The organism is Gammaproteobacteria bacterium (assembly GCA_022450155.1).
Taxonomy (GTDB): Bacteria; Pseudomonadota; Gammaproteobacteria; order Arenicellales; family UBA868; genus REDSEA-S09-B13.
The window spans coordinates 1-57,671 of record JAKUQR010000002.1 but is presented as its reverse complement, the minus strand read 5'-3'; the positions used below and the strand labels follow the sequence as shown (position 1 = coordinate 57,671).

Here is a 57,671-nt window from a genome sequence, read left to right as displayed (position 1 = left end):
CATTGTGGTTCTACGCAGGATCGCTGTGTTTGGGTTTTTGACCCAGTCCAGTTTTGTATCGGTCAAGACAGCATCTGTCAGATCTGCGTTTTCCAGGTTGACGCCTTCCAGAAAAGCGCCTGTAAAATTGGCCTGCGTTAGGTTCGCACCGGTCAGATCTGTGGCTTCCAGATAGGCTTTGGTCAGGTCTGCTCCTGTCAGATTCGCATCTTGTAGATTGGCGTCCTCCATATAGGCTTCTATCAGATTTACCCCTGAAAGATCGGCGCCAGTCAGATTGGTAAGCATCGGTATGGATTTGGTGAGGACTGCACTTCTCAAGGTCGCCCCTGCCAGGTTGGTGCGGAAAAGATTGGCCTCGGTCAGGTCGGCCCCGGTTAGGTCCGCCCCGGGCAATACAGCACCTTCTAGGTCTGCAGCTGTGAGGTCACATTTAAAACATTTCAACGATGACTTCAGTTTTTGTAGATCGGTCTCATTGAATGCGCCTGCTTGCCAGGATATACCCGTCAAGATGAAAAAAAAGAACCGTAGACTTGAGCACTCGTTTCATCTGAATCTCCCGGATCCTACAGTTGTCCATAATTTGGTCATCTTACTACGGTAGGGCGCCCCTGTTAATGACCGATACAAAAAGCAATCTATAAACTGTTCAACCACTCGACAACGGCCTGGGCAAAGCCATCATCATCATGGCTTGCAACGACCTCGAACTCGGAAGTGAGTTCAGTTGGTGCATTGGCCACGACACGAGACCGGGTACACCAGCGCAACAGATCGAGATCGTTGTAGTCATTGCCGACAGCAAAGACTTTGTTTGAATCCAGGTTAAATTCACTGCAGACCCACGCCGCCGCCGAAGATTTTGAGACGTTGCGTGGAAAGATCTCGTACCAAGTCGACTGGTGGTCCAGCGGAGAGGTGGTTCGGACAACAGTCAGCCAGGAGAGTTTCTGCTTGAGATCCGCCAGAGCGCAGCCGTTATCTTCGGGCAGACTGATGGCCACCAGTTGGGTTGAGGCCCTGCTAAATTTGTCGAGTGCTTCGATGGGTCGGTGATGGCCTTGGTACAAGGTCAGGCGGTGGGCGAAATCCGGGTTGTGGGTTGTGTACTGGTACCAGCGAAAGCGGTGGTTGTCAGGCACCGGATCGTGCACCATGAAGTCGAGTTTCAGTGCGTTTAGCACCTCGATGGACTCACTGACTTCAGTTTCAGTGAGCGCCTGGTCAAACAGTAATTCAAATCTTGGGAATGAAAATATTCCAGCTCCCGATGAGGTGACCAGGAGATCAATTGGAAATGACCTGTCGAGAACACGCCGGCAGGAAAAAAGAGATCGGCCCGTGACTACCACGCGTAGGATGCCGTGCTGGCCGAGTGCCTCCAGCACTTCATGGTTGGCCGGACTGAGTTTTTGGTCCGATCCGAGCAAAGTGCCATCAAGGTCGGTGAATACCGCACGACCCATAAACAGTCTCCTTTAATGATGGTTTTGGGCGAGGTGTTCCGGGGCGTTGTAGAGAAGAGTGGCTACAGGTGCGATTCGATCGTTGAGATCAGTAATTTGTCATCAGGTCGTACAGAACTGCCATAGCTGGCGACGACATTACCCTGTCGGTCGAGCAGGTATTTGTGAAAGTTCCACCTCGGGTAGTGTCCTGACTGATTCGCCAGTGCCCGGTAGAACGGATCGGCATGGCGCTTCGCGACGCGGGTTTTTTCAAACATCGGGAACTTCACATTGTAAGTGAGTGAACAGAATTCCCTCACTTTGTCTTCAGATCGAGGTTCCTGGAAGAAATCATTTGAGGGGAAACCGAGCACGACCAGACCAGCTTCGCGATACTGTTGATACAAAGCTTCAAGACCGCGATATTGTTTGGTAAAGCCGCAAAAACTGGCAGTGTTGACCACCAACAACACTTTGCCTGCGTAGGCCTGGCATAGATGCACACTGTGCTCGCTGGCCAGAAATCGTTTAGTGAAATCCAGGTTTTTCGGGCACCCTGCAATGGCGACATTGTTTAATAAAACCAGCGTGGTGACCACAACGCTAACCGTCTTCAGTTTATTAATGATCAAACCGTCGAATTGCCACCTGTTCAGACCATACCCACAAGCAATTCGCCACAGTAATCCGAGCGGAGTGATTGATCTAGGACGGGATAGCGTTGCATAGGTGTGAATCATAAATGAGCCTCTATTATCGTTGTGGCACGCTCAAGTCGTGTATCTGCTCCACCCGACAGGATCTCATATCGAGCCTGAATACGGTCGAGTTCGCTGATAAAGGTCTGATGCAGTTGCAGGCGCTGTTCCGGTTCACCTTGATCGCGTTGCGGTCCATCTTCAGTCCAAGGTACGTCAATATCACACACCAGGTAAAGGTCTGCCATCCGTGATTCCGCCATTTCAGTGATCCAGGTCTTACATCTGCCGTAATAATGGCGGCTGTAGATCACCGTCGACACCAGATCGGTGTCCAGGATAGCCAGATTTCCGGCTCGTTCTAATGCTTGTCCTTCAAGTGACACCTGGTGATGTGCGATCGGCTCTACATCTGCAAAAGACAGTGGTCGTTGCACTTTATTCAGGTAGTCCCGGGCACCCTCGGTGGAGAAAGCCGTTTCAAAACGCTCTGCCAGTGCCTGCGCCAGCGTCGTTTTTCCGGTACATTCGCTACCGGTGACAACGACCTTGAACAACACCGGTGTTGACTGGGTTATGGTAGATGAGCCTGTCAGTTGCAATGCCGTAATACTTTTCACCGAGGGTCTTTTTTTGTATGGTTAGGGTCAACGTGTTGTTGGTGAGTTGGAGAATGGCAGATTGAGCGATAAACCTGAACAGATGAGTGGTGTTCCAGAGGAACGCTTGGCGGCGTGGGGAGAAGTGTACCGCCCGAGATACACCGGCGTCGCTACTTTCATGCGTCAGCCTCTACGTGAGCTGGAATCCGAATGGGCGGGTACGGATATCGGTCTTATTGGAGTGCCTTTCGACGGAGGCGTCACAAATCGCCCTGGTGCTCGCCACGGTCCAAGGGCACTGCGTGAACAGTCAACACTGATGGGCAGAATCAATCATCAGACCGGGGTCAAACCTTATGATGCGGCCCAGGTTGCTGACCTGGGTGATGTGCCGATCGAAGGGGTTTATGTACTTGACCGAGCCATTGAAGACATTGAGGCTTTCTACAGTAAGGTAGTCCAGAGCAGAATTATGCCGCTGTCGGCCGGTGGCGATCACTGTATCAGTCTGCCCATACTTAAAGCGATTTCCAGGCAACTGGGCGAGCCCGTAGGGATGATTCATTTCGACGCGCACTGCGACACCGGACCGGAGCTGTTTGGTCACAAGCATCACCACGGTGGGCCTTTCAGAGTCGCAGTAGAAGACGGTGCCCTGGATCCACAGCGAACAATTCAGATTGGCATACGTGGACCAGCCGAGCCACTATGGGGATTCAGCTACGACTCAGGCATGACGGTTATCCATATCGAAGAGCTCTACGCCATGGGTATTGAAGCGGTTATCGAGAAAGCTTTGGAGGTGGTCTCCGATGGTCCGGTTTATGTGAGTTTCGATGTCGACGGAATGGATCCGGTTTACGCCCCTGGCACTGGTACGCCAGAAGTCGGTGGGTTCACCAGCTTCGAAGCTCAGCAGATGCTGCGGGGGCTGACGGGTATCGACATTGTCGGAGGTGACCTGGTTGAAGTTTCACCGCCATTCGATTCGGCGAACACCACTGCTTTGAATGGGGCACAGATGATGTGGGAAATACTTTGTCTGATGGCAGCCCGGCTATCCAGCAAAGCCGATCAGAAATGATCGAAGCGTGCATGACTACGTTTTGACAAAATCCACTCATGATTGACGCAATCCGGCAGTTTTTCTCAGAACATATTGAGGGCAACGAAGCCGTCGAGGATACTGAGCACGAACTGCGCCTCGCTGCGGCCGCCCTTATGTATGAAACCGCGATGGCGGATTACGACCTGGGTCAAGAGGAACAGACGCTGATCCAGAAGTTAGTCAGTGAACAGTTCGAACTCACAAAAACTGAGGCCGACGAACTTCTTGCGCTGGCCCAGTCCCAGGTGAAAGATGCTACCGACCTGCATGGGTTTACTCGGTTGATCAATCGCAACTGGACGCTCGAAGAGCGGACCCTACTGGTCGATCGAATGTGGCAGGTGGTCTACGCTGACCGGCGTCTCGACGATCATGAAGTCCATTTGATGCGTAAGATTCAGCGATTGCTCCACATCCCGCACAGAGATTTCGTGGCGTCAAAGCTGCGTCATAAACGGTCATGATGCCAAAACACCACAGTGTCTGAACACGCATTTCTGGAACATGAGGGTATTCTGGCTTTTGCCCACCGGGGAGATCACCAGGCCGGACCTGAAAACACCCTGAGCGCATTCGAAGGTGCCGTCCAACAGGGTTTCTGCTACCTGGAAACGGATGTCCACTGCAGCAAGGACGGTGTGCTCCTGGCGTTTCATGACGATCGGCTCGATCGGGTGACTGATCGGCAGGGCCTTATCGCACAGACGGATTACGCGACGATCAGGCAAGCGCGGATCGGAGAAACAGAGCAAATCCCACGGCTGGAAACTCTCCTAGAGGCATTCCCCGACACCCGATTCAATATCGACCCCAAATCAGACGCCGCGGTTGGGTCGCTCATCGACGTCATTCGTCACATGGATGCCGGGCATCGGGTGTGTATAGGTTCCTTCTACGGCAGGCGCTTGCGCTGGGTACGGGAATCTCTGCCGCGTGTGTGCACCTCGATGGCGCGTGCTGAAACGACCTATGCGCGTTTTGCCAGTCTGGGTCTGCCCTGGCGGGGCGGCGGTGCGGCCTGTGCCCAGGTGCCCGTGTGGTGGAACAGAATCCTGGTTGTGGACCATCGTTTTGTGCAGACGATGCATGCCCGGGGCATACCGGTGCACGTGTGGACCGTCAATAATGTCGACGAGATGCACCGACTACTCGATCTTGGCATTGATGGCCTGATGACCGACTATCCGGCAAAGCTGAAAAGTGTTCTGTTGACCCGAGGGCAGTGGCATCAGCCGTCTTGATCGAGCTCTGCTTTGCCGACTTTGCGAAAGACGATCATCCCAGCAAAGAAAAGCACCAGGATTGAAAGCATGCCGGTTCGCGAATTACCACTGACAAGGGTCACCCAGCCCATCAGAAACGGTCCAAATACGGCGGCAGCTTTGCCGACAACGTTATAAAAACCAAAGAATTCCGCATTTTTTTCCGCGGGGATGAGTTCGCTGAACATTGACCGACTCAGCGCCTGGATGCCGCCTTGAACAAGACCGATGACTCCCGCAAGAATGTACATTTCTACAGCTGAATCCATGTAATACGCATAGACCGTAACACCGACATAGACCCAGATTGCAATCCAGATTCCGCGTCGGGGACCGTAGCGTTCACCCAGTCGGCCAAACACCAGGGCAGCCGGAAAGCCGATAAATTGGACCATGAGCAAGGCGATAATCAGACTTTCCGACGGCAAGCCGATGGAGAGTCCGTAATCGACTGCCATGCGCACGATGGTGTCAACGCCGTCGATATACAGCCAGTAGGCCAGCAAAAACAGCCAGGCAACCCGATACTGACGTAGATTTGAAGCGGTCTGCTTCAGCGCATCGAACGTACCGGCCAGATCAACACCGCGTCGACCTGACGGGGGTACTGGTTCTTCAACCCCGACAAAAAGCGGGACGGAAAACACTGCCCACCAGACTGCAACGGTGACAAAAGACCAGCGCACACCTTCTGCGGCATCGGCTAAACCGAACAAGGCCGGTTTGAGCGTCATCAGAACATTCACTAGGAACAACAACCCACCCCCAAGGTAACCGAGCGCAAATCCCAGAGCCGAGACTCGATGACGGGCATCTCGGGGAGAGACGATCACCAGCATAGCATCGTAAAAGATATTCGCCCCCGAAAAACCAACCACTGCGATCACGTAGAGCAGAATGGCAAACGGCCACATACCCGCCTCCACCAGGTACAAAGATCCTGTTGCGAGGACCCCCAGACAGGCAAAAGACGCCAGCATGCGTTTACGTAAGCCGCCGGTATCAGCCATTGCCCCCAGTATGGGAGCGAGGATCACGATGATCAGACTGGCTACAGAGTTGCTGACACCCAGGTAATAGGTGCTGTGAGTCACCTCAACACCCTGACTCCAGTATTGTTTGAAAAACAAAGGGAAGAATCCGGCCATGACTGTGGTTGCAAAGGCCGAATTGGCCCAGTCGTACATGGCCCAGGAATAGGTGACTCTACGTTGGTTGGTCTGCATGTTGGTGTTTTCCGCCTGCTGGCAGTCAGGGCCAGCGAATCGAGAACAATATAGTAGCGTGTCTGCCCCGAGTAAGGCGAAGAAAAGAGTGCTGGGGTTTCTCGGAGAAGATCAACAACCGCGGCCGGAATAGCAAGCCATAAACGACGGGACACAGGGCGAGACTGGCGAATACATTTCAGGGTCACCCGGAGATATATCCAACGACAGGCCTGGCACATCCTAGGGATCTCACCTCATAATCGGCGCTCACAATCCCAACAACCCTCTATAGACACAATTTATTATGGAGACATCAATTCGGTGTAGCCGTATCTACAAACCGTTTTTGTTGTTTAAGTCTTCTGTCCGAACAATCGACGAAGCTATTTTTTATTGCTTGCAACCAGATCCGGGAGAGATTTCATGACCAGCTATCACATGTCAGCAGAAGAGTTTCGAGCCAATGGTCATGCGCTGATTGATTGGATCGCCCGCTACATGGAGAACGTCGAGCAGTACCCAGTGATGTCAACAGTCGAACCGGGCGCCATTCGAAAAAAGCTGCCGGGTACAGCACCGGAACAGCCCGAAGCCTTCAAAGCACTGCTGGAAGATCTGGACAAAGTCGTGATGCCGGGCGTGACACACTGGCAGTCGCCGAACTGGTTTGCTTATTTCCCCGCGAACTCTTCTCCGCCAGCAGTCCTTGGTGAACTGGCTGCAGCGGGCCTGGCTGTTCAGGGAATGCTTTGGTCGACCAGCCCAGCGGCCACAGAAATCGAGTCTGCTGTGCTGGACTGGCTGGTTGATCTCATGGCTTTACCCCAAAGCTGGAAGATGTCAGGCCCCGGCGGTGGCGTGATCCAAATGTCCGCTTCGGATTCGACACATACCGCACTGGTGGTAGCCCGAGAGCGCCAGGATGTGCCCGTCGACCGACTGGTGGTTTACGCCTCAACTCAGGCCCATTCATCAATCCAAAAGGGTGCCCGGGTGGCCGGGTATAAACATGTCAGGCTGGTTGATGTCGACAAGAATTTTGCCCTCAACCCAACCGCACTGGCGCAGGTGATAGAAAAAGATGTTACCTCGGGCTTAACGCCTGTTTGTGTAGTGTCTACCCTGGGAACAACGGGCACGGGCGCGGTCGATCCCATAGATGCGATTGGAGAGCTGGCCAGGCGTTACGGAATGTGGCACCACGTGGACGCAGCCTGGGCAGGTAATGCCATGATCTGTTCAGAACACCGTTTCCACCAGGGCACACTCAAGAACGTAGACAGTTACACCTTCAACCCCCATAAGTGGCTGTTTACGAATTTCGACTGCAACGTGTTCTGGGTCGCAGATCGCAGGCCCTTACTGGATACGTTGAGTATCCTGCCGCCCTATCTTCGAAATGAAGCATCTGATTCCGGGCAGGTTGTCGACTATCGTGACTGGCACGTGCCCCTGGGACGCCGGTTTCGAGCACTCAAACTGTGGTGGGTACTGCGCAGCTATGGCACAGAAGGACTCCGTCATCACATTCGCGAGCATATCCGTATGGCAAAAGAACTGACACAGTGGTTAGAGGATGATGATCGTTTCAGGCTGGTTGCACCAACAGATTTCGCACTGGTCAGTTTCAGCCATGTTGACGGTGACACAGCTACTCAAGGCATTGCTGACGCGATCAATGTTTCTGGCAGGGCGATGATCACGACTTCGCGCATCAATGATCAGACTTTCGTGCGTGTCTCGATCGGCCAGACACGAACCGAGCAGCGCCATGTCGATGAACTGTGGAAGATGATTTGTGACTTTGCCTGAATAACAGGTTACGTTGCGTGAAGGTCTGACGCCTTAGATCCGCCGGCGAGACGCCATTGGCAGGATCAGGGTCTGATCGTCAGCAGTTTTCCATCTATGCCCTGTTTTACGAGATAACCAATATCGTCAACGGACTCAAGATTGAAGTCGTGTTGACGCTGACTTTCTTCTAATAACTCGACCCAGCCGATATCCCGCCACCCTTTACCATTAACTGTGGCGATTACAAGACCGCCAGGCAGAAGCCAATCCAACAATTTGGGTATCAGAAACGGTTGATCTGGTTTGTGAGAGAAAACGCCCACGCAGATCACTGCCTGGTATATCGGCTGTACATCAATGACAGCGGTGAGATCACCTTCCCAAAGGTGACGGTAAACGTTTAGTGCGGCCGCTTTTTCGAGCATCTCCGGTGACAGGTCAATACCGTCGATGTGTTCATAGCCCGCCTGGTCGAGCAGTTTCCCTGCCAGTCCGGTACCACAACCCATATCCAGAACAGGCGCTTTGCGGTCAGGGACCCTGCGGACGAAGGCGTTGACCGCCTCCTGAGGTGCGATGTAGCCGAATTCTTCGATCAGTTCCTCATCGTATGAATCTGCCCACTGCCGGTAGACGACTCGCTGATCGTCCGTAGCCAGATCGGCATAATTTCGGGCAAGTCGGGGGTCGATCTTGTGCTCGTCTTTCCCCATCAGCATTCAACCCAGGTGTTGCTCAGCGTACTCCCTTGAAATTGGGCTTGCGTTTGTTGATGAAAGCATCGATACCTTCTTTCCCGTCATGACCGGCCATGTTTGCTGAGATCTCCTGTGTTTCGATGTCTGTCTGTGCGACAAAATCGTTAGCGAAGGTTGTCTCGAGCATCTTTTTTGCGGAAGCAAACGCCATGGTCGGTCCGCTGGCCATCGACTGAGCCTGTTTGATTGCAGTGTCCAGAGCAGTGCCCTGGTTAGCGGTACGCGTGGCGAGTCCCCACTCCACGGCCTCCTGTGCAGATAATTCGCGGTTCTCAAATATCAGTTCCTGTGTACGGCGAAAACCGATCAGTCGCGGTAACAGCCACGTCGACCCACCATCAGGGCTCAAGCCGGCAGCCGTATAGGCCAGTCGAAATCGCGCTGTTTCATCGACAATGATGATGTCTCCAACCAGAGACATCGGCACGCCTGCGCCCGCAGCCATACCATTGACCGCGACGATCACGGGTTTCGGCATTGTCAGGAAAATCGACATGGCCCGGTGCAATTGGTCGGCGATGGGTTTGAGTTTATCGGGTTGTCCTCCAAATGCTTTGAACTCTTTAAGGTCGCCCCCGAAGCAAAAATAATCTCCCTCTGCAGAAAACACCACAGCCCGTACGTTGTCATCCTTGGCTGCGCCGCTGGCTGCTGCAAGCAGGTCACTTGCCAGTTGAGCAGACAGGGCATTGCCGGCCTGGGGACGGTTGAGTTTGATGATGGCGACGCTACCATCGTGCTGGTAATTCACTGTTTCAAGGTTCACGCTCGTCTACTCCTGCCAGATCGTTCCAATGCGGCAATGATACACGGAAGTCTGCGGGATGGATTCGTTAGACCACTAATGTCTGGCCCTGAGGGATTGTGTATGAATAGCACCTTTTTTTGACCTGTGCCACAATGCCGCGGAGTATCATTGAGTACATAGGGCGGCCAACAATGGCAACTGTATCTATTTCTCAGCAAGCAAACGTTAGCGCTTACTTGGACGAGCGCGCCATGCTGGCGGCATCTTTCCGCTGGACCGCCAGACTCAATTTGCATGAGGGTGTGGCAAGTCATTTTTCTCTGGCTGTCAATGAGTCTGGCACCGACTTCTTGCTGAATCCGAACCAGCGTCACTTTTCCCAGATTCGAGCCAGCGACCTGTTGCTGTTGAATGTTCATGACGAAGGTGTCATGGAAAGACCGGATGCGCCTGACCCAACGGCCTGGGGTCTACACGGTTCTATCCACCGTCTTTGTCCTTGAATCAAATGTCTCATGCATACGCACCCGATTTATTCAACTGTGCTGGCAAGTCTTGCCGACAGTCGCTTGCCCGCGATTGATCAGAATTCGGCGACCTTTTTCAATCGTGTGGTCATTGACGAAGACTACGGCGGATTGGCACTTGCGGATGAGGGAGAACGATGTGCAAAAATGCTTTCTGATAATCCCTGTCAGGTGATGATCATGAGCAACCATGGCATCCTGGTCATTGGCGATTCCGTCGCCCAGACATTTAACCGGCTGTACTATTTTGAGCGAGCCACTGAGACTGATGTCTGACGAAGTGGCAGAAAGTCTGGCTCGAGCGCTTGAAACTTATTATGGCCCTGCTTACAGCCACTTTACCGGACTGGTAGCGGTTCTCGATCGGGAGGAGCGTGATTACCGCGATTGACGTCAATTTCTGCTGCCCGAAGTAGATTGATTTGAACCAGCTCATGGGCTAACTCAAGGCAACGCAGACGGGGCAGCAGGTCATGTCGATGTGGCTCGAAATTGGTCGCACAGCACTTGAGTATTGGTACCTGGTTGCAAGCGGAATCGTAGTCGTCGCCTGGTGGTCGAAAAGAGATACTCGTCGGTTTGATGATCACGTTGATTTGGGTATGTCCTACCTGCAGACCGAGCTGAAAAAGTTTCCGCCTGTGCTTTACGCAAACATGCATCCGAACTGGTCTGTCTACCGGAAAAAGTTCCAGCAGGCACTTGGGGTTGCCTGTCCTGGTCTGAGCATGGATGCGGCAGCCTATGTCCTCGAACAGTTCGATGGGTGTTATGAATACGATGATGGTGTTTACTCGCGGTTCGATTCACGCTCTAGAGGTCATGCGGATACGGCGGAGTCTTATGTGCCGCTGGTGGCGCCTTTTGAGAAGAGACCGTTTGTACGGGTTGAGACACGCCGTCGGCGTAGACGTATCGTCCGTTTTCTGATCGGTGCGGTCGCGTACAGTGTACTGGTGGTGTTCGTTATAGGATTCTTGGTTTTTGCCAGGCAACAGGGCTGGTGAAACTGTAGTGCAGCCTTAATCTGAGTTCAACGGTGAAAGACAGCAACAACATACAGACCGCCGAGGTGGTACTTGCGTGCTCCGATCTAGACGAGACTCTGGCTTTTTTTGTAGAGACCCTACAGTTTCAGATTGATCGCATATTTCCCGCCGATGCGCCGACGGTAGCGGTATTGTCAGGATACGGAATTCGGTTGCGCCTCGATCGTCACGCGACGAGTAAGCCAGCAACGCTGCGGCTTTACTGCAGCGCACCAACGGCTCTTGCCCAAGGCAATTTGCGCTTGCAGGCACCCAACGGCACTGAGATTGAACTCGAAGCGGCTGAAAATGTTCTACAGTTGCCACCGGTAGTCCAGTCACTTGTGGTCAGTCGGCTAGATTCCAGTACCGCCTGGGGTGTGGGTCGAGCGGGAATGCGCTACCGAGACCTGATTCCGGATAGACAAGGTGGCCGCTTTATCGCCTCACATATCCATATTCCCGACGCTGGCCCGGTCCCTGATTATGTCCACTACCACAGAATTCGATTTCAATTGATTTTCTGCTGTCGGGGCTGGGCAAAGCTGGTGTATGAGGATCAAGGTGGTGAATTCATCCTTAGTGCCGGTGACTGTGTACTGCAACCACCACAGATCCGTCATCGCGTACTTGAGTGTTCAGACAATATGGAGGTTGTCGAAATAGGATGTCCAGCAGAGCACGAAACCATCGCCGATCATGAGATGGATCTGCCAACAGCTGTTGTCAACCGTAAACGGCTATTTATGGGTCAGCGTTTTGTTCGGCACCAGGCCGAAACCGCCAGCTGGGCAAAATGGCGAATTGACGGTTTCGAGTGTCGAGACAGCGGCATCGGGGCCGCCACTTCAGGTCTGGCCGGCGTTCGCGTTGTCCGTCCTCAGCTTAAACCAACCGCCGGACCGTGCAGTCACGTTGCGGAATTCGTTTTTTTCTTTGTGCTCAAGGGGTCTGTCACACTGGAACTCACGGGCCGGGGTATCGAGCAATTCAACAGGGGCGATTCGATGGTGCTGCCCAGCAACTTCAGTTACACACTGGTCGAGTCCACGCAAGACCTGGAGCTGCTCGAGGTCACCTTACCGGACATTGTCGAGACGCACTCACCTGGAGCCTAGGGGTGTCAGTACACCACCGCGCCGAGAGATGTATTCAGGATTACGGGATGTTCACGTGTTCCGGAGGTGCTGCAAGTTGCGACTTGTCTTTTCTCGGTGTGACCAGCCCCAGTGCGAGCATCATCACGCCCAGAGACAACCACACCCACAGTGAATGTTCGTCGTCAAAGATCATAATGCCCCATATCACGCCTGAGAGTGTCACCACATAAGCTGTTTGGCTTGCGAATACGGGTCCGGCATAGCGGATCAGATAGAGAAACAAACCGTAGGCCGATACAGTGATTGCCGCCATGCCGAGAATCGCCCACTCGGATCGTCCCCAGGGCCAGGGCAGCGGTTCAAAAGTACCCGTTATTACGACCAGCGGTGTCATGATGATCGTGGCTGCTAGAAACATTCCGCCCACGATGGTGTATATGTTGACGTCTGCCGGCATACGTATTGCCACAAACAGGTTTTCAGCGGTGTAGCACAGCGCTGAGCTCACCGCCAGCAGAACCCACGGTACGGCTGATCGATCCGGCAGGCTTGTACTCGGTCCAATCAGGAGGGCGATGGACAGGACCCCCAGGAACACACCCAACAGCCGCGTTGTCGAAACACGCTCAACACCCAGAACAGCTGCCGCCAGAAACGTCATCAGCGGGACGGTGGCGATTGTGATGGATAAAACGCCGGGAGAGAGTCGCGACGCGGCATAAAAGTATGCGGTACCCGGGATAACAGAACCCAGTACGCCGCAGACAGTACAGACAATCAGGACATCCCGTCGAAGAGGCAGTGGGCGCCTCAATATAAAGCTGCCGCTAATCAGGACAGCGGCACCGATGAGACAAACCCAGTAATTGATGCCGATCGGATGGGCACCACCTTCGGTCGCCATCTTGGCCAGGGAAAAAGACAAACCCCAGAGAATGCCCATAAACCCGAGCAGCAGCCAGGCCCGGCCGTTTCGTTGAATATTTAGTCGGGGAGTCATCTGATTCGACGCGCCGAAGACCCTGGCTGTTTTGAATTCAAGCCGCTCATCGGCTGTCAGCAAGATCCCAGCGGCACGCAGAAGGCACGACGTGATTCCCCATCCGGGCTATCCTTAATGTGGTTCGACCAGAGTGGCCACTAAAACTCGCCCGCGATTCTAGCCGATCGGCGAATCTGGCGTGACGGGCCAGGTGATCAAGCCGATTGTGTAACTGTATGGTGATATTGTTAACCTGGGATCAAAGTCGATTTAAGATTGCGTTTGTGGAGTACAAAAAAACACAGAACGGGAGAATCAAATGCGAAAAGAATATGTTGTACCACCGGCTGGACACTGGAGTGAACCTGTTCCGCAGGGACATCGACTCAGAATCATCGATCTGGAAGGTGGCCAGGGTGTTGATTTTCTGTGCTACAACGCGGATCAACACGCAGAGCGCTACCATGCCCCCAATACACTCAAGGCTGCACTGACCCTTAAGCTCAGTGCAGGGCACACGCTCTATTCTGACGAGGCGAGGCCGATATTTACGATCACCGACGATACTGTAGGTGGACACGACACGATTGGTGGTTGCTGCAGTCAACACAGCAACCAGCTTTTGTATGGGGTAGAAAACTGTACCGGTTGCCGGGAAAATTTTCTCGCCGCCCTGGCTCCCTACGGAATGGATCGACGTGATATCGTACCGAACATAAACTTTTTCTGTAATGTTCCGGTCGACACAGATCGCACTCTCGAGCAGACGGTTTTTGTCCCGGGTAATTCTGTGGCAGGCGACTATGTAGAACTTGAGGCCAAGATGAACGCGCTTGCTGTGATTTCCAATTGCCCCCAGGTAAACAATCCATGTAACGGGGGCAACCCCACCGCGATCAGAATAGTCATTTCATCTTAGTATCGGGTTCAGATTCAGTGCATCCTCTGCGATTGTTGACCGGATTCGTGTACAGGCCAGTCATCGGGGTTGTTTTGTTGGCCGTGTTGGTTCTGTCTGGGTGTATAGAGGCTCCGCTCAGATCTATTGACGATATCTGTCAGATTTTTTCGGATCGCCCACAGTGGAAGGTGGCTGTTAGACGAACTGCCGAACGCTGGGGAGTACCGCCGGAGATAACAGTATCGTTCGTCTACCAGGAATCTTCTTTCAGGTCGGACGCTCGGCCTCCACGGCGGAAATTATTGTGGATCATTCCCTGGAAGCGGCCGAGTACGGCATTTGGATATGCCCAGGCAATTGACTCTACCTGGGCTCGTTACCAGCGCGATGCTGGCAGCGCTGACGCTGATCGAACCGACTTTGCGGACGCGGCTGATTTCATCGGTTGGTATAACCAGCAGTCATACACAGCGCTGAGAATAAGCACGTCAGATGCCAGATCTTCCTACCTTGCCTACCATGAAGGTCATGACGGTTACCAGAATAAATCCTATCGTAAAAAGAAATGGCTGTTAAAGGTCGCAGAACAGGTCGCTACACGTGCTGATCGATATCGTAAACAGCTTGAATCCTGTCCGTTGTAGTCCCTCCCGGTCGGCTTTTTCTGTTAAACGATGAGTCAGTTGGATTAAGCGCAGGCTATCCGGATAAAAACGGGCATACCGTCACAGTGTGACTGGTCGTAGAATAGCGGTTATGAATCAGGATCAGATTCAAGCGTTGCTTGACCAGTTGGCCAGCTATGCACTGGATGCGGTCGGTGCGCTCGTTATTCTACTGGTCGGCTGGTGGATCGCGGGTCGGGCTCAGTATCTCGTTCGGCGTGCCCTGGATCGCGTGCCTCGAATCGATGACACACTCAAGCCATTTCTGTCGTCGTCGGTCCGTTATCTTGTCATTGTCATCGCCTTTGTTGCGGTGCTCGCGGAATTTGGCGTTCAGACCACCTCAATTATTGCGGTTCTGGGTGCTGCGGGACTTGCAATCGGCCTTGCTCTTCAGGGCACGTTGCAGAACATGGCGGCCGGTATCATGTTGCTGGTTCTCCGGCCTTTCCGGGTTGGAGAGTACATCGATGCCGGTGGTGTGTCCGGTACCGTAGACGCGATAAATATTTTTACCACTGACATGACCACCTACGACGGCATTTACCGCTCAGTGCCCAACGCTGAGTTGTGGAATCGCAATATCCTCAACAACAGCCGTAATCCGACCCGTCGACTGGATATACCAGTCGGCATTGCCTATGAAGACGATGTCGAGCAGGCCCTCGATCTGCTGTTGTCCCACCTGTCTAAAGATACTCGGGTACTGGCCTACCCTGATCCCCAAGTTCTGGTCACGGGATTGGGTGATTCATCAGTCAATCTCACGCTTCGCTGCTGGACCAGTAGAACCGATTTCTGGCCTCTTCGGTTCGAACTGAACAAAATGTCAAACTGTGGTTGGATGCTGTTGGTATCAGCATTCCGTTTCCACAGCGAGACGTACACCTCTACCGTACTTCAGAATCAGGTCTGAAGGACTCAGACTGACCGGTAGTTGAGCGGTTATCGGCCTGTAGTCAGTACAGAGTTTACTGCCACAAATACCCACGAGTTACGGTGAATCACAGAACAAACGTTAACACCTCGCCGGTGACTGCCGCCGATAGGGAACGACGCGATGCTGCGGCGGGCATTCAGACGACCGACAGGTTTGCCCGTTTCAGTCAACGCAATGACATGTTCAATCGGGCTTTCTGGGATGACGAAATTCGTCGTCCGGAGATGATGGCGTTTTTTGATTCTTACCGAAAGACACCCAGTTTCCGACGTGGTGGTGGGTTTACTCAGAAAGATTTTGCACTGCGCAATGCTGCCTGGGCGGTTTCAGACGAATTTTCCAGTCGTGGAGAGTCGCAGGGTATTCGGGAAGGTTTCAACGCGCCTCTGCGGCCCACTGCGCAGGTCGCAGCAGAGCGGGTCGAGGTCGAGGATCGTGACGCTATGACGGCTGAGATCAAGCATATCGCGAAGCTGTTTGGCGCGGGGATCGTTGGCATAGCCCCGTATGACCCACGCTGGACGTATGCCAACCGGGTAAGCTCGACCACATTCGAAGAACACGATACCGGTTTACCTGAAGGTCTGACATCAGTCGTGGTATTGGGGCACGAAATGGATAGGGCTATGGTAGACACCTACCCGTCGGCAGTCGCAGGTGCAGCGACGGGAAATGCCTATTCTGAAGAGGCAGCTACGGTAATTCGCTTGTCACAGTATATTCGTAATCTGGGCTGGCAAGCGGTCGGTTCCATGAATGACTCGGCATTGGTGATCCCCTATGCACTCCAGGCGGGTCTCGGTGAGTATGCCCGTAACCAGCTGGTGATCACGCCGGAGTACGGTCCCAGAGTCAGATTCTCAAAAGTGCTGACTGACCTGCCGTTGGTACACGACCAACCCCGGTTGCTCGGAGTACGCCGGTTCTGTGATGTTTGTACCCGTTGTGTCGATGCCTGTCCGGTTAAAGCATTGCCCAGCGGGCCACCGTCGGACGTACAGCCCAACAGATCAGCAATACAAGGTGTGATCAAGTGGACCTCAGACGCTGAAAAGTGTTTCAGTTTCTGGGCTGATTTGAGCAGTGACTGCGCGATTTGCCTACGGGTCTGTCCCTGGAACAGGGATTTCGGATTCCTGTGGAATCGAGTATGGCGTTGGTTCGCCAGGACGCCGGCCAGGGGACTGCTGATAAAACTGGAACAACTCAGCAGGCGGGGAAAGCGTAAACAAAGTACGGACTGGTGGAAGAGAATCAGGTCGGTTACCCGTCCTTAGGTATTCTGATCACGACCTCAATCACCCGCAGTATCTATAAATGCCTGTTGCCAGCTGCTGCTTTGTGCGTGGCCGGCTGAGAAAACGACAGACAAAAGTCCATGTGCGATACTGAATTAACCCGCCAGCGGTTCTGGTTAGGTAGTGCCGCTGCCTTAATGTCGGCCGTTTCGTTCTCGTCCAATGTCGCATTGTCGAAGCTGGCTTATGACTTTGGTACGAACCTGCATGCACTCAATCTAATCCGGGCGTCTGTTTTTCTAGGGTGTCTGATAGTGGCGGTATGGCTGTCTGGTTCTCAAGTTTCTATAAAGCGAGCCGAGATTTATCGTTGTTTGATACTCGGCGTATTGCTGTGTGCCGAGATGTATCTGTTGTTGGCCTCAATTCTTTTTATCCCAGTCGCTCTGGCTATACTCGTTTTCTATACTTATCCGATAATGATTGCCCTTTGGACCTGGCGCTCGGGGCAAAGCGATTTTTCTTACTTTGGTCTGGGTGTCATAGCGCTGGCCTTCATGGGTCTGATCATTGCCTTGACTGGATCGGATAGTCTGTTGGCAGGCTGGGATGTCAGATACGGTATTGCACTGGCTCTGATTGCTGCCATCTGCCTGGCAGCTTTACTGCTGCTTAGCGAACGGGTACTGGAAAGACTGCCGGCAAAGATCATGATGCTTTATATGTTGTTGAGTGCAACGGCTGTGGTGGGCTTTGTGTCCCTGTTTATCGTTGAGTTAACATGGCCGACGTCCCCCGTGGGGTGGCTGGCGTTGTGCGGCAGCGTAGTCTTATACGTTACAGCCACGCTGTTGTTATTCAAGGCAGTTGACTTGGTTGGTTCCCTGCAGACAGCCATCATTGATAACACCGCTCCCGTATGGGCTATGATTCTAGGGGTCATTGTGCTGGGGCAGTGGCTGACTGCACAACAGGTGATGGGTGCGAGTGTCACGGTTGTCGCGGTGATGTTACTGCAGTGGATAGCGCGGCCAAAAACCTCAGTAGGCGCAGCGGACTGATTCTGGGGTCTTCTATCTAGACCGGTAGCAGGCCCGGTGCCTCGAAACTGGACTCGATTGGATTCTCAACAAATTAGTAGCCATTGGCAGCAAATATTTTCGCAACCCCAGGTCGCTTGAGCATCTCGGCATAGTTACGTTCGACATTAATATACCGCTGGTTTTCCGGTATGTTTGCGACTGTAGACGAGGACAGTATCCGGACCTGGATTGCTGGGTCCCATCCACCAAGCATATTAAGGTAAATATCGGCTGTGCTGAGTCCGCTGCTCAGAAAGAAAGGTCCTTCTGTCAGGCCTAGTGACTGTTCAACAAAGGCCATAATCGTGTCCAGTTTTGATGATGCACGGGATATAACGGCAGCGGATCCCTCGGGGTCATCAGTGTAGAGTGAGCTGTACATTTTTAGCAGTAAGGCCTCCTGTAGGGTGTTGGTGAGGTAAACCATCCATTGCAGATAACGGGAGCGCTCGGGATGATCTAAGGGAGGACTAAGCTGTGTTTGAGAATGCTTGTCGGCCAAATAGATAGAAATAGCAGCGGATTCGATCATGACCTGGTCATCGAATACCAGCGTTGGTATTCGGCCATGTGGGTTGAGCTTCAGGTATTCCGGATCACGTTCGGTGTCTTCTGAAATATCCACTTCGATGAGTTCGTAGGGGACGCCGGCTTCCTCTAGTACGCACTGAGGAGTGAGACTGGCCGCACCTAGCGAACCGTATAGCGTATACATAGGCTGTTCTCCTTGAGTCACGTCGGTATTATTATAAAGAATGGTGAACTGACGATGAGTGTAGCGCCGGCTGTACAGTACAGCCAGCCAGGTCTGAATTCGAGCGGGGGATTTTAGGTACCCCAGTTGGAACCTGTTCGAATCTGACTCATCTGATCACGTTCAATAGTGGCGCCAGAACCGGCCAAAGGTTATCCAGAATCATAGGTTGTGCAAGAGATGATGGGTGCAGGCGGTCATCCAACATCAGTTCAGGCTGGCCGTGGATGCCGTCGAGAATAAAAGGTAGAAAATGCAACGCGTAGCGTTTGGCCAATTCTGTGTAAACATCACGGAACTTACGGGTGTAGTGTGCGCCGTAGTTGGGAGGAAGTAGGACACCCACCAGCACTACGTCGGTACCCTCAGCCAGGGAATGGCTGATGATGTAATCGAGATCATCACGAATCGAGACGATCGGTGCTCCTCGCAAGCCATCGTTGGCACCGAGTTCAAGGATCAATATCTTGGGGTGCCACTCTGTGAGCAGTTCCGGCAGTCGATTTCGGCCGCCAGTTGCTGTTTCCCCGCTGATGCTGGCATTGATTACGTCGTACACGTGGCCCATTTGCGATAATCGTGATCTCAACAGTTCAGGCCAGCTATCGGTGAGCGGAATACCGTAGCCGGCACTGAGGCTGTCACCGAGAATTACAATGTTTTCCGCGTTGACCTTTACGGGCAACAATAAAGCGGACAGCACCAGGAGTAGACGCAGCATGAAACCGATTGTCACTGCAGACGATGTGTCCCGGCAAGTGAAAACGCCGGATGGAGAATTGAGCATACTCGATGGGATTACCCTGACAGTCATGCCGGGCGATGCAGTTGCCATCACCGGGCCATCGGGTTCGGGCAAATCTACTTTGCTGGCTCTGCTGGCAGGTCTGGAGGATCCGACCAGAGGTTCGGTTCATCTCCTCGGTAGAGAACTCGGCATATTGAACCAGGATGAGAAAGCAGCACTTCGGGCAGGCAATGTTGGATTCGTATTTCAGACCTTTCATCTGCTGGCAGGCTTGAGTGCAATTGAAAACGTAGAGATCGCATTGGAACTTGCCGGTTACGACAATACTCGACCTGCCGCGGCAGATCTGCTCGATCGCGTGGGATTGACTGAACGGGTAAACCATTACCCATCGCAACTGTCCGGTGGCGAGCAGCAGCGGGTTGCCCTGGCCAGGGCCTTTGTTGTAAATCCGAAGGTGTTGTTTGCTGATGAGCCCACCGGCAATCTGGATGCTGCAAGCAGTGGTCTTATTGCGGATTTGTTTTTCGATCTTCGCCAACAGTATGGAAGTGCCCTACTACTGGTGACTCACGATGCTTCGCTGGCTGACCGCTGCGATCGAATTTTGACGCTCGGCGTCGGCGGGCGACTGCAGTCTTGATTACCGTCAGGGATGGTGTGCGCATTTTTCGACGGGACTGGCAGGAAGCTGGTCTTCCGGTAATCGCGTTGGCGCTGGTGGTTGCGGTATCGGCCGTGACATCGGTTGGTATCTTTAATGAGCGTGTGTGGGAGGCTATGCAAAGTCGGGCCGCGCAGAGCCTCGGTGGCGATCTGGTGCTGCAGGCCCATGATCCTATCGCTCCCAGAGTAGTGGATCAGGCGAAGGCTTTAGGGCTTGAGCTTAGTCAGCAGGTCGAATTTCCCAGCATGATGCTGACCGCGGCGGGATCACCACGCTTGGTATCAGTGAAGGCGGTGGATGAGAAATATCCCCTTCGCGGAGTTGCCCAGGTAGCCGAGCGGCCCTATGGTCAAGGTTCCGCGGCCCACAAGATTCCAGCCACCGGAGAAAGCTGGGCACATTCACGCTTGTTTGCAGAAGCCCGGTTTGATACCGGTGACATCGTTCAGCTCGGCGAGAAATCTTTTAGGGTCTCGCATGCGCTGATCACTGAACCCGATGACTTTGGTTCATTTTTCCGTATGGCTGCGCCGCGAATCATGATCAGACTGTCAGATCTCAGCGCGACGGGACTCATCACATCATCAAGTCGGGCGCATTACCGTATTCAGCTGGCGGGTACTCGGGACGCACTGAACGCATTCTCGAAATGGCTAAACCGACAGGATTTCCCAGGCCTTGAACGGCGGAGTGTGCAGGATGCTCAGCCCAGTGTCCGAACCGCGCTCGAGCGGGCCTCGAGTTTCCTTGGGCTGGCCAGCTTGTCGGTGGTAATCGTTGCTGGAGCCGGTATATTCATCGCAGCGCGTTTTTATGCCCGCAGGCAATCGACGACTGCGGCTGTCATGCGCTGCTTGGGTGCGAGTCAGAGACGGATCCTTAGGATTTTCATCTTCCGGTTGGTACGGGTTGCACTGACTGCCTCCTGCGTTGGTGGTTTGCTGGGTTATGCGGGACAGTCATTTCTATCGGCTCTCGCCGAAGAAAAACTCGGCTTTTCACTCGGTCCCCCTTCTCTTTGGCCATTGCTGACGGGGATATTAGTTGGACTGATTACGGCGCTGGGTTTCGGACTCGCGCCACTGCTCAAGCTGCCCACTGTCTCAGTATTAGGGATTCTGCGGGGAGAAGAAGGCGTGGCTCCGCCTTCGATGTGGTTGACGATTGGACTGGCGGTGTTCACCAGCGGTGGACTGATCTTCTGGCAAGCCGATGAGGCTGTGCTCACCTTGTGGGTTATGGGATTGACAGTTTGTCTGGTGGTCGGGCTTACATGTGGGGGATGGGTGATCCTCTGGCTGGCCACACAAATTCCGGTTTCACGTCCGACCACTCGATATGTCATGTCTACCGTGGGGGGCCGACGCGGCATGGGCGTGATGCAGGTGCTCGCTTTTGGCCTTGGCATTACCGCACTGTTGATGGTGACGGTCATGCGTACCCAGTTAATGGAGGGCTGGATGAATTCGCTCCCAAGCGACACACCAAATCGGTTTTTGATCAACATCCAGCCCGACCAGCGTACCTCGTTGATGAAATTTTTTGCCGAGGAAAACCTGACCACGTCGGGTCTCTACTCTATGACCCGGGGTCGTTGGGTTAGACACAACGGTAAGCCAGTGGAGCCACAGTCGTTTCCGACGCTTCAAGCTCAGCGTTTTGCCGCCCGCGAGTTCAATCTCTCCCCCTCAGGCGACCTTCCACATACCAACCGCATCGTCAGCGGAACATGGTGGACAGCGGGCCAGGACGATGAGCACCTGTTATCACTGGAAAGAGAGTTTGCGCAGACCCTCGGCGTTGGTATTGGTGATGAGATGACTTTCCGTGTTGCCGGAGTCGATCTGACCGGCCGGGTGAGCAATCTGAGAGAGGTTGCCTGGGACAGTTTCGAGGTTAATTTTTTTGTCATTACCACACCGGGCTTGCTTCTAGATCGGCCTAGGACGCTCATTACCAGTTTTTTCCTGCCAGCCGAGAACACCGATACTACGATCCGGCTGATCCAACAGTTTCCGTCTGTTACCCTGTTTGATATCGATTCTCTGATGCAGCAGGTTCGGCAGGTCATCCAGCAGGTCAGTGTGGCGGTACAGTACGTTTTCATATTCACGTTGTTGGCTGGTATCGCAGTGCTGACCGCGGCCGTACAAGCGAGCGCAATAGAGCGAAGCCGGGATGCTGCGGTACTTCGAGCACTTGGGGCGAGTACTCGGCGCTTGTGGCTGACCCAGTTCTTCGAATTTGCGCTGCTGGGGGCTGTTGCCGGGCTGCTAGCATCGACGAGTGCTGTTGCCACCGCTTCGATTCTAGCAACAGAAGTATTCGGGTTTACGTTGTCCCCAGGTTGGTGGGTATGGGGCCTGGGGTGTATCGGTGGAGCACTCGGGATCGGTGTGGCTGGTACGATAGCACTCCGACCAGTCGTGTCTAGGGCGCCCTTGAAGAGTCTGATTTCAGATTGAGAACGTAGGTAAACAGACCGTGTTGACATCAGCTGAACAGCAGCAAAGGCACGCCATGGATACCTATTACGAGTATGCGCAGCATCCGGCGATGCTGAAAATTGAGCGCCAGGTCTGTGGCTGCGACTACGGTGCCAGCAGCTGGACGACAAGGGCAGAAGCGGATCGCATGGCCAGCTTACTCGAGCTGAGGTCGGGGTCCAGACTGCTCGATGTAGGGTCCGGCTCCGGCTGGCCGGGTCTTTATCTGTCCCGAACAACGGGTTGCGATTTGGCTCTGGTTGATCTCCCGGCTTTCGGCTTGAAAATCGCCCAAACGAGGCGGTTGAAAGAAACCAGTAATGCGTCTGTCTGGCTGGCGTTGGCAGATGCTGCAGCACTGCCTTTTGCCCACGATAGTTTCGATGCGGTATGCCACGCGGATCTGCTGTGTTGCCTGCTGCGCAAAAAGGCGGTGTTGCGGGCTTGTCAGAACATACTGCGTCCAGGCAGGCCGATGGTGTTCAGTGTGATTTCCGTCCCCCCGGGATTGTCGGAATTCGATCACCGCCGTGCGCTGGATGCCGGCCCAGAATTTGTAGCATCAAAGAGCAGCTATCGATCGCTGCTGACCCAAACAGGGTGGACAGTAGAGGCACAGCACGACGTGACAGAACCGTTTGCACAGTTGACGGTAGATCGAGTGGATACCGAACGTGCCTACCACCGTGAACTGGTGTTGTCGGCCGGTCCTGAGGCCGTGGAAAAACGGATTAAGGACCTCGAAAGACGGCGAGATGCCTTGGCTGACGGCTTGCTCAAGCGTGAGCTTTTTGTTGTGAAGTCAGCGAGATGACGGTTTACAAGATGCCGCCAGTTAAAGCGCTTTTTGTACTGGCGGTGGCTTTCTTGCTGTTGCTTTTCAATGGGGGTTCCCGGTTTACGATCGGTCTAACGCTCAAGCCGATGGCTGATGATCTGGTATGGAGTCGTACCACGCTGTCGCTGACGGTAACCGTATTCATGGTGGTTTCGGCTGTCGTGCTGCCCGTCATTGGTCGCCTGGCGGATCGTTACAATCCCAAGTTGATACTGATATTCGCGTTGCTGGTTTCCAGCGCCAGTATTGCACTGATGGGTCTGATTCAGACTCCATTTCAGGCGATATTGATCTACGGGGTGATATTTGCGCTATCCAATGCGGGAACTTCCGTGGCCCCCATCGGGGTTCTGATCAGCCGCTGGTTTCCCAATCGACTCGGCCTTGCAAACAGTATTGCGATATCCGGTATGGGAGTGGGGCAGTTGGTTATCATTTTGCTGTTAACGGCGCAGCTTGACGTGATCGGCTGGCGTGGTGCGTTTATTCTCCTGGCGGGGCTTGGGGTTGTTCTCGTTGTACCGCTGATGTTTCTCGGTGTGCCGCCGACTTTGCAACAACAGACAGATCAGGGCGTCAGCCGTGGGGTGGATGACTCAAGGGGCGGTGTATCAACGGCGGTTTGCACTCGCGTGTTTTGGATCCTGATAGTGATCTACGCCGTCTGTGGCGGGCAGGATTTTTTCGTGGCTACCCATGTGGTTGCTTTTGCCAGTGACCAGGGGCTGACGTCGTCAATGGCCGGCAATCTTTTTGCGGTGATGGGACTTTTCGGGCTGTTTGGTGTACTCGCAACTGGGTTTCTGACCGACCGCTATGGTCCCGTGCTTCCCACACTGGTTTGTTTCGCAGTGCGCATCGTGGTGTTTACTCTGGTGATGCTGATGCCAACACCGACGACTATCATTTTGTTCGCATTGTGCTATGGCATCACTTTCTGGATTACAGCACCACTGACAGTTGTATTTGTCCAACAATACTTTGGTCGGGCGGACTTGGGCGTACTCAGTGGCATCATTATCATGACACATCAGGCAGCCGGGGGTGCCGGGGCGTACTTGGGTGGTGCTGTTTACGATGCTTTTGGTGACTACCATCATGTGTTTGTTTGGATGGTTGTCCTGTCGGTGGTGGCCTTCTGGTTCACGTGGCAACTCCGTAGGAAAGAGACCATAGAAGCGCTCTAAACAGCCTTAAAGTCAACATTGCTGGTCTGTTGCTTTCCCCAAGCCGCCAAGTACCCGTATGATTGCCGCAGCAGATCGTTTGTGGAGCGCACGCAATGCCCAAATCAATGATTGTGAGCCTGCAGCCAGACGCCGTAGAGGCTGGTGCGAATATTCTTCGCGCGGGTGGCAATGCAGTAGATGCAGCGCTCGCCTGTGCTTTTGTACAAACGGTTGTTGATCCGATGATGTGCGGTATTGCAGGATTTGGCAGCATGCATCTCTACCTGCCGGAAGCGGGTGTTCACGAATGTATTGACTTTCATGGGCGGGTCCCTGCCGGCGCTACAGCGGAGATGTGGCAGGACCTTGTGCTGGGGGAGACTGAGGACGGCTTTGGTTTTGTACTTGAAGGCGCATTGAACGATATCGGCTATCAGTCGATTACTACCCCGGGCACACTGAAGGCTTTCTGGGAAGCACACCAGAGATACGGCACAACTTCCTGGGCGGAACTGCTCCAGCCCGCTATTGAGACAGCTTCCAACGGCTATGTGGTCACACCCGGCGTCTACAGTTACTGGACAGGTACTGGGCTGCCGGGTCGGGTCAGCGTTGAGGACAGGTTAGGCTATTCTCCCGATGGGCGGGAGATTTATTTTGATCAAGGACAGGTCAAGCCGGTTGGCAGCATTGTTCGCAATCCAGGCATGGCCGAGACTTACGGTCGGATTGCCGCTGCTGGTGCTGAGATCTTTTATAGCGGTGACATTGCGCGGCAAATCGATGCAGACATGCGGTGTAACGATGCGCTGTTGAGTGCAGATGATCTCGCCGACTACACGACGGAAAGACAAGAACCGTTGTGGGGTGCGTATCGGGGCTTGAGGGTGGCGACCAATCACCCGCCCGGTGGTGGCATCATGATTATTGAGATGCTCAACATTCTTGAGCACTTTGATCTGAAGGCAATGGGACACAACTCCGCTGAATATATCCGTACGGTCGCCGAAACCATGAAGATAGCCACCGCGGATAAAGACAGCCACGTCGGAGATCCTCGTTTTATCGATGTGCCTGTCGAGCGGCTTACCAGTCAGTCTTATGCGAGTGAGCACGCCAGTGCTATCTCACAGGGAAAGAAAGCGCAGGTTGAGCGGCTGCAACTGTCGGAGTCTCCAGGTACGACACACCTGTGTACGGTCGATCATTCCGGGAATATTGTTTCAATGACTCATTCACTGGGTATGATGTCTGGTGTGATTACACCCGGAATGGGGTTTATGTATAACGGTTGTATGGGTGTATTTGATCCTAGACCCGGCAGGGCCGGTTCTATTGCACCGGGCAAGTCGAGGTTCAGTTCCATCTGCCCGACAATTGTTTTTGATGGCGAGCAGCCGCTACTGGCGTTGGGGGCACCCGGCGGGACTCAGATCGCCATGGGTGTACTACAGGTCATCCTCAATGTGGTTGAATTCGACATGACCCCACAGCAGGCCGTTCTCGCTCCACGGTTCTCAGCAACCAGCGATGCGATTACGGTCAGCGCTCGTATTCCGCGCTACAGTTATGCGGATCTCGAGACCGATGGATATCGCTTCGTCAGGAGTGCAGCCAGCTACGATATTGCATCAGTGCATGCCATTGGCTTTACGGCAGGTGGTGAACCAGCGGGGGGTGCGGACATCGTTTATGGCGCTGGCATGGCGCTTGCAGTCTGATAACCGTAACCGGGTTACTTATTCGGGCTTGATTGCCGCAGCAGGTTGCGCTGGATTTTGCCACTCACTGTTTTTGGCAGTTCGTCGACAAACTCTATCGCCCTGGGATATTTGTAAGGTGCCGTTGTCCGTTTAACGTGGGTCTGCAGCTCGGCAACCAGTTCGGTGTCCGCACGTTGTGAATCAGATTGTGTAAGAACCACGAAAGCTTTGACGATTTCACCACGTTCGGGGTCAGGCAGGCCGACGACTGCACTTTCCTGAACCGCAGGATGGGTGATCAGGGCGTTTTCAACTTCCTGTGGGCCGATCCGGTAACCCGCTGAACTGATGATGTCATCAGTTCTACCGACGTAAAAGAAGTAACCGTCTGTGTCCTGCCGCACGTTGTCTCCTGTCTTGAACCAGTCTGACCCATTCAGTGTCACCACTGCCTCGGCGGAACGTTGGGGATCGTTCCAGTAACTCAGCATCATCTGGGGACTGGGAAGGCGGATCAGCAGTTCACCTTGGTCGCCTCGGCCACCTAGGGTACCGTCTGTGCGAAGCACGCCGGTGTCTATACCCGGTAAAGGACGGCCCATCGAACCCGGCTTGACCGGCATCCAGGGGTAGTTGAGTACCGTCATCAAAATCTCGGTCTGGCCGTAACCATCCAACAAAGGTACGCCGGTCTGCCTAGTCCAGGCCGAAATAATTTCGGGATTAACCGATTCGCCGGCAGAGACTGCGTGCTTCAGGTGAGAAAGATCGATTCCGCTGACGTCTTCTGTGATCAGTTGCCGAAGTTCAGTGGCTGCAGCGCAGAATACGCTAACGCGGTAGCGTTCGATCAACTCAAACCGTCGCCGTGGTTCAAATGGCCCGTCATAGAAAAGGACCGTACTGCCCTGACTCCACGGACCAAACAGGATGCTCGTTCCTGCTTTTGACCATCCGGTATCTGCAGTACACCACATGATGTCGGATGGCTCCAGAGACAGCCAGTGCACTGCCGAATAGCGCCAGGCGTAAAGGCTTCTTGACGGATGACATACCCCTTTAGGATCACCGGTCGAACCGGAGGTGTAGTACATGATGGCAGGTTCGTCCAGGCCGAGGTCACAACATTCAAATCTCCTGTCCTGATCGCTGATCAACTCGTAATCCGACCAACCCGCAACCGCCCCACCTATTGCAAGTGCTGCTTTAAGTGTGCGCAGATGGGTCTGAAACTTGGATGTCTCTGCTGCCGTCGTGATCACGGCAGCAGCGCCCGAATGATCCATACGGTAGGCAATGTCCTTTTCTGTGAGCATGGTGATACAGGGTATGGGTACTGCACCCAGTTTGAGACAAGCGGTCAGACAGATCTGCCACTCGGGAATACGGGGCAGCATGACGATGACGCGATCACCCTGGCTGATATCCTGTTCAATAAGCCAGTTGGCAACCTGATTTGAGCTGTCCGCGATTTCCTGAAAGGTGAGTACCCGTTCTGTGTTGCAGTCGTTGCACCAGATCAAGGCAATCTTGTCTTTATTCCGGGCCATCTGATCAACCACATCTCGGCCGAAATTAAATGTCTCAGGCAGCGAGGTACGATGGGATCTGCAGACGGATTCGTAATGGTCCATAGAACGCTTTTTTATCGGTGAACGAATCTGTATAAGTTATTGTTACACTGGGTTGAGATAATTCGATCAACCTGTAGTCTGTGTGAGCCAGAATATAGCTGAGAACACCAGATCCAGCCTGCGTGCGCATTGCTACGTTCGGAGAGAACAACCATGGAACTGCCGAACCGTCCATTTCTAACCACTGTTGTTGGCAGTCTGCCCAAGCCCCCTTGGCTGCAGGAGAAACTACCCCTAAATTCCAGTGGTAAACAGGTCCATGGTAAAGGGGCCACATGGCTTTTTGAAGGAGAACTACTGAAACAGGCGCAGGACGATGCTGTTCGGGTCGCGATCCACGACCAGACTGAAGCCGATATAGATGTGATCAGCGATGGTGAACAGCGCCGCACCTCTTATTTGGCGCACATTGTGGCGCGGCTGGGTGGTTTTGACTATGCCACGCCAGCCAAAAAGTGGGTGAGAGACAATCGGCGACTGGCCGAGGTCGGCCGCTGTACGGGGGAGGTGTCCCGTGATGCACCGATCGTGGTCGACGATCTTCAATTTGCTATGGCGCACAGCAGTCGCCCGCTGAAAGTGACGCTGCCCGGTCCGATGACTGTGGTCGATTCTACGCTTGACCAGCACTATGGAGATGAGCGGGCATTGGCCATGGCAGTTGCCCGGGCGTTGAACGACGAGGCTCGCGATCTGGATGCGCTGGGCCCGGCCGTCATTCAGTTCGATGAGCCGGTATTCAGCCGTTACCCGGACAAAGTTGCCGAATGGGGTATAGAAGCTCTGGATCGGTGTATCGAAGGAATCCGCGCCAAAACCTGTGTCCATGTTTGCTACAGTTACCCGATGCCGGGTGTGCCACGGCCGATCGTTGATGCCTATCCCGCCATACTCACAGAGCTGGAACACTCAAAGGTAGACCAGTTGGCGCTCGAGTTTGAAGCATCCGGCCTCGATCCCGGATTGCTTACGCTGTGCCCCAGCAAAACGGTGTTATTTGGTTGTGTCGATAATGGTGCGTTGGGGTTTGACCGGGTTGAATGCCCTGAACAGATAGCCGCCCGGCTGCTGATAGCGGCCGAATATCTGCCGGCCGATCAGATCCAGGCGGCACCGGACTGCGGTTTGGTGCCGCTTGACGTCGATGTTGCACGACGAAAGCTCAAAGTGATGGTCGAGGGCGCGAAGCTGGCACGCAACCGGTTATGAGAATTAATTCTAGAGCAGCTTTCTCAGCCGGAATGAAAAAGTTTTAGGATCTCTAGAAAACCGCGATCTCGTGCGTCGGTCCGGGCCTTCAGGGTAGTCTCATCGGAGTAGTTAAAGAACCCACGCCCACTCTTCGTGCCGTAATGCTCGTTATCTATCAGCGTCCGAATCGTGGTTGGGATCTGCTGGTTCGCTGAGATTTCACCAGCAAGGTTGTCGAACACTTTGGCCCAGATATCCAGCCCAGCAAAGTCGCACACCGCTAGTGGGCCGATGGCAGCCAGCCTGAAGCCAAGACTGCCACGCACGGCGGCATCGATGTCTTCAGCAGACGCAACACCTCGATCCAACAGATCCCATACCTCACGTACCATAGCCATCTGGATACGGTTGATTAGAAAGCCGGGCATTTCGAGGTTCAACCGAATCGGGCGTTTACCCGTGTACTCGATCAGTGCCATTGCAGCGGACACTGTCTGTTCCGAGGTGCTTTTTCCTGGCACGACTTCAATAATTGGCAGCAGATGTGGCGGGTTAAACGGGTGAGTCACCAGGGCGCGGTCCGGATGGACCATATCCCGCGATATCTGCGTCATTGGATAAGTGGAGGTGTTACTGGCGAGTATGGTGTAGCGGTCAATATGGTTTTCCAGCCTGGCGAACAGCGCTTGCTTAATAGTTAAATCTTCGGCAGCCGCCTCAGACACAAATTCAGCACCGGAAACAGCTTCGACTTCGCTGTCACAAATCACAAACCTTGACACAACGTGTTCAATTTCATCTGGTGACGAGAGTCCGGCGGAGGCCATCTGTTTTAGATTTGTGCGAACACGGTCGGCAAGACTGGCTCCAGTTGTGGGGTCAGGATCAAAGCATCTCACTGTGCAACCTGCTGCGGCATAAACCTGGGCGACGCTGTGACCAATAGTGCCAAGGCCGATGACCGCAATGTTTTGTATAGGTGGTGTAGTCATCTATTTCTCCCAATTGCTTGAGTCGGAGTAACAAACTGGTATTGCGTTCTGCACAAACAGTTTGAAACTGCTGAAACACCCAGTGGGGGACTGGACTAGAAGGCGACCTGATCGGCACCTTTAAGGTCAAGCATTTCGCGGGCCTCATCAGGTGTTGCAATCTCAAGTGAGAGTCGCTCGAGAATCCTTCGGATGATCGATACCTGCTCCGCATTCGACGTCGCCAGTCGCCCTTTGCCCGCGTAAAGGCTGTCTTCCAGTCCGACCCGCACATTACCACCCATTACCGCACCCATAGTGACCAACGGAAGCTGGTGTCGACCGCCAGCCAGAATACTCCAGATGTACTGGTCACCAAAAAGTTTGTCTGCTATACGGCGCATGTGGGTCACGTTTTCAGGATCAGCGCCTATTCCGCCAAGAATTCCGAATATTGATTGAACGAAAAGGGGGGGCTTAACCAGGCCACGGTCTAGAAAGTGGGCGAGACTGTAGAGGTGACCGATGTCGTAACATTCAAACTCGAATCGAGTGCCACAGCCTTCGCCGAGAATCTCGAGGATATATTCAATATCCTTGAATGTGTTCCTAAAGATAAAGTCGCGGCTGTTCTCCAAATGCGCCCGTTCCCAGTCATATCGAAACTCGTCGTAGCGTGCCAGCATGGGGAAAAGGCCGAAGTTCATGGAGCCCATGTTGAGTGAACTCATTTCAGGTTTGACTCGAAGCGGTGCCGCCAGGCGCTCATCCAAGGTCATCCCGTGGCCCCCGCCGGTGGTGATATTGATGACAGCGTCGCAAGCCTCTTTGATCGGTGGCAGGAACTGCATGAAGACATCGGGATCTGGTGTAGGGCGGCCATCTTCCGGGTCGCGGGCATGCAGATGAAGAATCGCTGCACCGGCTTCTGCAGCTGCGATTGACTGTCCGGCGATCTGCTGTGGTGTCAGCGGCAGGAACTCAGACATGGTCGGTGTGTGAATTGACCCTGTACTGGCACAGGTGATGATTACTTTACGATTGGCAGCCATACGGTTCTCCTTGTGTGGTTGACGGTTATCAGTTGTCGCATGTTGTCAGGTAATGTCTAGGTTCGTGCAACTGGCGCTGGGTGTATAGATTCGAGCAGCGACGTACGATATTCTGGCCCGATATGTTACGCGGGGATCGTCTGAAGAGACAGCCCTCAAGTCAGGGCTCGCAGTGGCCGTTATTATTCCGGTGGTGGGTCGGGTCAGACCAGCTGGGCAGGATCAGATCTTCAGTGTCGCATTTTGCCCGCAACGGGTTAACATCAACTCAGATCTGTCAGTCCGGTGATCAGGTCGGTGAATACGTCGAATCGGGTTCTGCTGTCGATCGGTTTTTATCGTACCTGAAAATTCCAGAGGAATTCAGCATATGGCAAAGGAAGTGATCGGTATCGCAGGCTGTGGTGCAATGGGGGAACCGATGGCCCAGCGTCTACTGACGGCTGGTTTTGAGGTGTGGGCTCACGATGTGCGGCCGCTCGCAGAATTCGGTGCCATCGCTGAGCATATGTTGGAGGATGCCGCAGAGTTCGCCAAGCGATGTAATGTGGTGATCAGTGCGGTCCGTGACGTGGACCAGACTAGATCATTGCTTTTCAGCGAAGCGCAGGGAATCGTTCGTGGCGCCAGCCCGCCTGAAATCCTGGTTATCAGTTCAACGGTTTCACCGCGGTTTATCCGTCAGCTGTTGACAGAGTTGCCGACACAAACCAGTTTGGTTGATGCTGCAATGAGCGGTGCGCCATACCGTGCAAGAGAGGGAACACTTTCTTTTATGCTCGGCGGTCCAGATGCTGTTGTCGACCGTCTGATGCCGATTTTGCAGGTGATGGGCAATCGCTTATTTCGTCTGGGCGATGTTGGCATGGGCATGACAACCAAGGTACTCAATAACTACTGTGCGGCATCGTCTATAGCGGCCACACATCGCGTGCTTGGAATGGCGCAGGTACTCGGCCTGGATCGACGCAGCCTGCTGGAGGTGATGAAACACAGTTCGGGCTCGAACTGGTTTGCAGATCATATCGACCAGATTGACTGGTCGGACGAGGGATATTCCCTGGATAATACCATCGGAATAGTTGAAAAGGATGTTCTTGCGACCTTGGATACAGTTTCTGAATGTCCGGACATTGGTCGGTGGCCTCTGGACGACGGATTACTTGATGCACTCCGGCGGTTGGAACCACTAGAACTCGAATCAGCAACACGCTGAGTGATCGTGACAGTTATCAGTCCAAGCGTTCGACTGTATCCACGCTGAAGGGGAATTGGTGACCGAGGTATCCGATTCATCTACTCGTCACGGATTGCGTGAAACCGCCACACTGGTCGTGATACTAGCTTTTCTGATGAATCTTTTGTCACGCGGATTTGGCGAGACTTTCGCCGTGTTCCTGTTGCCCATCGAGTCAGAGATGGGTTGGACACGGACCACACTGGCGGGTATTTATGCAATTTATATGGGGGCGCACGGTCTCGCCGGTGTGGTCATCGGTTGGTTTGTGGACAGGGTCGGGCCCAGGATTGTTTATACCATTGGACTTCTGATCTACGGTCTTGCTTTTTCGTAGGCCCGGTTTGGAACTGAGCCTTGGCATTTTTACCTTAGTACTGGCGTGATGGCTGGCATTGCGATGACGGCAATCGGCATGACGACAGACACAGTCCTGATCACGCGCTGGTATCAGGGACCTCGTGCACGTCAGCTCTCACCGGCAATCGGCATTGCCTATTCTGGTATGGGTGCTGGTGTCATTTTGTGGATACCGATCACCAATGAGCTTATCGAGATGCTGGGTTGGCGTGAGACTTATAGGACACTGGGGATTATTTTGTGTGTTCTGGCGGTTATCGTATACGTTTTACCCTGGAGAAAGCTGCAGCTCACAACGTTTCCATTTTCTCGTTTTGGTGGTGTTCTAGGCGACAGCACCGATGGACACTTGCGAGCCGCACTGCAAACTAAGATGTTCTGGTTGCTGTGTGTGATTATGTTTATTACGGCTGTGGCAATGTATCTGGTTGGACCACAGCTGGTGGCTTATCTTGTATCCGTGGGTTTTGGTTCGACCGTGGCGTCGATGGCGTTCAGCATAAACGGATTTCTGACTGTTTTCGGAATTGCTGGAACAGGGTGGTTAGCGCGTCACTTTGGTATGAAGCGCGTCGCCACCGTCTCCTATGCGATGAGCATCACAGCTTGCATACTCCTGGCGTGCCTGAGTGTCACCCCGGCGATGGTATTGCTGGCTCTGGCAATCTTACCGTTGGGCCTGAGTCAAGGTGCACGGGGTCCAATCGTATCTGTGCTGGCCTCCCGAGCCTTCTCGGGCCACGGGCTCGGTGCAATTTGCGGCGCCATGACCATGGGTGTTGGTCTGGGTGGTATGAGCGGCGCCTGGCTTTCCGGTGTGTTCTACGACATGACCGGAGGTTATATCCTGAGTTACTCTGTTTCCGTTGTTAGTGCCCTGATTGGTGTCGGATTATTCTGGATGATACGAGAGTCTCCCAATTAATGAGTGTGTGAGAACTATACAATTCAAATTATAGTTAGCGCGATACGCTTGGACCTATAGGAGCATACACAACCCCATAGCGGTTTTGTCCAGATCCTGCGATAAAGGCTGCTGTGCCACGTTGCAAAGGGGAAAAGGCAATGAGTATTCGATTTGAAAAAGACAACCGTCTTGCGATCGTCACGATTGATCGTCCCGAGACTATGAATGCGCTTGATATGGCGCACAATGTAGAGCTCGATCGTGTTTGGGCTGAGTTTCGTGATGATGACGATCTGTGGGTCGCAATTCTTACAGGCGCCGGTGATAAAGCGTTTTCAGCGGGTGCCGACCTTAAAACCCTGATTCCTGCGCAGGGTGCCGGGGTCATGGACGACTGGAACTTTGGCGGGATCACCCGAAATTTTACGACCTATAAACCCATCATCGCTGCCATCAATGGTGTTGCACTTGCGGGTGGGCTGGAAATGGTTCTGGCGTGCGACTTGCGGGTCGCAGCGGATCATGCCCGGCTGGGTCTTGCTGAAGTGAAGTGGGCCATCATTCCTGGTGCTGGGGGAACCCAGCGGTTGCCGCGCTCCATCCCTCTTGCCCGCGCCATGGAGATGATCTTGACGGGTGATCCTATTACAGCCGATGAGGCCTACCAGCTAGGTCTGGTGAATCGCGTTGTTCCGGGCGATAAGCTGATGGACGAAGCCCGTGCGCTGGCAGATACGCTGCTTACACGTGGACCACTGGCGCTGCGTGCTGCCAAACGCGCTATCCTCGAGGGTGCCAGCCTGCCATTTAACGAGGCGATGAGTCTAGAACTCCAACTATTCAACAGTGTGATGCGTACGGAGGATGCTGTGGAGGGCCCGCGTGCGTTTGCAGAAAAACGCGCACCAAACTATCAAGGAAGATAAACAGATGCACAGTGACACACGGACTCCGACGTGGATGACAGAAGAACATCAGCTTTATGCTGAATCTGTGAGGCGTTTTCTGGCCAGTGAATATATCCCTCATGTGCCACGTTGGAACGAACAGGGCTATGTCGATCCAGATTTCTGGCGCCTAGCTGGAGAGGCTGGGATACTCGGAGCGGCCATTCCTGAAGAGTATGGCGGTGCAGGCGCCGGGATCACCTTTGACGTCGTCACGACGTACGAACAAGCACTTGCGGGGGATTTCAGCTGGGGTTTTGTGATCCATACGATCGTCGTCCAGTACGTACTTGCCTATGGAACGACAGAACAGAAACAGCGCTGGCTGCCACAACTTGTGTCGGGGGAGCGTATATCTGCTTTGGCTATGACCGAGCCCGGACAAGGCTCGGATCTGCAGTCTGTAGAGACGCACGCAGTGCTGGAGGATGGTGTTTTTCGGGTCAACGGCGCCAAAACCTTTATCACCAATGGGCAGACGGCAAACCTGATCTGCCTGGTGGTAAAAACACAACGCGACGCGGGTGCGCGCGGTATTTCACTACTGATGATTGAAACAGATCAGGTCGACGGATTTCGTCGCGGCCAGAATCTGGACAAAATCGGCCTTAAGGGCCAGGACACCTCGGAACTATTTTTTGACGATATGCTTGTCCCGGAAGGAAATATTCTGGGTCTTGAACCTGGCCAGGGTTTTTATCAACTGATGAACCAACTGCCTTGGGAGAGACTTGCGATCGGTATTGGTGCGCTGGGCCACATGGACTTTGCACTTACGGAGACCCTGGAATACGTGAAAGAAAGAAAAGCATTCGGCAAGTCCATATTTGAATTCCAGAATACCCGTTTTAAACTGGCCGAACAGAAAACGAAACTTGAGGTCACGCGGGCGTTCATCAACCAGTGTATTGAGCTTCAGCGGGATGGCCAGCTTGATGCGACGACTGCTTCCATGGCCAAATGGTGGAGTAGTCAGATGCAGTGCGAAGTCATTGACGAATGTCTACAGCTATTTGGGGGTTACGGCTACATGCTCGAATATCCCATTGCCCGTGCCTATGCCGATGCCCGGGTTCAGAAGATCTACGGTGGAACAAATGAGATCATGAAGGAACTCATCGCCCGTAGTCTCTAGCCGATGAGCGATGGCGTCCTGAGTGTCTTCAGTTCACTGCGCTTGTCGAGGCGCGTGTACCGATCGCACCGGATTTTTTTAGCAGGCTTGCGGCGACCCACAGGTTCAGAATATTAAATCCAATCGCATTAAGAAAAGAAACGGTATATGAGCCGGTGAGGTCGTAAAGTAAGCCCGCGATCCAACCGCCGAAAGCCATGCCGGCAACGGTGAACAGAAATGATGTGCTGATTCGCCAGCCAGCCTGCTTGGGTGGAAAAAACGCACGCAGAATGATGGTATAGGATGGGACAATCCCACCTTGGGAGAGACCAAAAGCAATGGAAATGCCATACAGGAAGACCAAACTGTTACCGGTAAGAAACGCAATCAGTACAGCCACCTGTAGTGCTGAACCCAGCACCAAAGTAGCCAGGCCGCCGATGCGGTCAGATAGCCAGCCAGAACCAACACGGCTGATCACACCGAAACCCAGCATCAGACCCAGCATCTCCGCTCCCCGTATTGCTGGATGACCCAGATCCATGACATAGGGCACGATGTGGACCTGCGGCATTGCCATAGCAACGCAACAACCAAATCCGGCAAGATAGATCAGGCTCTGAAGAGTACCTGCTGATATTGCCGAGTTGGTCAGATTAGAGTTGGCTGAGCTAGCTGTAGGCAGCTGTTTGTTTATCGGAGATCTCGGATACAGCAGTAGAGACAGCAGTGCCATGAGAATGAGTGTGAGCAAAGCCAGGTCGACAAAACTTTCACGCCAACCCTGGGCATCAAACATACGTTGCAATATCGGTGGCCATATTGCACCGGCGACATAGCTGCCACTGAATGCGATGCCGACCGCAAGTCCGCGCCGCCGGCTGAACCAATGAGAGATGTCAGCGATAAGTGGGGCCATGCTGAACGATGATCCTAGAAACCCGCACAATAAACTAAAAGCCAGGCAAATCTCGAGAATTGAACTGGCATGCGCTGCGAGATAAAAGCCTGCCGGTAGGGCGAGACTCCCGATCAAGGCAGGAATCATGATACCCATGCGATCAGCCAGCCGGCCCATGAATACACCACCCAACGCAAATCCGATCATAAACGTGCCGTAGATCAACGAACTGTTGCCGCGACCGGTATCCAATTCCAGCGCTAAGGGCTCGAGCACCATCACGCCCGCGTACATAGCGGAACAACCGAGCGTCATCAGTGCTAAAACGGTTGCCAGCCGGATCAGCGGATAGACCTCACGAATGCGATTTCTCATGGTGTTTCACTAAACATAAGGGCCGGATTCTACCTGCCTGCGCATGTCGAAAGGGATTGTTTATAAGCAATCGCTGGTGTATCGACGTGGTGGTGTCTATGATTAAAGCTATGACTGCATGTTTAGGAAACATTTCTGACTGAACCGGTTGTGTATCCGACCATTACAACTGCGGCTGACAAAAGATGAGTATTTCGATTGTTCCGATCGGTAGATGTTTTGCGGGGGAGGTGTCTGGAGTGGATCTCCGTCGACCTTTGAGTCCGGAGACAGTGGCTGCGATCGATTCCGGTATGGACGAATACGCAGTCTTGGTGTTTCGTGGTCAGGATATCAGTGACGAAGAGCAGCTTGCGTTCAGTCGAGCGCTCGGACCGATTGAATCTTCAATTGGTGGCAATATCACGCGACTCGATCAGCGCCGGCTCGGTACCGATATTGCGGATGTCTCCAATCTGGATCAAAACCAGAATATCTATGCCAGGGACGACCGACGGAGATTATTTAATTTAGGTAACCGTTTGTGGCATTCAGACAGTTCGTTTCGTGCCATTCCGGCGAAGTATTCACTATTGTCCGCCCGCTCTATTCCGGCCGATGGTCCAAATACCGAATATGCAGACATGCGAGCGGCCTATGACGCTCTGGATGACAAGATAAAGGCGGAAGTTGAGGGGTTGATATGTGAACACTCGCTGATGTATTCCCGGGGTCAGCTTGGGTTTACCGACTTCACAGAAGAAGAACAACAAACCTTCGCGCCCGTTCGCCAGGTGTTGGTGAGAACTCATCCTGTGACGATGCGCAGATCGCTCTTTCTGGCGTCTCATGCCGGAACCATCGTGGGTTGGCCGATGGCTGAAGCCCGTATCTTTCTGCGCGATCTGATCGAATGTGCGACCCAGCCGCAGTTTGTCTATGTACACCACTGGCGATTACACGACCTCGTCATGTGGGACAATCGGCAGACGATGCATCGCGTTCGGCGTTTCGATGAAACTGAGGATATCAGAGACGTACGCCGGACCACCATCTCCAGTGATGGTCCAACCACACCACAGGTCGCCCACACATGAACCATAACCATCCCCCACTGCTCGGTTATGCTGACCGGCTGTCTGCCCGGCCGGGAGAGGTCGTCGAGGTTAAGGTCAGCAGTTATCTAGACGGCAATTACACAGCCCGTCTGGTGCGTACCGTTTGTGCTGACCCCAATCCTGAAGGGATGGGGCTGGTTGAGGAAGCCATCGACTGCAGTTTAACGGGTGCCTATTCAGCGCGTGTACAGCCATTTGTACCCGGATCCTGTCTGAAAGTGCCTCTAGCAGCAGACAGTCAGTTGCCTGAAGCATTTGCGGTAACCGTGATGATCTGGCCGACCCGGCCTGGGGAAGGGGCACAGACGGTGTTTTCGGCAGGTGCAGCAGATTCTGGGTGTGCGTTTGTTTTGGGTCTGGACGGTGCTGGCAGGCCACGGGTCGCAGTCAGGATGACCGATGACAGTTGGAGTGAGTGTGTGCTGGACAGTCCGACTACTGACCGTTACTGGGTACGTCTTTCGGCAAGTGTCGATCTGGTAGAAGGCTCGTTGGCCCTGCGCTGTAGCGGTAATCAGTCCGATGAGGCTTCGCACGCCGAATTTAGCGGGTCGACGGCTCTGGAGCTGGAAACGATGGACTGTCTGATGATTGCGGCGGCTGAAAGGACTGGGCGACAGATGCACTTCAACGGCAAGATAGACAGTCCGACGGTTTATGTGGGACCGCTGGATCTGGATACCCTGGAAGGACAAACCGATGGTGTTCCGGTGTTTGCATGCTGGGATTTTTCGCGCGACATATCCAGTTGCCGTGTTGTTGATTCAGGTCCCAACCAGTTAACTGGCACGCTAATCAATTTTCCCGCTCGTGCAATGACGGGGGCTAATTGGGATGGTACCGAGATGTGTTGGCGACACTTGCCACACCAGTATGGGGCGATCCACTTCCATGAAGATGATATCTACGACTTTGAGTGGGAAACAGATTTTTCGTTTGTGGTGCCTAATGATCTTCGATCCGGGATTTACGGTATTCGACTCGAGCAGGAAGATCAGCATGACACGATTCCACTGTTTGTCTGTCCGCCGCGGGATAAACGGACTGCCCGTTTATGTGTCCTGGTGTCGACCTTCACCTACACGGTCTATGGTAACCATGCTCGACCTGACTACGAACCTTCTTGGCTCGACAGGAACGAGGCGTGGAATGCCTACCCATGGAATCCGGCTGAGTATCCACACTACGGATGTTCCACCTACAATTTTCACTCTGATCGAAGTGGTATTTGTCACGCCAGTCATCGACGACCATTATTCAATCTGAGACCGGGTTATCTGACATTTGGTGCGAACGCGTGTTCTGGACTGCGTCATTTTCAGGCTGATAGTCACCTAACGGCGTGGCTGGAAAATCAAGGCTATTCCTTTGATGTGATTACCGATAAGGAATTGCATGATGAAGGCGTGGCTGTGCTGAGCGGTTATGCTGCGGTGACAACAGGATCTCATCCTGAATACCACACTGCGCGGACACTCGATGCACTACAGCAGTACCGCGACCAGGGCGGTCACCTCGCCTATCTCGGTGGGAACGGTTTTTATTGGCGTGTGGCGATTCATCCCGAGAATAGTTCGCTGATCGAAATCCGAAGAGCCGAAGGTGGAATACGAGCTTGGGCTGCGGAACCCGGTGAGTACTACAACGCTTTTGATGGCCAGTATGGTGGATTGTGGCGTCGAAACGGTCGGCCTCCGCAACATCTCGCCGGCGTAGGATTCTCGTCTCAGGGTCGTTTTTTCGGTTCCTACTACCGTCGTACGCCCGAGAGTTACGATGAGCGATTCAGTTGGATGTTCGACGGTATATCCGATGAACTGATTGGTGATTTTGGTTTCAGCGGTGGCGGCGCGGCCGGTTTTGAGCTCGACCGTTATGATCGTTACTTGGGTTCTCCACAAAACGCTGTAGTGGTTGCCTCGTCAGAAAATCACAATGACACGTTCGTCCTGGTTCCAGAAGAACAACTCACGCATATCACTAACTTGCCGGGAGTGCCAAATGAGGAACTGATCCGTGCTGACATGGTTTACTTTGATACACCTTCCGGTGGTGCAGTCTTCTCGACTGGTTCAATTACTTTCTGTGGTAGCCTGCCTCACAACAATTTCGATAACAATATTTCAAGACTGATGAAGAATGTTTTTGACCGATTTATGGGCAGTTGACTCGACTAGCCATAAGACTAGTAGGATCATGTCGGATCGCGTTTTGCTCGTTTTGCGAGCAGCGTTTGTGACAGCGATCGGCCACGCCCAGGGCGACTCCATGGACAGACTTCTATACAGATACCACAGCCGAGTGTTTTAACGAAGTACATCACACATCGGTCAAAGTCCACGTACCATTTCTTTTTGCCGCGGACCCATTGCCGTTGATCACTGATTGCGTCTGCAGGACAATCGATCGTGCAACGTTGACAGCCCAGGCACAGATCATCAACGCCGATATCGACCGCTGAGTCTATCGCTAGGGGAATATCTGTCAGCACACTCGCCAGTCTGAAATTGGAACCGAACTCAGTGCCGATGACCGAGCCATGTTTGCCCAGTTGACCGATACCAGCATTGATGGCAAGGGGGATGTGTAGGAGGTCGGCGCTCTCCCCATAGGCGCGCGCACGCCAGCCAAGACTTCGGATATGTGCAGCCAGCGCCATCACGATTCGGGAGACATCCCGGTAGGTATCGACGGTTTCTGCCGCGGCCTTAACTGTGGTGACCGCCTTCATGGTTTCGTAGTCCTGGGGCAACGCAATCACGATAGCTGTCTGGTAATCCGCCGTCTGCCCTTCGAACAATGCATCTTCGGTCATTGGTGTGATGCCAACAGCACCGGCACCCGCCTGTTTTGCGATTGACTTGATTTGCTTGGACATCTCTGCGGAATCGGGAACTGGTGTGCGTTTCCGGGCAAGTGGACCGTCAGCTTTGCGCAGTTCCCAGCGGTTAAGTGCATTTCGAATGAAAATGTGCAAAGGCATTGTCAGCCCAAAGAACATTTCCAAAGCAACCCACTCCAGTTTTCGTGCCCCAGATCCGTGGAATACCTGGCGAGCACGACGAGGCGACGTCTCTCCCAGGCCATTGATCGTATTGCCTGAAACAGGTGGAATTCGATAACTGAAATGGTAGTCCGGTGTTGGGAATCGCTTAGTCATCGTCTTCAGAATTTATAAGGTCGTCCAGGTACAACACGTTTTCTTCACGCAATGCGCGGCAGCTCGCCTTGCGTAGACGTCGACCCTGGGTAAACCAGGTCAAGATCAGTCTAGCGATCCATATCGCGAGCAAGAGGTCCCGTTTGATACGGGGCCAAACGGCTCGGTCTGTACGATAAAACTGGTCTTCGAATGAGCTCATTTGGACGAAATTTAGATAGGAAATTCAACGTTACTGGCGATCAAATTCAGGCAATGTTGCCTGCTATGTCAGACAGTAGCAATCTGAGGCCCGGTCATTGTCAGACGATACATTAGGCGGGTATGGAGTTGATCATCGAATGGTGTGGGGGCATGTAGCGTGCAGCGGTTGTCCCATATCACCAAGTCTCCTGGCCTCCAGTTTTGGAAATGGGTAAAACGCTCCTGAACAGCATGTGCCTGCAGTTCCTCAAGTAGAACCTCCCCTTCTGTGGCAGCCATGCCCTCAATGCACTCGATATGGCATAAGGGCAGGTACAATGATTTGTTTCCGGTGACCGGGTGACGGGCTACCAGCGGTCTTCTTACCGGAGGATGTTCCTGGCGCAGCGCTTTGCTGAGCGGGGGGCGGTGTATATTTTTTCGGCGTAACAGTTCATTGAGATGATCATAGGAATGAACAGCAACCAAGTTATTAATTCTGAATTTGATCTGTTCGCTCAACTCTTCGTAGGCTGCGGTCATACCTGCAAAACCAGTTTCCCCACCTGACTCGGGGGTTTCCACGCAATAAAGACATGAACCCATGGGTTGTGGATGGCGAAAGGAGTCGTCGCAATGCCAGAGTAGAGGCGGAGGGTCAGCACGGATAAACAGTGCGCTGTATTGTCCGTCTTCGATTGTGTTGCCGATACGAAGAATCTCAGGATGATCCGGCAATAGATAGCGCGGGTCGTATTTTTCATTGTGTTCGATCTCACCGAACAATGCGGCCAACTGGTATAGATCGTCCGGGTTTTCGAGCCCCTGATCACGCAGAACCAGCAGGCCACCGTGCGCGTCAAAGGCATCGGTGAGTATCTGACCTGTTTGGTCATCAAGCTTGGAAATATCGACACCACTTACTTCGACGCCGAAACCAGATGGCGTCAAAGTCCGAGTATCAATTTGTATATTCACAATCTGTATTTTCAGGTACTGTGCTAATACATCCGTATACAGTAGTGCAATGTCCAATCCAAGCTGGTCATGCAACGACGGTATATATTAGCAATTGAGAGAGACCGTGTTTATCTATAAATGCCAGCATGACTGATGACAAACAAATTCCTCCGCCAGGAACACAAGTTGACTTACTGGTCAGCGCGGATGTTCTTTACACACTGACCGAAGATGCCCCTATTGTTGTGAACGGGGAGGTTGCTGTAAACGGCAACACGATTGTCTACAGTGGTCCCGCTAAGGGCAGCGGTTTCTGGCAGCCAAAAAAAACTCTGTCAGGTCAAGGTAAAGCTGTAATGCCCGGGTTCGTTAATTGCCATAGCCACGCCGCTTCAGCGCTGTTCCGGAGTCAGAGCGATGATGGCGCCGGTGGCCAAGCTCTGTATTCAGTCGCATTCAGGAGTGAGAAGCATATTTCTACTGAGCAGTGGCGGGATCTGGCTCTATTGGGTGTCTTGGATATGATCCGGTCGGGTGTTACGACGATCAACGACATCTGGTACGAGCCTGAAGGCCTCGCCGAGGCGGCTGAGACGGCGGGATTGCGCGCGCAGATAGCACTGAAAGTCTTTGATGTGAAGTTAGAGAAACTTTACGCGAACCACTACGAGTGGGTGGCGACAGAAGGTGAGGAACGGTTGCGCCGTGGCGTTAATTTCGTCGAGAAATGTGCCGCCTCCAAATCGAGACTCGTTACAGGACGAATCGGCCCTCACGCTACGGACACTTGTTCTCCCGGGCTCCATGTAGAGGCTCACGCAGAAGCTAACCGCCTGGGTGTTGGGTTGCATACGCACGTGGCTCAGTCAAGACAGGAAGTTGAATACTGCCGGTCAACATACGACAAAGGCCCTGCCGAGTTTCTCGCTGACCTGGATGTGTTGTCGAATCGCTCTGTATTGGCACACCTGACATTTGCTTCAGATACCGACTTGGATGTGATCAAGCAATCTAAGGCGCGTTATGCACATTGCCCAACAATTTATCCACGTCGCGGCGTATATCCAGATCTTCAGGGAATTCAAGATCGCCAAATTGTTACTGGGATTGCGACAGACTGGATGATGAATGATCCGTTTGAAGCCATGCGCAATGCGATGAATGCAGTTCGATTACTGAGTGGACTCCATGATGCGCTGACTTCTCTTGACGCAATGAAACTGGCGACCATCGGTAGCGCAAGAGTTATGGGTATTGAGGATCAGGTCGGCAGTTTGGCGCCCGGGAAAAGAGCTGATCTAATACAGCTTGATTTGCAGCGTCCACACTTGCAGCCATTTTATGCAGAGTACTCATCCTTAGCTTATTACGCTCGTGCATCAGATGTCGTTTGCAGCGTAATAGATGGGCGACTGGTGTTGGAAGGTGGCTGTATTTTAGGATTGGATGAGCCTAATATTCTTAACCGAATCAAGAAGCACATACCTGATTGGCTGGCCGTACTTAAACGCCATGGTGGAGTAGGTGTTGCTTTGGGCTGTGGCTGAGGTGCGTATTGCCAATCAACATTTAGATCGGGATCAATTAGAGTTTTTGAGGAGACGATATTGTGAGATTTTATGACTGCAAGACTGCGCCATCCCCCAGGCGGGCTAGAATTTTTATTGCTGAAAAAGGTATTCAGGTTGAGACCATCGAAGTTGATCTTCGCTCAGGTGAACACCTCAAGGAGGAATTTGTTGCTCTGAATGCATGCGGTACGGTGCCGGTATTGCAGCTCGAAGATGGAACTTGTCTCAACAGTACTACTGCGATCTGGCACTATCTTGATGCCGAGTATCCCAATCCGCCTCTGATGGGTACGAGCCCAATTGACCGGGGCCGCGTCGCCGATTTGCAGTGGCATATTGAGATGGGAGGCTTTATGGCCATGGCAGAGTACCTACGAAATTCAGCCCAGGGGTTTAAGGGCCGTGCTCTGACTGGTCCGATTAACTATGACCAGATCCCAGCACTTGCTGAACGGGGAAAACAGCGGATCGAACGCTTCCTGGCTGAAGTTGATGACTTGGTCGGCGAAAAACCGTTTGTGGCGGGTGACGCTTTTACTGTGGCCGATATTGATCTGCTGGTATTGATCGATTTTGCAGCATGGCGAAAACTGGTATTGGCTGAGGACGCGATCCACGCCAGGCGATGGTATGACGTGGTGAGCGCTCGACCGAGCGCCGCTCTATAGAACAAAAACTGTAAAACATTGGTGGGTTATCCGTCTATCCCTCGAACACGACTGGCGGGCGTTTTACTGACGCTTGTCGGCGTGATTGTTGTCAGTCCTGACAGTGTTTTGATTCGGTTGATTAACGCCGATATCTGGACAATTCTAATGTGTCGCAGTTTGTTGGGTGCTGTGGGGTTGCTGGTAATTTCAGTGGTTATGGAAAAACCGATAGGGTTGAAGGGCTTTAGACGGATAGGTATTCCAGGACTAGCTCTTTCGGCATCTTATGTGGGTTGTACTATGTGTTTCGTTTATGCGGTGACGCACACGACCGTCGCCAATGCGCTGGTAATCATGAGTATCTCGCCAGTACTGGGCGCTTTGATGAGCCGCGTCGTCTTGGGTGAACCGGTAGGGGGAAGAACCTGGCTGGGTGCGACCGTGATTCTCCTCGGGCTGATCATCATCTTTCGGAACAGTCTCAATTCGGACTCGATCAACGGCGATGTGGCAGCGCTGGGTGCTGCATTTCTTCTGGCGACCAAGTTCGTGATTGTCCGAGGATCTAAGGAAATCAGTATGGTCCCGGCGGTGATGATCGGGTGTTTATTGACGGGCCTGATTGCAGCGCCAATGGCTTCACCGCTTTCGCTCACGCCGCAGGGCTTTTTGTTCGCCCTGCTGCTGGGACTTGTGTTGGTACCACTGGGGACAACTATGACGACGCTCGGTCCCCGCTACCTGCTTGTGCCTGAGTCAGGGCTAATCATGCTGGTCGAAGTACTGCTCGCACCGTTATGGGCCTGGCTTGTCATACGTGAGGTGCCGTCTGACCAGACATTGGTGGGGGGTATAGTGATTCTGCTGGCTCTGATATTTGTGTTTAGCGGCGCTTTCAGGCGGTTCCGGTCCGGGCCACTGGCTGACTGAAGTGGTTTAAAACAGGCTGGACAGGTGTAGAGCATTCAGTTATTTACAAATTTCTCGAGCGTCAAGTGTCCTCTGACCAACCACGTCGTTTGATGAACGGTTGTATCCTGATTGAGGCCTCGTCCCATACATTGAGCCGGTAGAACGGATCACCGTGGTTAAAGCGCTCTGCTTCTTCCTGGTTATTTACAGAAATAATCATAAAACTGCCGATCGGCGTCGACCTATCATCTGCAGTCACTGGTCCTGCAAGGACAATGTTGGTTTGGGTGGCGTTCAGGTAGTCCCGGTGGGCGTCATAGTTTTCGAGTCGGATCGACAGTGCATTTTCTCGGTCCAGGCAATGAATAGCATAAAGCATAGGTTCTTGAATCCAGTTCTGTGTTCTGGCGATAGTCAGGTTGCCACTGTAACATGCGGACGCTCACACTGGCGGGATCGGCTTGTATGAAACCAGCCATAGCATGGTACCGGGAGGGTCGATGATAGGAGAGGGGTTGTTCTCAGATGTGTTGCTGCTGATCGTGGTGTTCGCTGTCGCTACGCTTGCTTTTGTTCGAGCTCTTTTTTATTGGAAACGTGGTAATGGAGTGAAGGATCGGATACTGATGCTGGTCCTATTTGTAGTGTCGGCCTATGCGACCGTGTCATTCTGGTTATTCGTAGCAGACATGATTTCATAAAATCTGGTTACCCTGATCGCATCATCTGTAGAAAAAACGGGCCGATGGGATTTATCAAGATGATTGGTTTCGATTTAAGGATCAGTGACGGATCTTTATTGTTGCACCAGGCGTAGTTCACCAGGTTCGCGGCAGGTATCCTATGGCTTTAACAGTGTCGGCAACGTGTATTTTTCTAAGTAGTTGTAATCCGAAGCTGTGCTCATAATAAGATTCGGGACACCACATATGCTTTCACCGAAGATGATGGGCATCGTTTCGATGGTGGGTGGCATTGTGATGGTTTCCCTTCAAGATGCAATGGTAAAACTGTTTGCCGATTCCTATGCGTTGCACGAGGTGATGTTAGTGCGAGCAACTGTTGCACTGTCGTTGACGTTGGTCATACTGCTAATGAGTGGGGGACTTCAACAGCTTTACTCGTCGAGTTTTTCCTTGTTGGTGTTGCGTGGCTTGATGTTGGTCGTGGCAAACACTTGTTTCTTCCTGGCAATGGTCAAGATGCCGGTTGCCGAAGTGGTAGCCATATTTTTTATCGCACCAGTGCTGATCACAGCACTGTCGGCTGTCTTGCTAAAAGAATCTGTGGGTCTTGCACGATGGTCAAGCGTTGCTATAGGTATGGTCGGTGTGGTGATCATGTTGCGGCCCGGTACGGAGGCCATACGCTGGGAAGGGCTACTCGCGATCGGGGCAGCGTTTGCCTATTGCTGCATGCAGCTATTGACACGGCATATGCATACGACAGCCTCGACCGCGACAATGGTTGCTTATGCACAGATTTCATTACTCATAGCGAGTGCGGTTATGGGTATGTTGACCGGCAGGGGACAGTTCAGCGATGTCGGTCATCCAAGTCTGCAGTTTCTCCTTCGGAGCTGGACGCTGCCCGCAGAGTCTGATCTGGCTCTCTGGGCTTTGATGGGGTCGGTGAGCGCCGCGGGTACTTATCTGGTCACCCGCGGTTATCGACTGGCTTCAGCGTCTGTGATTGCGCCATTTGAATATGTTGCGATGCCTTGTGCAGTTGTATGGGGATTGATGTTCTATTCCGAAACGCCGGACAGAGTCGCTGTCATCGGGATTATGCTGATAATCGGCAGTGGGCTTTACGTGATGCGGCGTGAATCATCATAAACAACCGTGAAAACACTGTCGTTGTCAGATCGATCTAGGTTTGTGTGCTACAAATCGCCCACCACCAAGTTCACCGGATCGATACAGACCGACAAAAAAGCTGTAGGTGCGGTCCCATTTTTGGAAATGCTCCAGGCCGAAACTTGAAACGGTCTGTTCTTTTAAGCTTCGATACATAGCGAGTCGGTCGATCAGTATCTGTGCCCAATCGTCACTCAGATCCTCTACTTCGACCACGTGGCAGCCCTTTTCCTCAAGTAGGTGGCAGTATTGCTCCAATGTGCTTAATTCAGAAAATACCATTTCGTTTTCCAGGCGACAGCAAATCTCGTTGGTCAAACTGCTACGCGCAAGGATGTCGGTATAGACAATGCGCCCGTCGGGTTTTAGAAGACGGACGCATTCAGTCATTAGTGTCTTTTTGTTTGGAATGTGGCAAAAGGCTTCCTGCGAAACGATAACGTCAAATGTTTCATCAGCTAATCCTGTTTGCAGAGCATTAGCATGGTGGAATAGGACGCGGTCTTGCAGTTTGGTTCTTTCGGTCAGACGAACAGCACCGGCCAGGCGGTCCGAATTCATATCAACCCCGGTAACCCGGCAGCCATAATGATACGCAAGATAACGGGCAGGGCCGCCCAGTCCACAGCACAGGTCCAGCACGTGCGTTGATTCGTTGATTTGCGCATGGTGAGCAAGCGCTTCGGTAGCAGCCAAGCCACCGAAATGGTCTTGGTCGTGGTGTTGAAGTACTTCAACAGTGAGAATCGATGTATCGACTCCGGTTTGTTCCAGTTTTTCCAGCACCTGCGACTCGCTGATAGGGTGTGTGTCGTAAAACACGTTGACGAGTCTGCTGTGGGTGGTGTTTGCCATTGCGTCGTTATTTCAAGGGTGCAGTTCGGGTAACCAAGTGGGTATATATAGGTTGACTTAAGACCGGATGTCTACAATTTCCAGTTGAATCTGTTCGTCTCCGCGCGACCAGGCAATATGGTCTCCGATTACCCGACCACTGAGTTGTTTTCCAATCGGAGTCGCCCAGCTGATTTTGCCCTGATCTATATCTGTTTCGTCCTCACCGACAAGGGTAAAGCTGTACGACTGACCCGATTCATCCTCAAGCACCGCAGTGACGCCGAACTGGATCTTCTCAGGTGATGCTGGCGGTGTAACTGGTTGTGCTCTGCGCACACGTTCCAGCAGATAACGCCGATCGCTTTGTGCGCGGGCTATCTGAGAATTTTTCTCTAACGTATCTGTTTTCGAAAGGACGTCTATACTTCTTTCGAGGTCTCGAATTCTGTTTTTCAGGTGTAAAAGACCCTGTGGTGTAATGTAATTTGGCAGATCACTGTGTTGCCGTTCGTATAGCGGTTCGACGACATCATCTCCGTCAGCTTCTTTAACAAAGGCTCTGTTCACGGGTAGTTTCCGTAGATCGTTTTGACCCTATTGGTTGTCTGTAATACCCCATTTTCTGGAGATGACAGTGTTCTGATAGCGTTACCATACCTGTGAATGAGTGTGTAAGAAAGTGTGTCCGGCAGTTCTGTCAATTGAGTATTGAGCCTTCCCACGGTTCCGGTCATCATAGGCCTCCAGAGCAAATGACGGAAAACAATAGCGGCATGATTAATTCGAGTACTTATCCGTTGGATGCGGAACTGATCGCATCTGCCATCGCTGACTGGGCGAGCATTGAAAGTCCAAGCTATGATCCCTTTGCTGTGAACCAGATGATGGATGTCGCTTCATCAACCATGGAAACGTTGGGTGCAACTGTCGAGCGAACACCAGGTGCCGATGGTTACGGGGATGTGGTTACTGCTCGGTTTAACTGGGGCTCCACACCGGGTATCTTGGTACTGGGTCATCTGGATACTGTGCACCTGGTCGGTACACTTAAAGAGTCACTGCCGATCCGGCGGGACGGGGACCGCCTCTATGGACCGGGTGTGATGGACATGAAGGGGGGGATGTATCTCTCCGTACATGCGCTGGGTCATGTGCTCGAAAAACAGAGTGCTTTATCGGTACCTGTCACATTCATGTTCATTCCCGATGAAGAAATCGGCAGTCCGTCAACCCGAAAACTGATCGAAGCGGAAGCCCGTAAAAGTCGTTGGGTTCTGGTGCCAGAACCGGCACACGATGAAAAACTGGTGACAGGGCGACATGCCTTTCTCCGATTCACACTAACGGTATTCGGCAAAGCACAACATGCAGGCGTTGCCCAGGGTGCGGGCCGAAGTGCGATCAGTGCTATGGCCCGATTGATTACCCAGATAGAGGCGCTATCCGATATTGAACGCGAGATCACTTACCGAGTCGGTGTTGTATCGGGGGGAGATTTTGTAAATGTGGTGCCTACACAATGCCAGGCTCAGGTGCTGTGTGTTGCACCTACAGCCAATGCATTCCACGAGATCAGGCAGCAGATGGATGCTCTGGATACTGGGGATCCAGAACTGCGTGTTGAAGTCGATGCTGGCCCTGTTCGTCCTTTATTTAAACCCACGGCCGGCACTTTAGCCTTGTATGAGATCGCAGCCAGTGTTGCGGCCGAGTTAGGTCTTAATCTTGATCATGGCCAGTTCGGCGGTGGCAGCGATGGTAACTTTACCGGTGCACTGGGTATACCGACGCTTGATGGCCTCGGCGTACACGGCAAGGGTCTACACACCAAATCAGAACACATCTACGTTTCGTCTCTGGTGCCCAGAGCGCAACTTCTTGCGGGTCTTTACCAGGCGCTTTCCAAGCTTGCTGCTAAAGAATCTACTGATCTGTCCTGAGTTCTGAAGGGAAGGTCAGGTGTGATTCCTTGTTTGCCGCAAATGGTAAGTGTCTGTTAATCTTCTGACATCGTCTAAGTGGCTGAAATGGCACATGGGAGCACTGACACAGCAGCAACAGGATTTTTTCTGGCAGAACGGCTATTTGGTTGTCCCAGATGCTGTAAGTGACGGTGCGCTTGTGGAGCTTCGCCAAACTTTTCAGAACTGGGTTGAGGAAAGCCGCGGACACTCTGAAAATTGGGGTGAGACTCTCAATGGCAAGCCGCGATATGATATTGAGCCCGGCCACTGCGCTGATTCGCCTCGCTTGCGTCGGGTTAACGCACCGGTCGAAGTCTCAAAGGCATATTTCAACGCTATGTCAGACAGTGAGATGACGGATTTTGTTGCAGCATTGATCGGACCCGACGTTAAGCTGCATCATACGAAAATAAACTCAAAGCAGCCCGGTGCCGAGACGGTTGTCAAATGGCACCAGGATTTTCCATTTACGCCACACAGTAATGATAGCGTGGTCACTGCGTTGTTAATGGTCGATGAAGTGACTGAAACGAATGGACCGCTCGAGGTTCTACCGGGATCTCACACCGGTCCAATCCATGGTCTGTGGCATAACGGTAAATTCACTGGAGCCATAGATGATGTGATCGCAGCAACATGTGCTTCAAAGGCAGCAACATGTACAGGGCCCGCCGGAGCTGTCTGCCTGATGCATACCCGGCTTCTCCATGGTTCGAGAGATAATCAATCAGCATTTCCTCGTACTCTTTTTATCTCTGTGTATTCCGCTGACGATGCCGTACCGTTATCACCCAATCCAATGCCCAACCGCTACGAGGGATTGGTCGTTCGAGGTTATCGGAAAGGCCGAGTTAGATCAATCGACTATGCGGTCGATCTTCCGCAGTTGCCAGATACTGCATCGTTCTTCGATCAACAGGCAGAACACAGAGACGACGCAAAAATTCTGTAGCTAGTCTTGCGGTAAATTACTAAGGATCTTTCGTGCTGATAGTGATCGTGTGTAATTTGCGATAGAAAACTTAATATCTAACGGATGATGTCAACCAAAACATCGAGACATAATTAGTACGATGACTATCACAGCCCTGACTACATACCGCTCTTTGGAACTCCCCAACATGCTCTGGTTGGAGGCTGAAACGGCAGACGGCGTTGTCGGTCTGGGAGAAACCTTCTACGCTGCTGAGGCTGTTGAGGCCTACATTCATGCAAATCTCGCACCAATTGTGCTCGGGATGTCGGCGGTCGATATCGAGGCTGTCTATTATCGAACCCGTCCTTATGTCGGGTTTGTGGCCGCGAGTACCGAACTGCGAGCCCGCTCGGCATTGGATATCGCCCTATGGGACGCACTGGGCAAGGTAACCGGTCAACCGATATCGGTTTTGCTGGGGGGGCGCATACGTAGTCAAATCCCGGTTTACAACACGTGTGCGGGTAACCAGTATGTACGTGGAACAAAGCTGGGTACTACCGAAAACTTTGGTATTGCTTCGTCGGGAACAGACCAGAACTACGAAGACCTGGACCGATTTCTCAATGATCCGGTCGGACTGGCAGGCAGTCTTCTCGACATGGGCATAGACTCGATGAAGATCTGGCCGTTTGATTTTGCTGCTGAGTCTACACAGGGTCAGTTCATCAGCCCGGCCGAACTGAATAAGGCGCTGGTGCCGTTTAAAGCCATCAAAAAAGAATACGGCGACCGGATGCAGATCAGCGCTGAACTGCATGGCATGTGGAACCTTTCAGAGTCGCTGATCATCTGTCAGGCGCTGGACGAAATCGGCATGCGATGGATTGAAGACCCGGTGTTTTTGACTAACCCGGCCGGGATCCAGGAGCTCAAACGCACCGTGCGATCTCGTATTGCCATGGGTGAAACGCGAGGGGGTGCAGATGATTTCAAAATCTTTCTCGATACCGGGGCACTGTCGTTATTGATTCTTGATATCGGTTGGTGCGGTGGACTCACTGAGGCGCGACGTTGTGCGGCACTTGCTGGTACTTACCTAACACCGGTAGCAGCCCACGACTGTAACGGTCCGGTGGTGTTGAGCGCCTCGGTCCATTTCTGTCAAGCCACACCCAATGCCTTTGTGCAGGAAATCGTACGGGCGTTCTACTACGGCTGGTATGCTGAGATCGTTACCGAGCTACCACCTATTGTCGACGGCGCCATTTCAGCACCGGAGGGTCCTGGGTTGGGTATGGAGTTGTTACCCGATTTCAAAGTCCGCGAGAGTACTATTTCAAGGACAACGAGATATCAGATGACATGAGCAAGGGGTTTCACGGTATCTACCCAATGCTTTATGCGTTCTTCAGAGCCGATAACAGTCTCGACCGGTTTGCACACCGCAGACAGGTTGGTGCGTGCATAGCAGCCGGTGCCCATGGGCTTGCAGTGGGTGGACTGGCCACGGAATGCAACAAGTTGTCAACCGACGAAAAGCGTCAGCTCGTCGAATGGACTATTGAGGATGCCGCTGATCGTGTACCGGTCTCGGTGACTGTGTCGGAAAACACGCTTGCAGGACAAAGAAGTGCGATCGATCACGCTCACGAAGCCGGTGTTGCATGGGTTGTGATGCAGCCGCCACCGGTGCGCGGTGCCAGTATCGATGCACTGGTCGATTTTTTTGCAGCCGTAGCCAGTGGCTTTGATCTGCCGCTCGGCATCCAGAATGCGCCTGAATATATCGGTATTGGGCTGGACAACCCCGCTATACGTACGTTAGCTAACCGCGCGTCGAATATTCAGATACTCAAGGCCGAAGGACCACCACCCTATATCAGCGGTCTGATGCGGGAACTCGGTGGAGAATTCACGGTGTTCAACGGTCGTAATGGAGTGGAACTGATCGACAATTTGCGTGCTGGGTGTGCTGGGACCATACCTAGCGTGGAATGCTGCGACCTGCAGGTCCGGATCTATGACAGCTGGCGCAGCGGCGATCAGCAGGCGGCCACGGCGCAGTTTCGGCATGCGTTGCCACTACTGTCCTATCTGATGCTGACCATCGATCATCTGCTGTGTTACGGCAAGCGCTTAGCGGCGCAACGTTTGGGACTTGCCGAGGTTCATGACCGTCAGCCAGCGATGGCCGCCAGACCTGTTGATCTTGATACCCTGGAATTCTGGTCGCGCCACCTCGAACCATTACCAGAATTGTGACCGCGAAGCCGATCGTTTGAATTAAGGCCAAGAGTCGACTGCAACGCCGATGTTCGTGGTAATCGCACTGGGAACGTGCCGGACACATCGCCATCGATTCACTGGGAGAGAAAAAAATGCCCCGCGGGTGCAGGGCATAAAAACCACTTGGAGGAAAATAAAAATCTTGTCTGCAGCGACCAGAGCCCGGGTCCAACCCGTGTTAAAATTCCTTAGCGAAACTTACTCGGACACCGCCTACTGAGTTGGCAATTTTGTCTGGTATTAACAACTTCGACAAACGATAATTTCTTGAGTTCGGTTTAGGAAAACTATACAACTATGCGTCGTTTGCCCCCATTAAATGCCTTAAAAGCCTTTGAAGTCGCTGGACGGCACATGAGTTTCAGCCGTGCGGCGGAGGAACTCCATGTCACGCCGGCTGCGATCAGTCATCAGATTAAAGCGCTGGAAACCGACTTGGGTGTGAAGCTGTTTCGCCGGCTCAACCGGTCGCTACGGCTGACAGAAGCAGGTCAGGCCTGCCTGCCGGGCTTGCGCGAGGCGTTTGAGACTATGGTGTCGGCGGTCGGTCGAGTTAGAGACAAGGAAGACTGGGATGTTCTTACGATCAGTGCGCCTCCGGCATTTGGCGCTCGATGGCTGGTGCCTAGGATCGTTGAATTCAGAACCGCAAATCCACAGATTCAGGTACGGATCGACCCCGCAATCCGGCGCATGGATCCCGTACGCGATGGTATTGATGTTGTTATCGAATTCAGCCAGGGACACTATTCCGGTCGTTGGGTGAAACGCCTGTTCGGACAAGACGTATTCCCGGTGTGCAGTCCTGAATTGCTCAACGGACAAAATCCGCTTAGAACACCGGCTGATCTGCGAGGACATACATTGATTCATTTTGATGCCCCAGTCGGTGATCCAGAGTGGCCAAACTGGGAGACCTGGCTCAGGGCGAACAACGTGGATCGAATTGACCCCAATAGAGGTCCTCACTTTACCTCACCCAATTTCACCCTTGAGGCGCTTCTGGCCGGCCATGGTGTTTCGCTAATGGCTGAGTTGGTGGTGGAAAGTGAGTTGGCGGCAGGGACTTTGGTTAAGCCATTCGATATCTCGTATCCCGGGGATCTTGCTTACTGGGCTCTGGCGACTTCAGTCGAGAGTGGAAACGGTCCTGTCACGTTATTCTGCGGTTGGTTAATCCGTGAGGCGTCACGTTACGTTCGCGAGAAGCAGCATCAGAGAAAGTCCAGGGCGACAGTAAACGAACCTTTGGATTCGAATGTCAGCTAACGGAAATCAGCCAGAGCCGCTGGTGACGGTTACGGGCCTTGATCACATCGGCCTTCGGGTCAGAGATGTTGAATTGTCGCTCTCGTTTTACACGGGTGTACTGGGTCTTGAGTCAGAGAGAGTGAAGGAGTGGAGGAATGGCGAAGTCACCTTTCCATCCGTTCGGTTGAATACTTCCACCCTGATTGATCTTTTTGCTGCCCCTGACGTTCGAGAGCCTACGACCATCAATCAGGACCATTTCTGTTTGGAGATAAAACCGACAGATCTTGCACAACTGAAAACAAGATGCACGAAATTGGGGATTGGCATCCACGACGGACCTGGAATACGTTGGGGGGCACGAGGAGATGGTCAATCTTTGTATCTTTATGACCCTGATGGGAACATAGTAGAACTTAAGTATTACTGATACATCAATGACTTAGAGACGAATAAGACAGGAGTATTACCACGGAAAAACAATTGGTTAAGTCAATAGAATATTAGTAGAAGTTGTAGTAGAATTATCTGTGTAATAAAAAGGGTCCTAAAATCAAGGACTTACAGATACAGGAGTGTTTTACTATGACCAAGAAAGTAGTCATTTACGGTAGGGTTTCTACCGATAAACAAACCGTTCAGAACCAACTCGAAGAACTCAGAGAAGTATCACGACGAAATGGTTGGGAAGTTGTAGAAGAATACCTGGATAAAGGTTTGTCGGGTTCTCTAGGTCGTAATGGTCGTCCATCCTTTGACCGACTTCTCAAGGATGTAAATAGAAAGAAGTTTGATGGGATACTAGTTTGGTCTATCGACCGTCTTGGTCGTTCATTACAAGACCTCGTTTCTTTCCTCAACGATGTTCAGTCAAAGAACATTGACCTCTACATCCATCAACAGGGTCTGGATACATCTACACCAACAGGGAAGATGATGTTCCAGATGTGTGGGGTATTTGCAGAGTTTGAGAGGAACATTATTCGGGAACGGGTCAAGTCAGGAATGGAAAATGCAAAGAAAAACGGAACCAAAAGTGGTCGTCCTATCGGTCGTCCAAGTATGGTGAATAGTTCTACTAAAACAACGGTAGTGGAACTTCTTGATAGGGGAATGTCTAAAACAAAAGTCTGTAAGACATTGAATATCGGAGTAGGGACACTCTACAAACTTTTGGATGAAGTTGCATAACCAACGAGTTGTATGATGAAAACTAATCGGAAACTCCTCGTCCCAAAGGATGGTAGGAGTAAGTCCTCTAAAGGACAAACCGTTCGACACAACATCCAAATGGACGACAAGGTCATTACCCTGTTTCAGTATGTAAAAGATAAAAGTGGTTGGGAAAAAACAAAAAGTCGAAACTGGTATGCAAGATGTTACTTGGGTGGTAAGACAAGACAAAAAACTACCGACACAGATGACCTCACAACTGCAATCAATATTGCAAAGAAGTGGTATGGGAAAATGTTGTCCAAGTTAGATGATGGAATACCAACTGAACGGTTAGACCGTGATGACCACTTGTTTGATGAACTTGCAAATGAGTGGTTAGATTTATGTAAGAAAAGTAGTGAAACAGGTCTTAGACATAAGAACTATTACAAAGACCACAATATTTCATACAAGAACTACATCCAACCCTTCTTCATCAACGACTATGTAGAACAGATAGATACTCCACGACTTCTAAAATGGCAAAAATGGAGAGAAACACGACGAATAAAATCACCTGACCTACTACACACTCGACTGAAGAAAGAATACACGATCATATTTCAGATACTACAGATGGGTCTTGATAAAGGTTTCATAAATGGGAGACCAGAAAAACCTTTGTCTTTGATGAGACAGATGGGTTCGTCGAAGAGACCACCAAGTCGTGGAACCTTTACAAGTAGTGAATACAAAAAAATCCTACAAGTCAGTCGACAAAGAATAAGGGATGCAAAAGAGACCCGAAGGGAACAGATAAAACTCAAAGAGGACAAGAATAAGAAAAGTTTTGGTGGTGGTTGGGAACAATATATTCTCTCAAGAATGTATCTTCACTACTACATCGTCATTCTTGCACACACTGGTGTAAGACCTTACGAACTACAAAGGGTCAAACACAAGGACATCGTGATGGTGGATGATGACGATGACCAGAGGAAACATTTAGAGATATTCATTATTGGGAAACGACGAGATAGAACTATCATCTCTAAATATGGTGCATTTTTTGCATATCGTGGTTTATGTAAGAACATTTGTCCTGACCACAAACCTGATGATTTGATATTCCCGACTAATCCATATCTGGGTTTTAGGGAACTTCTCATTGAAGGTGGGTTGAGATATTCAATAAACGGGGATCGTCGTGATTCAAAATCACTACGACACTTCTACATTATGACCGAGTTACAAGGAGGAACCCCAATAGAGTATCTAACGGAACAATGTGATGTGTCGTATCAAGTGATAAGAGATCATTATGCAAGACACTTACAACCGAAAATGTTTAGGGAACAACTAATCAAAGTTCATCACATCGAAGATCCATAAAAAAGGTTTGGACGACCAAATATTTTCGTCAGGTTTTTTCCTGAACGTTTATTTGGGTTTGTTCATCTCTGGACAAAGGAAACAAAAGTTTCCATATTTCACAACATCCCGTGGAACCCAACTTCACAAAACAGGTATTAGAACTGTTTGTTCTTGACCCAAATAAAAAACCTATCTTTTGACGGATGGGTCTCTTCATAAGTTAGTAGTTGGTTTCAGGTGATATGGAAATCGTTACTTACACTACTATTTACCTAAAACTTGATACGGACCGAATAGTTTCTCGATCTTTTCTGTATTGACCCATTTCTTCTTTCGTTTTTCTA

Annotated in this window: 57 protein-coding genes and 1 pseudogene (1 of these 58 running past the window's edge); 38 read left to right on the top strand and 20 right to left on the bottom strand. The window is 52.4% G+C overall.

Going from position 1 to position 57,671, the window contains the following annotated elements; all coding sequences use genetic code 11:
* The 4 genes from MK323_01175 to MK323_01160 all read right to left on the bottom strand — a co-directional run.
* On the bottom strand, positions 1–447 hold the 5' portion of the coding sequence (locus tag MK323_01175; GenBank protein ID MCH2480780.1) for a pentapeptide repeat-containing protein. 33 nt of this gene lie to the left of the window's left edge; only the first 447 of its 480 coding nucleotides appear in the window; its start codon is at positions 445–447; its stop codon lies beyond the left edge, outside the window.
* A gap of 194 nt (positions 448–641) precedes the next feature.
* A complete protein-coding gene (locus tag MK323_01170) occupies positions 642–1,469 on the bottom strand; it encodes a Cof-type HAD-IIB family hydrolase (GenBank protein MCH2480779.1) in 828 nt (275 codons plus the stop codon).
* Between the two features lie 62 nt (positions 1,470–1,531).
* Entirely contained in the window at positions 1,532–2,191 is a 660-nt protein-coding gene (locus MK323_01165) for a glutathione peroxidase (GenBank protein MCH2480778.1), read from the bottom strand.
* On the bottom strand, positions 2,188–2,769 hold the full coding sequence (locus tag MK323_01160; protein MCH2480777.1) for an ATP-binding protein: 582 nt from the start codon (positions 2,767–2,769) through the stop codon (positions 2,188–2,190). The genes MK323_01165 and MK323_01160 overlap by 4 nt, the downstream gene beginning before the upstream one ends.
* A gap of 61 nt (positions 2,770–2,830) precedes the next feature.
* Between MK323_01160 and speB the strand changes: the two genes are divergently transcribed.
* The 3 genes from speB to MK323_01145 are packed head-to-tail and all read left to right on the top strand — an operon-like array spanning position 2,831 to position 5,100.
* Entirely contained in the window at positions 2,831–3,835 is a 1,005-nt protein-coding gene (speB, locus tag MK323_01155) for an agmatinase (GenBank protein ID MCH2480776.1), read from the top strand.
* Positions 3,836–3,873: 38 nt separating this feature from the next.
* Positions 3,874–4,323, top strand: coding sequence for a TerB family tellurite resistance protein (locus MK323_01150; GenBank protein ID MCH2480775.1), 450 nt, complete (start codon positions 3,874–3,876; stop codon positions 4,321–4,323).
* Between the two features lie 15 nt (positions 4,324–4,338).
* A complete protein-coding gene (locus tag MK323_01145) occupies positions 4,339–5,100 on the top strand; it encodes a glycerophosphodiester phosphodiesterase (GenBank protein ID MCH2480774.1) in 762 nt (253 codons plus the stop codon).
* On the opposite strand, the gene MK323_01140 is transcribed toward MK323_01145, so the two are convergent.
* Complete coding sequence (locus MK323_01140) at positions 5,088–6,347, bottom strand: MFS transporter (GenBank protein ID MCH2480773.1); 1,260 nt, start codon at positions 6,345–6,347, stop codon at positions 5,088–5,090. The genes MK323_01145 and MK323_01140 overlap by 13 nt on opposite strands.
* A gap of 405 nt (positions 6,348–6,752) precedes the next feature.
* Here MK323_01140 and MK323_01135 point away from each other — a divergent pair, with 405 nt between their 5' ends.
* Positions 6,753–8,141, top strand: a complete 1,389-nt coding sequence (locus MK323_01135; GenBank protein MCH2480772.1) for an aminotransferase class V-fold PLP-dependent enzyme — start codon at positions 6,753–6,755, stop codon at positions 8,139–8,141.
* A gap of 65 nt (positions 8,142–8,206) precedes the next feature.
* Here MK323_01135 and MK323_01130 read toward each other — a convergent pair whose 3' ends face one another.
* Complete coding sequence (locus MK323_01130) at positions 8,207–8,842, bottom strand: class I SAM-dependent methyltransferase (protein ID MCH2480771.1); 636 nt, start codon at positions 8,840–8,842, stop codon at positions 8,207–8,209.
* 16 nt (positions 8,843–8,858) lie between these two features.
* A complete protein-coding gene (locus tag MK323_01125; GenBank protein ID MCH2480770.1) occupies positions 8,859–9,647 on the bottom strand; it encodes an enoyl-CoA hydratase/isomerase family protein in 789 nt (262 codons plus the stop codon).
* 233 nt (positions 9,648–9,880) lie between these two features.
* Here MK323_01125 and MK323_01120 point away from each other — a divergent pair.
* The 3 genes and pseudogenes from MK323_01120 (at position 9,881) to MK323_01110 (ending at position 12,302) form a co-directional block, all read left to right on the top strand.
* A pseudogene (locus MK323_01120) lies at positions 9,881–10,547 on the top strand (class II aldolase/adducin family protein).
* 82 nt (positions 10,548–10,629) lie between these two features.
* Positions 10,630–11,163, top strand: a complete 534-nt coding sequence (locus tag MK323_01115) for a hypothetical protein (protein MCH2480769.1) — start codon at positions 10,630–10,632, stop codon at positions 11,161–11,163.
* A 32-nt stretch (positions 11,164–11,195) separates the two neighbouring features.
* On the top strand, positions 11,196–12,302 hold the full coding sequence (locus tag MK323_01110; GenBank protein ID MCH2480768.1) for a cupin: 1,107 nt from the start codon (positions 11,196–11,198) through the stop codon (positions 12,300–12,302).
* A gap of 40 nt (positions 12,303–12,342) precedes the next feature.
* On the opposite strand, the gene MK323_01105 is transcribed toward MK323_01110, so the two are convergent.
* Positions 12,343–13,284, bottom strand: coding sequence for a DMT family transporter (locus MK323_01105; GenBank protein ID MCH2480767.1), 942 nt, complete (start codon positions 13,282–13,284; stop codon positions 12,343–12,345).
* A 301-nt stretch (positions 13,285–13,585) separates the two neighbouring features.
* On the opposite strand from MK323_01105, the gene MK323_01100 reads away from it, so the two are divergent.
* The 5 genes from MK323_01100 (at position 13,586) to MK323_01080 (ending at position 18,071) form a co-directional block, all read left to right on the top strand.
* Positions 13,586–14,185, top strand: a complete 600-nt coding sequence (locus tag MK323_01100) for a DUF1989 domain-containing protein (GenBank protein ID MCH2480766.1) — start codon at positions 13,586–13,588, stop codon at positions 14,183–14,185.
* An 83-nt stretch (positions 14,186–14,268) separates the two neighbouring features.
* The gene (locus MK323_01095; GenBank protein MCH2480765.1) at positions 14,269–14,811 is read left to right on the top strand and encodes a lytic transglycosylase; all 543 of its coding nucleotides are present in this window, start codon (positions 14,269–14,271) and stop codon (positions 14,809–14,811) included.
* A gap of 112 nt (positions 14,812–14,923) precedes the next feature.
* On the top strand, positions 14,924–15,748 hold the full coding sequence (locus MK323_01090; protein ID MCH2480764.1) for a mechanosensitive ion channel: 825 nt from the start codon (positions 14,924–14,926) through the stop codon (positions 15,746–15,748).
* Positions 15,749–15,831: 83 nt separating this feature from the next.
* Entirely contained in the window at positions 15,832–17,049 is a 1,218-nt protein-coding gene (locus MK323_01085; GenBank protein ID MCH2480763.1) for a 4Fe-4S dicluster domain-containing protein, read from the top strand.
* A 101-nt stretch (positions 17,050–17,150) separates the two neighbouring features.
* Positions 17,151–18,071, top strand: coding sequence for a DMT family transporter (locus MK323_01080; GenBank protein MCH2480762.1), 921 nt, complete (start codon positions 17,151–17,153; stop codon positions 18,069–18,071).
* Positions 18,072–18,144: 73 nt separating this feature from the next.
* Here MK323_01080 and MK323_01075 read toward each other — a convergent pair whose 3' ends face one another.
* Entirely contained in the window at positions 18,145–18,807 is a 663-nt protein-coding gene (locus MK323_01075) for a glutathione S-transferase family protein (GenBank protein MCH2480761.1), read from the bottom strand.
* Between the two features lie 148 nt (positions 18,808–18,955).
* Positions 18,956–19,582 (bottom strand): arylesterase, encoded by a 627-nt coding sequence (locus MK323_01070; protein MCH2480760.1) that lies wholly within the window; start codon positions 19,580–19,582, stop codon positions 18,956–18,958.
* On the opposite strand from MK323_01070, the gene MK323_01065 reads away from it, so the two are divergent.
* The 5 genes from MK323_01065 to ggt all read left to right on the top strand — a co-directional run bounded on the left by MK323_01065 (position 19,566) and on the right by ggt (position 26,475).
* Positions 19,566–20,237, top strand: a complete 672-nt coding sequence (locus MK323_01065) for an ABC transporter ATP-binding protein (protein ID MCH2480759.1) — start codon at positions 19,566–19,568, stop codon at positions 20,235–20,237. The two genes, MK323_01070 and MK323_01065, sit on opposite strands and share 17 nt — an antisense overlap.
* Positions 20,234–22,726, top strand: a complete 2,493-nt coding sequence (locus tag MK323_01060; GenBank protein MCH2480758.1) for an ABC transporter permease — start codon at positions 20,234–20,236, stop codon at positions 22,724–22,726. Before MK323_01065 ends, MK323_01060 begins: the two co-directional genes overlap by 4 nt.
* A 19-nt stretch (positions 22,727–22,745) precedes the next feature.
* Positions 22,746–23,561, top strand: coding sequence for a methyltransferase domain-containing protein (locus tag MK323_01055; protein ID MCH2480757.1), 816 nt, complete (start codon positions 22,746–22,748; stop codon positions 23,559–23,561).
* Complete coding sequence (locus MK323_01050; protein ID MCH2480756.1) at positions 23,558–24,772, top strand: MFS transporter; 1,215 nt, start codon at positions 23,558–23,560, stop codon at positions 24,770–24,772. Before MK323_01055 ends, MK323_01050 begins: the two co-directional genes overlap by 4 nt.
* A 95-nt stretch (positions 24,773–24,867) precedes the next feature.
* Positions 24,868–26,475 carry a gamma-glutamyltransferase gene (gene ggt, locus MK323_01045; GenBank protein MCH2480755.1) on the top strand — a complete coding sequence of 536 codons (1,608 nt, stop codon included), beginning with the start codon at positions 24,868–24,870 and terminating at the stop codon, positions 26,473–26,475.
* Between the two features lie 14 nt (positions 26,476–26,489).
* On the opposite strand, the gene MK323_01040 is transcribed toward ggt, so the two are convergent.
* Positions 26,490–28,091: an AMP-binding protein gene (locus MK323_01040; GenBank protein MCH2480754.1), complete on the bottom strand. Its 1,602-nt coding sequence runs from the start codon at positions 28,089–28,091 to the stop codon at positions 26,490–26,492.
* Between the two features lie 153 nt (positions 28,092–28,244).
* Between MK323_01040 and MK323_01035 the strand changes: the two genes are divergently transcribed.
* Positions 28,245–29,300, top strand: coding sequence for a hypothetical protein (locus tag MK323_01035; protein ID MCH2480753.1), 1,056 nt, complete (start codon positions 28,245–28,247; stop codon positions 29,298–29,300).
* Positions 29,301–29,323: 23 nt separating this feature from the next.
* Here the strand turns inward: MK323_01035 and MK323_01030 are convergent, their stop codons facing one another.
* Positions 29,324–30,274, bottom strand: a complete 951-nt coding sequence (locus tag MK323_01030; protein MCH2480752.1) for a 3-hydroxyacyl-CoA dehydrogenase NAD-binding domain-containing protein — start codon at positions 30,272–30,274, stop codon at positions 29,324–29,326.
* Between the two features lie 95 nt (positions 30,275–30,369).
* The gene (locus MK323_01025) at positions 30,370–31,305 is read right to left on the bottom strand and encodes a 3-keto-5-aminohexanoate cleavage protein (GenBank protein MCH2480751.1); all 936 of its coding nucleotides are present in this window, start codon (positions 31,303–31,305) and stop codon (positions 30,370–30,372) included.
* Positions 31,306–31,675: 370 nt separating this feature from the next.
* Here MK323_01025 and MK323_01020 point away from each other — a divergent pair, with 370 nt between their 5' ends.
* From MK323_01020 to MK323_01000, 5 genes are all read left to right on the top strand, one after another.
* A complete protein-coding gene (locus tag MK323_01020) occupies positions 31,676–32,521 on the top strand; it encodes an NAD(P)-dependent oxidoreductase (GenBank protein MCH2480750.1) in 846 nt (281 codons plus the stop codon).
* Between the two features lie 58 nt (positions 32,522–32,579).
* Positions 32,580–32,879, top strand: a complete 300-nt coding sequence (locus MK323_01015) for a hypothetical protein (protein ID MCH2480749.1) — start codon at positions 32,580–32,582, stop codon at positions 32,877–32,879.
* A 48-nt stretch (positions 32,880–32,927) separates the two neighbouring features.
* Positions 32,928–33,827 carry an MFS transporter gene (locus MK323_01010; GenBank protein ID MCH2480748.1) on the top strand — a complete coding sequence of 300 codons (900 nt, stop codon included), beginning with the start codon at positions 32,928–32,930 and terminating at the stop codon, positions 33,825–33,827.
* 140 nt (positions 33,828–33,967) lie between these two features.
* On the top strand, positions 33,968–34,735 hold the full coding sequence (locus tag MK323_01005) for an enoyl-CoA hydratase-related protein (GenBank protein MCH2480747.1): 768 nt from the start codon (positions 33,968–33,970) through the stop codon (positions 34,733–34,735).
* Between the two features lie 4 nt (positions 34,736–34,739).
* The gene (locus tag MK323_01000; protein MCH2480746.1) at positions 34,740–35,891 is read left to right on the top strand and encodes an acyl-CoA dehydrogenase family protein; all 1,152 of its coding nucleotides are present in this window, start codon (positions 34,740–34,742) and stop codon (positions 35,889–35,891) included.
* Positions 35,892–35,919: 28 nt separating this feature from the next.
* Here MK323_01000 and MK323_00995 read toward each other — a convergent pair whose 3' ends face one another.
* A complete protein-coding gene (locus MK323_00995; protein MCH2480745.1) occupies positions 35,920–37,149 on the bottom strand; it encodes an MFS transporter in 1,230 nt (409 codons plus the stop codon).
* A gap of 185 nt (positions 37,150–37,334) precedes the next feature.
* On the opposite strand from MK323_00995, the gene MK323_00990 reads away from it, so the two are divergent.
* Positions 37,335–38,225, top strand: coding sequence for a TauD/TfdA family dioxygenase (locus MK323_00990; protein MCH2480744.1), 891 nt, complete (start codon positions 37,335–37,337; stop codon positions 38,223–38,225).
* Positions 38,222–40,414: a N,N-dimethylformamidase large subunit gene (locus tag MK323_00985; GenBank protein MCH2480743.1), complete on the top strand. Its 2,193-nt coding sequence runs from the start codon at positions 38,222–38,224 to the stop codon at positions 40,412–40,414. Before MK323_00990 ends, MK323_00985 begins: the two co-directional genes overlap by 4 nt.
* A gap of 26 nt (positions 40,415–40,440) precedes the next feature.
* On the opposite strand, the gene MK323_00980 is transcribed toward MK323_00985, so the two are convergent.
* The 3 genes from MK323_00980 to MK323_00970 form a co-directional block, all read right to left on the bottom strand.
* Entirely contained in the window at positions 40,441–41,406 is a 966-nt protein-coding gene (locus tag MK323_00980; protein ID MCH2480742.1) for a 4Fe-4S dicluster domain-containing protein, read from the bottom strand.
* The gene (locus MK323_00975; protein MCH2480741.1) at positions 41,399–41,608 is read right to left on the bottom strand and encodes a hypothetical protein; all 210 of its coding nucleotides are present in this window, start codon (positions 41,606–41,608) and stop codon (positions 41,399–41,401) included. The genes MK323_00980 and MK323_00975 overlap by 8 nt, the downstream gene beginning before the upstream one ends.
* A gap of 68 nt (positions 41,609–41,676) precedes the next feature.
* The gene (locus MK323_00970) at positions 41,677–42,567 is read right to left on the bottom strand and encodes a TauD/TfdA family dioxygenase (protein MCH2480740.1); all 891 of its coding nucleotides are present in this window, start codon (positions 42,565–42,567) and stop codon (positions 41,677–41,679) included.
* A gap of 128 nt (positions 42,568–42,695) precedes the next feature.
* Between MK323_00970 and MK323_00965 the strand changes: the two genes are divergently transcribed.
* The 3 genes from MK323_00965 (at position 42,696) to MK323_00955 (ending at position 45,700) form a co-directional block, all read left to right on the top strand.
* Positions 42,696–44,096 carry an amidohydrolase family protein gene (locus tag MK323_00965; GenBank protein MCH2480739.1) on the top strand — a complete coding sequence of 467 codons (1,401 nt, stop codon included), beginning with the start codon at positions 42,696–42,698 and terminating at the stop codon, positions 44,094–44,096.
* Positions 44,097–44,158: 62 nt separating this feature from the next.
* Positions 44,159–44,788, top strand: coding sequence for a glutathione S-transferase family protein (locus tag MK323_00960; GenBank protein MCH2480738.1), 630 nt, complete (start codon positions 44,159–44,161; stop codon positions 44,786–44,788).
* Positions 44,789–44,809: 21 nt separating this feature from the next.
* Positions 44,810–45,700: a DMT family transporter gene (locus tag MK323_00955; GenBank protein ID MCH2480737.1), complete on the top strand. Its 891-nt coding sequence runs from the start codon at positions 44,810–44,812 to the stop codon at positions 45,698–45,700.
* 61 nt (positions 45,701–45,761) lie between these two features.
* Here the strand turns inward: MK323_00955 and MK323_00950 are convergent, their stop codons facing one another.
* The gene (locus tag MK323_00950; GenBank protein ID MCH2480736.1) at positions 45,762–46,061 is read right to left on the bottom strand and encodes a YciI family protein; all 300 of its coding nucleotides are present in this window, start codon (positions 46,059–46,061) and stop codon (positions 45,762–45,764) included.
* A 121-nt stretch (positions 46,062–46,182) separates the two neighbouring features.
* On the opposite strand from MK323_00950, the gene MK323_00945 reads away from it, so the two are divergent.
* Together MK323_00945 and MK323_00940 are read left to right on the top strand one after the other, a co-directional pair.
* Positions 46,183–46,383, top strand: coding sequence for a hypothetical protein (locus tag MK323_00945; GenBank protein MCH2480735.1), 201 nt, complete (start codon positions 46,183–46,185; stop codon positions 46,381–46,383).
* Positions 46,384–46,611: 228 nt separating this feature from the next.
* Positions 46,612–47,520, top strand: coding sequence for a DMT family transporter (locus MK323_00940; GenBank protein ID MCH2480734.1), 909 nt, complete (start codon positions 46,612–46,614; stop codon positions 47,518–47,520).
* Between the two features lie 24 nt (positions 47,521–47,544).
* Here the strand turns inward: MK323_00940 and MK323_00935 are convergent, their stop codons facing one another.
* Positions 47,545–48,396, bottom strand: a complete 852-nt coding sequence (locus MK323_00935) for a methyltransferase domain-containing protein (protein ID MCH2480733.1) — start codon at positions 48,394–48,396, stop codon at positions 47,545–47,547.
* A 57-nt stretch (positions 48,397–48,453) separates the two neighbouring features.
* Complete coding sequence (locus tag MK323_00930) at positions 48,454–48,945, bottom strand: GreA/GreB family elongation factor (GenBank protein ID MCH2480732.1); 492 nt, start codon at positions 48,943–48,945, stop codon at positions 48,454–48,456.
* Positions 48,946–49,130: 185 nt separating this feature from the next.
* Between MK323_00930 and MK323_00925 the strand changes: the two genes are divergently transcribed.
* The 8 genes from MK323_00925 (at position 49,131) to MK323_00890 (ending at position 57,345) form a co-directional block, all read left to right on the top strand.
* Positions 49,131–50,318 (top strand): M20/M25/M40 family metallo-hydrolase, encoded by a 1,188-nt coding sequence (locus MK323_00925; protein MCH2480731.1) that lies wholly within the window; start codon positions 49,131–49,133, stop codon positions 50,316–50,318.
* Between the two features lie 94 nt (positions 50,319–50,412).
* Positions 50,413–51,294 (top strand): phytanoyl-CoA dioxygenase family protein, encoded by an 882-nt coding sequence (locus MK323_00920; protein MCH2480730.1) that lies wholly within the window; start codon positions 50,413–50,415, stop codon positions 51,292–51,294.
* Positions 51,295–51,415: 121 nt separating this feature from the next.
* Positions 51,416–52,627 (top strand): mandelate racemase/muconate lactonizing enzyme family protein, encoded by a 1,212-nt coding sequence (locus tag MK323_00915; GenBank protein MCH2480729.1) that lies wholly within the window; start codon positions 51,416–51,418, stop codon positions 52,625–52,627.
* Complete coding sequence (locus MK323_00910) at positions 52,624–53,523, top strand: dihydrodipicolinate synthase family protein (GenBank protein ID MCH2480728.1); 900 nt, start codon at positions 52,624–52,626, stop codon at positions 53,521–53,523. The genes MK323_00915 and MK323_00910 overlap by 4 nt, the downstream gene beginning before the upstream one ends.
* A 321-nt stretch (positions 53,524–53,844) precedes the next feature.
* The gene (gene gcvA / locus MK323_00905) at positions 53,845–54,816 is read left to right on the top strand and encodes a transcriptional regulator GcvA (GenBank protein MCH2480727.1); all 972 of its coding nucleotides are present in this window, start codon (positions 53,845–53,847) and stop codon (positions 54,814–54,816) included.
* On the top strand, positions 54,806–55,228 hold the full coding sequence (locus MK323_00900; protein MCH2480726.1) for a VOC family protein: 423 nt from the start codon (positions 54,806–54,808) through the stop codon (positions 55,226–55,228). The genes gcvA and MK323_00900 overlap by 11 nt, the downstream gene beginning before the upstream one ends.
* Positions 55,229–55,383: 155 nt before the next feature.
* A complete protein-coding gene (locus MK323_00895) occupies positions 55,384–55,989 on the top strand; it encodes a recombinase family protein (protein ID MCH2480725.1) in 606 nt (201 codons plus the stop codon).
* A 15-nt stretch (positions 55,990–56,004) separates the two neighbouring features.
* Positions 56,005–57,345 (top strand): hypothetical protein, encoded by a 1,341-nt coding sequence (locus MK323_00890; GenBank protein ID MCH2480724.1) that lies wholly within the window; start codon positions 56,005–56,007, stop codon positions 57,343–57,345.
* The last annotated feature ends 326 nt before the right edge of the window (positions 57,346–57,671 follow it).

Bases quoted from the DNA above. Each gene is read 5' to 3' on its own strand.
- MK323_00940 (MCH2480734.1), top strand. From the start codon at position 46,612: ATGCTTTCACCGAAGATGATGGGCATCGTTTCGATGGTGGGTGGCATT.
- MK323_00890 (MCH2480724.1), top strand. From the start codon at position 56,005: ATGAAAACTAATCGGAAACTCCTCGTCCCAAAGGATGGTAGGAGTAAG.
- MK323_01115 (MCH2480769.1), top strand. From the start codon at position 10,630: ATGTCGATGTGGCTCGAAATTGGTCGCACAGCACTTGAGTATTGGTAC.
- MK323_00925 (MCH2480731.1), top strand. From the start codon at position 49,131: ATGACGGAAAACAATAGCGGCATGATTAATTCGAGTACTTATCCGTTG.
- MK323_00910 (MCH2480728.1), top strand. From the start codon at position 52,624: ATGAGCAAGGGGTTTCACGGTATCTACCCAATGCTTTATGCGTTCTTC.
- MK323_01000 (MCH2480746.1), top strand. From the start codon at position 34,740: ATGCACAGTGACACACGGACTCCGACGTGGATGACAGAAGAACATCAG.
- MK323_01140 (MCH2480773.1), bottom strand. From the start codon at position 6,347: ATGCAGACCAACCAACGTAGAGTCACCTATTCCTGGGCCATGTACGAC.
- MK323_00945 (MCH2480735.1), top strand. From the start codon at position 46,183: ATGATAGGAGAGGGGTTGTTCTCAGATGTGTTGCTGCTGATCGTGGTG.
- MK323_00935 (MCH2480733.1), bottom strand. From the start codon at position 48,396: ATGGCAAACACCACCCACAGCAGACTCGTCAACGTGTTTTACGACACA.
- MK323_01035 (MCH2480753.1), top strand. From the start codon at position 28,245: ATGGAACTGCCGAACCGTCCATTTCTAACCACTGTTGTTGGCAGTCTG.
- MK323_00990 (MCH2480744.1), top strand. From the start codon at position 37,335: ATGAGTATTTCGATTGTTCCGATCGGTAGATGTTTTGCGGGGGAGGTG.
- MK323_01025 (MCH2480751.1), bottom strand. From the start codon at position 31,305: ATGGCTGCCAATCGTAAAGTAATCATCACCTGTGCCAGTACAGGGTCA.
- MK323_00920 (MCH2480730.1), top strand. From the start codon at position 50,413: ATGGGAGCACTGACACAGCAGCAACAGGATTTTTTCTGGCAGAACGGC.
- MK323_00950 (MCH2480736.1), bottom strand. From the start codon at position 46,061: ATGCTTTATGCTATTCATTGCCTGGACCGAGAAAATGCACTGTCGATC.
- MK323_01165 (MCH2480778.1), bottom strand. From the start codon at position 2,191: ATGATTCACACCTATGCAACGCTATCCCGTCCTAGATCAATCACTCCG.
- MK323_00965 (MCH2480739.1), top strand. From the start codon at position 42,696: ATGACTGATGACAAACAAATTCCTCCGCCAGGAACACAAGTTGACTTA.
- MK323_00915 (MCH2480729.1), top strand. From the start codon at position 51,416: ATGACTATCACAGCCCTGACTACATACCGCTCTTTGGAACTCCCCAAC.
- MK323_00900 (MCH2480726.1), top strand. From the start codon at position 54,806: ATGTCAGCTAACGGAAATCAGCCAGAGCCGCTGGTGACGGTTACGGGC.
- MK323_01130 (MCH2480771.1), bottom strand. From the start codon at position 8,842: ATGCTGATGGGGAAAGACGAGCACAAGATCGACCCCCGACTTGCCCGA.
- MK323_01100 (MCH2480766.1), top strand. From the start codon at position 13,586: ATGCGAAAAGAATATGTTGTACCACCGGCTGGACACTGGAGTGAACCT.
- MK323_01050 (MCH2480756.1), top strand. From the start codon at position 23,558: ATGACGGTTTACAAGATGCCGCCAGTTAAAGCGCTTTTTGTACTGGCG.
- ggt (MCH2480755.1), top strand. From the start codon at position 24,868: ATGCCCAAATCAATGATTGTGAGCCTGCAGCCAGACGCCGTAGAGGCT.
- MK323_01020 (MCH2480750.1), top strand. From the start codon at position 31,676: ATGGCAAAGGAAGTGATCGGTATCGCAGGCTGTGGTGCAATGGGGGAA.
- MK323_01170 (MCH2480779.1), bottom strand. From the start codon at position 1,469: ATGGGTCGTGCGGTATTCACCGACCTTGATGGCACTTTGCTCGGATCG.
- MK323_01090 (MCH2480764.1), top strand. From the start codon at position 14,924: ATGAATCAGGATCAGATTCAAGCGTTGCTTGACCAGTTGGCCAGCTAT.
- MK323_01105 (MCH2480767.1), bottom strand. From the start codon at position 13,284: ATGACTCCCCGACTAAATATTCAACGAAACGGCCGGGCCTGGCTGCTG.
- MK323_00980 (MCH2480742.1), bottom strand. From the start codon at position 41,406: ATGACTAAGCGATTCCCAACACCGGACTACCATTTCAGTTATCGAATT.
- gcvA (MCH2480727.1), top strand. From the start codon at position 53,845: ATGCGTCGTTTGCCCCCATTAAATGCCTTAAAAGCCTTTGAAGTCGCT.
- MK323_01075 (MCH2480761.1), bottom strand. From the start codon at position 18,807: ATGTATACGCTATACGGTTCGCTAGGTGCGGCCAGTCTCACTCCTCAG.
- MK323_01135 (MCH2480772.1), top strand. From the start codon at position 6,753: ATGACCAGCTATCACATGTCAGCAGAAGAGTTTCGAGCCAATGGTCAT.
- MK323_01010 (MCH2480748.1), top strand. From the start codon at position 32,928: ATGGCTGGCATTGCGATGACGGCAATCGGCATGACGACAGACACAGTC.
- MK323_01080 (MCH2480762.1), top strand. From the start codon at position 17,151: ATGTGCGATACTGAATTAACCCGCCAGCGGTTCTGGTTAGGTAGTGCC.
- MK323_01150 (MCH2480775.1), top strand. From the start codon at position 3,874: ATGATTGACGCAATCCGGCAGTTTTTCTCAGAACATATTGAGGGCAAC.
- MK323_01065 (MCH2480759.1), top strand. From the start codon at position 19,566: ATGAAACCGATTGTCACTGCAGACGATGTGTCCCGGCAAGTGAAAACG.
- MK323_01030 (MCH2480752.1), bottom strand. From the start codon at position 30,274: ATGACTACACCACCTATACAAAACATTGCGGTCATCGGCCTTGGCACT.
- MK323_00895 (MCH2480725.1), top strand. From the start codon at position 55,384: ATGACCAAGAAAGTAGTCATTTACGGTAGGGTTTCTACCGATAAACAA.
- MK323_01005 (MCH2480747.1), top strand. From the start codon at position 33,968: ATGAGTATTCGATTTGAAAAAGACAACCGTCTTGCGATCGTCACGATT.
- MK323_00995 (MCH2480745.1), bottom strand. From the start codon at position 37,149: ATGAGAAATCGCATTCGTGAGGTCTATCCGCTGATCCGGCTGGCAACC.
- MK323_00985 (MCH2480743.1), top strand. From the start codon at position 38,222: ATGAACCATAACCATCCCCCACTGCTCGGTTATGCTGACCGGCTGTCT.
- MK323_01040 (MCH2480754.1), bottom strand. From the start codon at position 28,091: ATGGACCATTACGAATCCGTCTGCAGATCCCATCGTACCTCGCTGCCT.
- MK323_00975 (MCH2480741.1), bottom strand. From the start codon at position 41,608: ATGAGCTCATTCGAAGACCAGTTTTATCGTACAGACCGAGCCGTTTGG.